The following is a 57,671-nucleotide window of genomic DNA, read 5'->3' as shown; positions in this document are numbered from 1 at the left end:
TTTTTTCCAGTGTCGGCTTTTACCGAACGACAATGTTTTATGCTATGTGGACTATCATTAACGGAATTAAAAAACGGGTGCTGGAGAGAAGAAAAAAAGCCCTTTACACAAGTGCGCAGGGCAAAAACCGCTGAATTGACATCACTCACTCAGGGTATCAGACTTCTCCTTTTTTTTGACAGAATGAGCAGGGAGTTCGCTCATTCTATAATAAACGGGTATGACATCTTGGTAATTAATGATGTAACCATGCCCACGAATATTGCGAATAAAGTCTTCGGGTAGCCCTAGAAGATTGAGTTTATTATTCAGGTTATGCAGAACTTGCCATAAACGCTGGGTGGAAGGACTGAGGTTATTGTCCTCCCAGATTTTCTCAAACAGTTCTTCTTTGGCGACCACTTTTTTGCGACCATGTTCCAGCAGATACAGAAAAAGCCGTAACATAGTTTCATTAAAATATATTGAGGCAAATGCCACGCTTTTATCGTTATGGCTCCCGGAAAGTCGGTATAGCCTGCGATTAGAAATATCAAAATGAATTTCGTCACCGATCATAAAACCATATAGACGATAGCCCATCTCTTATATACCTGATGTAGAGTAAACCTGACATGCGCCACAAGAAATAATCTTTTCATAAACCATACATTTTATAAGGTAGATTATATGGCTGCTATGAATGCATTCCAATACACAACCCTATGCACTATAAGAAACCCTGTGTTTAAGTTTCGTTAATAGAGTTTATATTTCCATAAGATACATTGGTGGTGTTAATGTCCTTGTTTGTCGTGATTCAATAGCTTTTTATGCTGAAAATGCGTACTTAATCAGATGCTCAACATTAAGTCGTGAATTTTCACTGATTTCAAGCATGAATCGCTGATTGTACGAGTCTATGGTTTTGAATCCTCCAGCCCCTGTATTCGATAATCATAACTTTAAGAATTACCTGACAAAAAGAGGAGTGAAGTTATATGATTTATACTGAATAAGGTCAGGAGGCGCAGCGCAAAAAAAGTGAATTTTGTTCGGTAGTGGTTTCATCAACATGCTGATAAATAATAATTAAATTCTGAATCAGGTTTTTTATGACAACTCCCGAAAGTGCCATGAAGAAAGTGTACCTTATTAACGAGACCTTACTGTTTGAACCTGATGTGCGACGGATTGGACCGCTGGTTGGCTATCCGCACAGGGCGGTCACCCTCCACGGGCCGGTCAGTGAGTGCCTGGTTTTGCTGCTAGAACACAACGGTCAGGTGGTAACTCAACGCGTTTTCTTTGCCTCCGTCTGGGAAAAGCAGGGTGCGGTCGTCACCACCAACGCGCTGTATCAAACCATCTCGCAAATCCGCAAGGTTTTGAAATCAGGTGGAATAGAAGAAAACATCATTAAGACGCTGCCAAAAGAGGGGTTTAAGGCGACGGCAAACCTGAAAAAAGGGGAGCTGAATATGTTTATCCAACCGCAGAAAACCTCTCCGGTTTCCGTTTCATCCGAGGAATCTGCCATTGCACAAGCCGCCGCTGTCGCCATCCCTGGCGCGCCGCGCAGAGCGTCATTTTTCAATTCATCTCGCGCCTATACTCTGGCCGGAATTCTTTTTATTCTCTCCTGCGCCGTACTGTATTCAGTGATGAAAGAGGGACAGTCTGAGGTTGAAAATTACCAGCCGATTGGCAAACTCAACGGGTGTGATGTTTATTCTTCCTGGCGTGATAAGGCTAAAAGCCGTGAGATGTTTACCGCACTGACAAAGCGCTACGATATTCATTGTAATGCAGGGGGCACAGCCTGGATGACGCTCAATTTTGCGCAGCAAGGAAGCTCGGTTATTGTCTGCGATAGGATGACGCAGGATAAAAATGCGCAGTGTGATTCTATTATTTACAGGCAGCAAAATCATGATGAATAAAATGACGCTTCGCTGGACACTCATCGCGCTTGCGATTGTGGCTCCGCTACTTATCGCCTGGTACATTCATTACCAGCGTAATCATTTCAGCTGCGAAGCGCACACCACGGTTATTGATGATAATTATGTTCTCGATATTATTGCTGATTATTCATTTAACGGCGGGGAAGGGACGTATGAGACGTCTGGCGATTATATCCAGCCTGGGCAGCCTGTCGTGGCAATCAGCAATAAAATTGCCTTTAATTACTGGCGAGAAGCCGACAGCATTATTATGGTCTCGACTGAAACCAATGAGCGACCTAAAAAAAATCAGGCCTACAGACTGAGCATTCCTGATTTTTATCATGTACGTGACCGTGGAATCCGGGTTCAGATAACACCCGCTAACGCTTCAAGTTATTTCATCAGCTACGGCAATGCCCCTATTCTTTATTGTACTAAAGGATAAACATCGGTCTCGCTACGTCCTTCTCTATTCAGGCCGTTTTATCTTGTTTCCCATATTTACGCTTGATCATATAAAGATAATGAGTATAGTTCTCATTCTCTTTAGTGTTTGTGGGCGTAGACGGACAATTCCCGCATAAACAGTGAGCGCAGATCTCACACGGAACACTGAGTGTTAACGGTGGATTCTGCACGGCCTCACAGCCTGTCAATACAACCTTAATCGCACAGCAGCATGCGACGCAGTTTCCCGCCTGATTCTCTTTTTGAACGGTAAAGGATGTTCCTGATGACAAAAAAATTGTCCGCGCTGGCACTGCTGGTGGCTGCCTCTCTTTCCGGCTGTGCTGCGCAGCACGCCGCAAAACCGACTCCCGCGCCTGAAGCCCAAACCACGGTGACCGCTCCGGCAGAAACGGGCGTACTGAAGCGTGAACTGGCCGATGGCCTGTACGAAATGGTGCTCAGCCCGAAAGGTGACGCGCTGTATGTCGCCAGTTCCGAAGGCTTCAAAGATGTGCAGGGCGGGGTTATCTACAAACTCGATCCGACAACGCTGAAAACCATTGGTCGTAGCCACACCGATCTGAAAAACTTTGCGCTGGCGATCTCACCAGACGGTAGCACCGTGTACGCGACCAACTCGCTGGACGGTGGCATCAGCGCCATCAATACCGCTGACGGCAAAGTGAAAAAGCGTCTGCTGTTTACCGAGCGCAACAAAGAGGGCTTCCCCTACGGCGCGCGTCAAGTGTTGCTCCATGACGGGACGCTTTATATCGGCGGCGTTGCCGATCCGGCGGTGGTTTGGGTAGTCGATGCCGAAACGCTGAAGCTGAAAAAAACCATCAAAAACGCCGGACAGTGGGTCACCGGGCTGCTGTGGTCTGAACAGACCCAGCGCATCTATGTTGCCAACGGCGGCGGCGAAATCCTGATCATCAATCCGCGCACTAATCGCATCGAAAAACGCTGGAAACCGCTCGGTGATAAACCGGCGCTGCTGCTGAACATGGCAGAAGACAAAGCCACTGGCCGCCTGTTCGTGACCGACAACTCCAAAGCCAAAACCACGCTGGTGCTGGATATCCACACCGGCAAGGTGCTCAAACAACTCGATGTAGGCGATTCGCTGGCGGTGAAATTCAACGCCAAACGCAATGAACTTTACATCTCCCAACGCGAAAGCGGAAAACTGCTGAGCCTGGATGCCACCACGTATGCCGTAAAGCAAACCTGGGAACTGCCGCCAAATCCGAACAGCCTGCTGCTGTCGGACGATGGCCAGACGTTGTACGTCACCGTTAAACAGGCTTTCAACAAAGACCATTCGACCAACGGGCCGGACAGCGTAGTCAGAATTTCACTGAAATAAACCCCTATAAATAATCAGGCCCGGAAACGGGCCATTTTTGCGCGACTATTGAACGAGTTAGTTATGACCAACACCCCTTTAAATAAAACGCTGCTGGCACTCGCTATCGGCGCGGTTACGCACTCCGCCTTCGCGGCGGAAACCTCCAAAGAAGACACCATTGTGGTGCAATCCGCTCCAGCCAGTGAGTTCAAACCGGGCGGCGATCAGCTGGTTCCGGCTTTTCTCGATGGGCAGGTCGCTAACGGCGGCCGCATGGGAATGCTCGGCCAGCAGAGCGCGATGGATGTGCCGTTCAACATCATCAGCTACACCGCAAAACTGGTTGAAGACCAGCAGGCCAAAACCATTGCCGACGTGGTCGCGAACGATGCGGGCGTGCAATCGGTGCAGGGCTACGGCAACAGCGCCGAAAGCTATCGCATTCGCGGTCTGAAATTCGACGGCGACGACATGACCTTTGGCGGTCTGTCCGGCGTTCTGCCGCGTCAGGTTGTTGATACCCAGATGGTCGATCGCATTGAGATCTTCAAAGGGGCCAACTCCCTGATGAACGGCGCGGCCAGTTCCGGCGTCGGCGGGATGATTAACCTGGAACCCAAACACGCGGGCGACACGCCGCAGGCCAAAATCGGTGTGGATTACACCTCCGATTCGCAAATCGGCACCACTTTGGATGCTGGCCGTCGCTTTGGCGAAGGCGATCAGTTTGGCGCACGCGTGAATCTGGTTCACCGTGAAGGCGAAGCGCCGGTTGCTAACGACCGCCGCCGCACCACGCTGCTCTCCACCGGTCTGGATTACAAAGGCGACAACTTCCGCACCTCTGTCGACATGGGTTATCAGAAGAAAACCTTCCACGGCAGCGAAACGGGTGTGAACATTTCGGCGGTCGATTTTGTGCCGACGCCACCGAAAAACGACCGTAACTACTCGCAGAAATGGGCCTACAGCAACATCGAAAACGAATTCGGTATGTGGCGCAGCGAGTATGACATCACCGATAACTGGACCGCTTACACCGGGCTGGGCGCACAGCACGCCCACGAAGAGGGCTTGTACAGCGGCGCGAAGCTGATGGATAAGAGCGGTAAAGCCACGGCGACGCGTCTGGACACCAACCGCATCAGCGACTCCATGAGCGGCATGGCGGGCATTCGCGGTAACTTCGATACCGGTTTTGTCTCGCACAAAGTCAACGTTGGCTACTCGGCGATGACCAAAAACGAAAAAATCGCCTGGAAGATGTCGGCGGCGGCGGATAACCCGGTCACCAACATCTACCACAACACCGGCGTCGATAAGCCTGACAGCACCAACTTCAATGGCTCTGGCGGCAATTACAGCGATCCCCTCACCAGCGGCCGCACCCGCACGCAGGGCTGGCTGCTGAGCGACACCCTCGGCGTGCTGGACGACAAACTGTTGTTCACCGCTGGCGCGCGCCATCAAAAAGTGGTGATTCGCGGATACAACAAAAAGACCGGTGCAGAAAGCGACGCCGATGCCTTTGACGGCAGTCGCTGGATGCCAACGTATGGCGTGGTCTACAAACCGTGGGAAGAACTCTCGCTCTACGCCAACCATACGGAAGCGTTGCAGCCGGGTAAAACCGCGCCGAATACCGCTACTAACTACGGTCAGAGCACCGGCATTGTTCACTCTAAGCAGAACGAAGTGGGTGTGAAAGCGGACTTTGGTCGCGTGGGCGGCTCGCTGGCGCTGTTCGAAATCAAAATGCCGTCGGCGATCCTCGATAGCGTCACTAAACACTATGGTCTGGACGCTGAACAGCGTAACCGTGGCGTTGAGTTGAACGTGTTTGGCGAGCCGATGCTGGGAATGCGTCTGAACGCCAGCGCAACCTGGCTGCAGGCGGAGATGACCAAAACCAATAACGGTCTCAATCAGGGTAATAAGGTCATCGGCGTGCCGAACTTCTACGCCGTATTGGGTGCGGAATATGACATCAAACCGATCGACGGCCTGACGGCGACGGCGCGCGTGAATCACTCCGGTTCTCAGTACGCGGATCTGGCGAACAGCAAAAAGCTCGACAGCTACACCACACTGGATCTGGGTATGCGCTATCGCTTCGCGGTAAACCATAACCAGAATCAGATGACCGTACGTGCTGGTATCGACAACGTCACAGACGAAAACTACTGGGCCAGCGTAGACGACTCTGGAACCTACGTGTTCCAGGGCGAGCCGCGCACCTTTAAGGTTTCCGTCGGCTACGAGTTCTAAGCGTTACCCTCGTTATCAGGGGCACGGATGCCCCATCCATTCTTAAGCGTGTGCTAACGCAAACTCTATTGCAGTGCGAACGGTCACAACCTGTGCTCGCGTACAGGCTTCAGGCGTGGCGTCCGGGCTGTCGGGATACACTTCGGTGGTGGTAGTAAATGGCGCGCCTGTCAGGGTGGCGCAAAGGTGGTAGGCATTGTTGTCATACTCCACCACACCGTGGCTGACGACCGGGTAGTCCAGCATGTTGCCGTTCTTATCCGCAGGGGCAATGTGAGTCACTTTCTCCACGGCAGCAATAATGGCCGCCTGGAAATCCAGCCGCGAATTCTGCGTATCGCTCACCAGATAGTAGCCATCGGGAATGGTTCCCGGCTCAAACGGCTCGCCGTCTCGCGCCGCTTTCGCCGGACGGAACTCGCTTTCATCGCTGTCGGTGGTTTCGTGCAGATCGACGTGCAGCAGGAATTTGCCTTTCAGCGGGGCGGTAAACGCCATCAGCGCGCGGGCTTCTTCACCTTCACCTTGTGCCCAGAACTGGCGGTTGGTATCCACGGCATCATAGTTCCAGCGGGTCACGTGCTCATACGCCCACGGGCTGACGCACGGCACCACCAGTAAATTGATTTTTCCCGCGTACTCATTCTGATATTCAGAGAGGAAGCTCAGCGCCCCCATCACGCCGCTGGTTTCATATCCGTGGACGCCGCCGGTGATCAGCGCGACGGGCAGGCTGTCGTCCCAGTGTTGCGATTTCAGCGCCATCAGCGGGAATTTTTGGTCGCCATAGTGCAATTCGCCGTATTGACTCACGTCATAGCGAGGTTTTAGTGCATTAATGGCGTTCAGCACGTCAGTTTCATAGCTTCGAAAACGCGTCTGGCTCTCGCGCCACTGCTGCTTTTCGGCTGCGGTCCAGGGCTTGCCTGGGGTTCCGATAGGGTAAAAAGGTTTCACAGTCATAGGTCACTCTGTCTGGTTTGGGTTTTCAACATCATACCCAGCCATGATTTCTAATTCATCCCGGTCTTTGCGATCCGGCCTGCAACTTGCTCCTGCAGACTCGAAGTGTTAAAAGGTGCCCCTTCACTAAAAATACACAGGGGTCAGACGTGAGAGACGCGTCATCCGCTTCAGACAATGCGGTTTCTGAAGCATCGTCGGAACAGACACCGACGCTGCAACGTGGTTTGCAAAATCGACATATTCAGTTAATTGCCCTCGGCGGCGCGATTGGTACCGGGCTGTTTCTCGGCATCGGGCCTGCGATTCAGATGGCCGGTCCAGCGGTTCTGCTGGGATACGGCATTGCGGGCGTGATCGCTTTTCTGATCATGCGCCAGCTCGGCGAGATGGTCGTCGAAGAGCCGGTATCCGGCTCTTTTGCACACTTTGCCTATAAATACTGGGGTCCGTTTGCGGGCTTTCTTTCTGGCTGGAACTACTGGGTGATGTTTGTGCTGGTCGGCATGGCTGAGCTTACCGCCGCTGGCATTTATATGCAGTACTGGCTGCCGGATGTCCCGACGTGGATCTGGGCCGCCGCCTTCTTCATTATCATCAACGCCGTGAATCTCGTGAACGTCCGTCTGTACGGCGAAACCGAGTTCTGGTTTGCGCTGATCAAAGTGGTGGCGATTATCGGCATGATCGGCTTTGGCCTGTGGCTGCTGTTCTCGGGTCATGGCGGCGAGCGCGCTAACATCGATAACTTGTGGAAACACGGCGGATTCCTGGCGACAGGCTGGAAGGGGCTGATTATGTCCCTGGCGGTGATCATGTTCTCCTTTGGCGGACTGGAGCTGATCGGCATCACGGCGGCTGAAGCGCGCGATCCGCACAAAAGCATTCCGAAAGCGGTCAACCAGGTGGTGTACCGTATTCTGCTGTTTTATATCGGTTCGCTGGTGGTCCTGCTGGCGCTCTATCCGTGGGTCGAAGTCAAATCCGATAGCAGCCCATTCGTGATGATTTTCCACGATATGAACAGCAATCTGGTGGCCTCGGCGCTGAACTTCGTCATTCTGGTGGCGTCACTGTCGGTTTATAACAGCGGCGTTTATTCCAACAGCCGTATGCTGTTTGGCCTTTCCGTGCAGGGCAACGCGCCGAAGTTCTTAACTCGCGTGAGCCGTCGCGGCGTGCCGGTCAATTCGCTGCTGCTGTCCGGGGGGATCACCTCGCTGGTGGTGCTGATCAACTACCTGCTGCCGAAAGAGGCCTTCGGTCTGCTGATGGCGCTGGTGGTGGCAACCCTGCTGCTGAACTGGATTATGATCTGCCTGGCGCACCTGCGCTTTCGCGCGGCGATGCGTCGCAAAGGGCGTGAAACACAATTTAAAGCGCTGCTCTATCCGGCGGGTAACTACCTGTGTATCGCCTTCCTTGGGATGATCCTGGTGCTGATGTGCACCCTCGACGATATGCGGCTGTCAGCGTTGCTGCTGCCGGTGTGGGTGGTGTTTTTATTCGTGGCGTTTAAGTTATCGCGACGTCATTAAGCATCGCAGGGTATGAGCATAACAAGGGGACCTGTGTAGAGCGGTCCCCTTGTTTTCTTAATAATAGGTCATCGTGATATCGGCTTTGGCGGTCACATCGCCGGAAAAATTTTGTCCGTCGGACAACACCTTCGCCGCAGTTTGCGTCATTGCAGCATAGAAGCGATGACTGGAGACGCCTTCATTAACGCTGCCCGTATGAACTTTCTCACCAATCTGGATGGCGCTTCCCGCAGTATCGAACAATTTGACGCCCAGTCCATCAATCACCTTATTGTTCTGTGCATTAAAGACATTGAGGTAGTCCTCAGAACTTCCGCCGACGTTAGCGTCGGTAAAGGTGATATCCAAATTGCTGAATGCCGCTCCACAGCTGAACGAGAGATCAAAGGGAACGTGATCCCCTTCTTTTGGGAACCCCCCGGTAGATTGCTTGGTATAGTCCGGCAGTTGAACCGTCTGCCTTTTATCGACAAGGCTACAGCTGGACTGTGAGATATAGACCCCAGTCCCTAAGTTAACGTAAACAGAAGTGGATCCAGTGTTCATATTCTCTAAATCAAAACGCAGCTGCGAGCCAATCATCACCGGCATCCCGTCATAGGCGACGGTACCGTTTTTGATTAAATCCGCAGCCATTGCCTGAACGGCATAATTTTTTGTCGGATCGTAAAGCCAGGCTGTTTTATTGTCGTTGTACTGTCCGCCAAACTGGAAGGCTACCGAATCTGCTTTGGTGCCAATAGGGTATGTCTCATTCATTGCTTTACCGCTCACCAGCTCAGCGGGCGGATAGCCGTTGGTCACCGTCGCGCCGCTGACGGAAAGCGGTTTGAGATAAAGTTTAAGATATAGCCCTGAATTTGAGGTGAAACCCCATCCTTTAACCGGGATCATAACCGCGTTATTGATAAGGTAAAGTGCCATCCAGAGTTCACCGTTGAACCCGTCCGGGAAATCATAATACTCCCCATTGGTCGTACAGGAGATTCGCATGCTTGGCAAAAATTCACCGAAATCCCAGTGCTTAACGACGGTGCCATCCGGTGTTCCGGGATCAACAGTAATCGGTTGATCGGCGGTCATCAGGCTAAAGGGTTTCACCCCGCCGGTATCAATTTGACAGGTCGGTGATGAAGCGAATGCATCAACGCTGATGAAAGCAAAGCTGCTGGCCACCAATAAAGATAACGTGTTAAAGGTCTTATTCATAAATCCCTCACTTCCCCTCAGGTTCGACAAAGGATTAATTGCTGAGCGACGCATGTTGAATGGCTGTTTCACCGCCAAAATCATTAATGGCAGAGTAGCTCAACTGAGCCGAGCCAGTTGCAGCCTTTGCCGGAATTTCATAGCGCATTTCCCCTTTTGCAGGGACCATCGGATGTTTGTCGATAACACTCTGGCCGTTGAGCATCAGCGTTGAGAAACTGACGTAATATGGCGTTGGGTTTTGTGCCACCAGCCAGCGTTTACCCCCATCGCTTTCCGTTCTCCAGTGAAGTTTAGTGACACTTTCTTTGGGATCTCCTTCCAGACCCGCAGGTCGAACAAACACCTTGATGCGGGAGCGAACGGCCAGGACGAGCTGGTTACTTTTCACTTTTGGTGCCGGTGGAATCTCCTGCATGACCAGCCAGTAGACGGTTTCCCGATCGGTTGGCAGCGAGCCAGGCATTACCAGTAATCTGAGGCGGGCTTCTTTATTTGGATCGATTTTAAATAACGGGGGAGTGAGGACTATTGGGATATTTTTATCGCTGCCCTTTAAATCCTCGAGCCATGACTGCACCAGGTAGGTGGTATCTTTGCTGTCATTTTTCATCTGCACGCTGCCTTCTTTATCGCTGATATAAATAATCGCGCGCGTTGCCTCTGGCCTGACGGCGGCCAGCGTACTTCCAGTGGCCAGGAGTGAAAGCATTCCCATCATGATGAGAAAGTGTGAGCGGAACGTGTGTTTCATAGTGCACCTGTATGACAAGTTTGTTGAGTTTGCTGATACCAGTCGGAAGATTTCCCCGTCGCGGGAGGCAAAATGAAATGACACTCTTCACCGCCTTTATCTCCCCAGTGGACTAACAGAGGCGTCTCGCCTTTGGCTAAAACGCCGGATAAATAGAGCTTACCGTCGCTGGCTACCATGCCGACTTCGACGTTGTCCTGATAAACATAAGCGCCAAACGGTGCGTTCTGCCCGTTTTCCAGCGTGAGTTTTACCATCGCCCGGCGTCCGACACGGGTGACAAAATGGGTGACTGTCACGGCGCCGTGTGTCGGCGTGACGTTCATCCCACTGTTAACCAGCTCCACATTCTGGTTGGCGGTGCGGGTATTCAGTGAAATGGTGTTCTCGCGGTATGGCGTCACGTAAGGCACGACAGCTTTACCCTGTTTATTGGTACGAACGCCCGGTTGTCCGTCTATGGCGACGTTGTCCGCGTCGGGGGCTTCAACAATATTCACTGTGTCCCCCAGATTCTGCGAGAAAATGACACCGTTGCTGTAACCGAGTACACCGCCGGACATGCCCAGCGAGTACTGGCTGGTGTCAGGGCTAAACGAGCTACTGGCACTATAGCTTGCAGCAGGTGTGCGATAGTTTGCTGACACGCCTGGGGAGTATTCGCCACCCTGATTGCGCTGTACTGACATGCTGTAATCCAGAGTGTTATCCAGCTCTGATCCAGAGAGCGTTGCCATTTGACTATTGTTGCCCTTGCTGGTGTTCGACATCAGCGACAGACTGGTGTTGTGATGAGCGCCAAAGTCGAGTGGCATCGACAAACTCAAGGATAGCTGTCTATCCGTGATCTCACCGGGGCTTTGGTTAACGCTGGCGCTGAGGCCCAACGACGCCATTTTTATTTGGGTATTGAAACCCAAAGTGATCGAGCGCTGGTTGCTTTGCGTTTCGCCTTCATACGGATAATATTCTTGATTATCAACGGTAAAATAGCTGCTCCCCAGTTCCCCAAGCCCCTGATTTAACGTGAGTTCAATCTCATTTTTACGATGAGACGTGTTGTTGTCAGCGTCGCCCCATCGCTGATCGGCATACTCGCTGAATGACTGGAAATCGGGGGTACGGAAACGATAGGCGGAAACCTGGAATGACGTATTGGTACTGTCAAACTGACGGGCATAGAGCACCCTGACGGCCTGGCCCGGAGACTGATTTGCGCTCGCGTCGTCTTCATCTTTACGCGCATAGTTCGCCTGTTTCTCGATAGCCCAGTCGAGGGACATACTGCCCCAGAACCCCAAATCATATGCGCTACTGACAGCCAGCGACTGATATCCTTCACCGGCTAATACAACGTTACTCAGGGTCAATTTATTTAACCCATATTCAATGCTCGCCTGAGCAAGTTCGGGTGAATGGCTAAGAGAGTTGCTGCTGCGATATTGCCCGGCACTGACGTTATATCGCCAACTGCCGGGGCGGATCATATCCGGCAGTGAAGTGTAGGGAACGCTGAATTCCTGCTTACTGCCATCGCTTTCCTCAACGCTGACATCGAGGTCTGCGCCCCGCTGGCCGCTGGTCAGGTCGGTGATGGCAAACGCGCCTGGCGGAACGGCTTTACTGTAAATAATGCTGCCGCGCTGACGAATAACCACTTTTGCATTGCTGTTTGCCACGCCACGGATAACTGGCGTGTAGCTAAACGCTTCACCGGGCAACATCTGGGTATTGGTACCCAGGGCGATACCTTTCATCGGTATCACGCCCATCACGCTTCCTGGCGAGTAGCTGTAGACATCTCCCATCGTCAGTGTCGACAGCAAGCTATTGATATCCGTTTCGCCGTAAGCACGATCGTGGTTATCTTCCCATTGCTGCCCATCAGATTTGTTAAAAGTATCGAAACTGTATAAGCGCCAGCGGCCGAGATTGACGGCGGAATTGAGGCTCAGGTAGCTGGAGTCTGAGGTTGAATTCTGGTTATCTCCGTGGCTGCTTGTGTGGTAGGTGTAACCGCTATAGTTAACGCGCACTGCGTTGACCCCTTTGTCCCACATGGCTGGGTTGACGGCAGTCAAGGGATTGCTCTCCAGAATAGCGGACTGCGGCAGTGTAAGGGTTCCGTTCTGGTTACCCTCATCATAGCTAAAGTGCAGCTCGGGCCATTTTGCGCTGATATCGAGGCAACTTTCTCCCGGCAGTTTATTCGCAGGTGTGAATGCCGCTTTATTTAATCCTGTGGGATTAATATTTAACTGATTCAGAATTGTAGAGGTGAAGCAGGGGGCTGATTTACCGTCATTGCCGGTTGAAATATATTCCAGGTTTATTTTTTTGGCTTCCGCGCCATTGACGGAGACGTTGATTTCCTTCATACCACTGCTGATCGCATCAGCCTGATAAAATGCTGATGGAAGGCGAGTGTCTACGCTCCCTTGCTTTAAAAACTCAGGGTCAAATATAGGTGTTTCGTCTGCGGCATGAGCAGAGAAAACCATTAATGATAAAATAATGAGAAGGGGGGAAGGGGCTACTAAGGTATATTTTTGCATACTCCCCCCCCCCCATTGATTAATGTGATATATGGACGCAGCCGTAAGGCCACCTTTTCCCACTTAAAGTGTGAAAAGGTGGAGTCAGACTGGTTAAAACGAAACGATATAAAGGTAATTACTGGTAGGAAACGTCAAAAATCGCTCGGGACTGAACGTCGCCTGACGTTACGGAAGCTACGGTGGAGTTCGCTTTATAAGCGGCCTTAAATTTTAGTGCATTGCTGCCGGTGGCCAGCGTTTGAGGTTTAGAGTAGGTACCGGTATTAATGTCTACCAGCGTCACGCCATCATTTTCCAGAATGGCCACACCGACTCCGTTGGTCGCTTTGGTGTTTTTGAGGATGGTGGTATCGGTTGTATCCGCGGTGCCGGAAAAGTGGACGGTAGCATTATGCATCGTGGTGACATCGCAACCGGTCAGATCGATGGTAAACGGTGTGATGCCTGCCATTTTAGAGGTCGCATCAAAGGCCCCGGTGGTGATGTCTGGCAACGTGACAATGGTACCGTTGGCATTGCCGCTACCATTTACACCGCTGACGGTACAGGCCGAATCAATGATTTTCCCATTAAACGTCACATCACCGTCGCTGGCATGGGCCGCCTCTGTCGCAAAAAGAGATGCGCAGAGAGACATAGCAAAGAAAGAGAGGGCTGAAGTTTTCATAAAATATTTTAGCTCTGAAGGTTAAGTGAACTTGAAAAACAGACTGTGAACAAATGATGAAAACATATATATTGTTCAGCAGAGGACCTGTAGCTTAAATAAAATATGTGCTGACACCAATATCGGAAATATAAATTATTAATTAAGTGGCGCTAATTTATTTTATAAAACAACAACTTGCTTTGTTTTGTAATAATGCCTTGCGAAAGTGATTAACAACTGTAGGTATTGTTGTGAACATGCATTCAACATTCATGTAAAGAAAAACATTAAAAATTGGATGTATATTCAGAGGCGGCATAAATAAAAAAACAGTCCTCATAATAAAGCCTTGAGTTAAATTGTCCAGATAAATTTCCGCTATGAATTGAAGTTATTCTTATTAATAATGATGGGGAAGTTATCGCGGAGTAATTTGCAAGATGCATTAGAACTGATAGTATTTTTCTTCTAAAACATAATAATTCCGATTGAATTAAGGGGGGGGAAGGCCCAACGACAGTCGTTATATTATTTATTACGACATTATCGCCAGACCCCGTGATGACAACTGCGGCCCGTTTTACATCAGAACAAATAACTCATACTCACCGACACGCTGCGCGGCTCGCCGTACACTGCCGAGTCGTCGAGATACGAATAATATTCTCGATCAAACAGATTGCTGACGTTGGCCTGCACCGCCAGTTGTTTGGTCAGCTGATACTTCGCAAACAGATCCACTAACGGGTAGCTACCCTGGTATAAACGCTGAGTTTCCCCGTCCGGCCCGGTCACGTCCTTATACACCCGATTCTGCCAGTTCACGCCGCCGCCGACGGTCAGGTCCGGCAGTACCGGCACGCGATAGCGGCTAAAGAGTTTCAGCTGAGTCTGCGGCGCATAGCTGTTGAAGCGACCATCCGAATCGGTGGCAACGTAGCGCGTGGCGCTAAAGGTCAGCTGTAAATCGTCGGTCACCGCGCCATTCACCTCAAACTCCGCGCCTTTGCTCACCGCACCGGTGGTCGCACGGTAGGCCTGCTCGCTGGAACCGTTCACAAACTCTCCGCTGATGGCCTCTGCCGCGTTTTCCTGCTCGATACGGAACACCGCAACGTTAGTCGTCAGGCGACCGTCCATCCAGTCGGCTTTCAGCCCGGTTTCGTAGTTTTTCCCGGTCACTGGCGAGAGCCACGCGCCGTCTTTGCTGCGCTTGGTCTGTGGCGCGAAAATCGAGGTGTAGCTGGCGTACGCCGACAGGCTGTCGGTAATGTCATACACCAGGCCGCCGTACGGCGTGGTGTTGTATTTACGCATATCGCCGCTGCTGCCGTTGGTGCTGTACTGGGTATAACGCGCGCCCAAAATCAGCGACAGCGGATCGGCCAGCGACAGGCGGGTCGCGGTGTAGGCTGATTTCTGACGCACGATGTCATCGGCGTTCTGATACCAGTCGCCCCACGCTGGCTCTGCGACGCTGCCGTCCCAGCTATTGTTAAATATGCCAACGCTGTCCATCGGGCCATCTTTACTGAAGGTGGCGTTATGCTGGCGGCTGTAGCTGGCACCGGCCATCAGTTGGTGCTGACGCCCGAGCAGTTCGAACGGGCCGCTGGCGTAAGAATCAAAAGAGTCGAGGGTACGCTTGCCGCGATCTTTGCTCCCCCAGCCGCTTGCACCGTCGCCGGTGGTGGCGTCCGGGTTGCCCATCACATAGAGCAGGGTGTCATTGAAGTTTTGCTCGCCGTGGGTACCGTTGAAGCGTACCGACCAGCCGTTATCCCAGTTGTGCGACAGGTTGGCGAACACTTTGCGCGATTCGATGGAATACCCGGTCCAGTCCGCCGAGGTGTTAACGTTGCGATCGTAATGGGTACGCGAACCGTTGCTGTACAGGCTCGGCAAGCCGCCCCAGGTTGGATTGGCGGTGTTGGTTTGCTGATAATCCCAGCCGAGCGAAAGGGTGGTGTTGTCCGTCAGATCCGCATCCATCACGCCATAAAGGAATTTTTTGCGCTTACCGTAGCGATCCAGCCAGCTGTCCTGATCCTGATATCCGGCGATCACGCGCCCGCGCAGGCTGCCGTCAGAGTTGAGCGGGGCAGACAGGTCGGCGACGTAGCGCTGTTTATTCCAGCTGCCGTAGCTGGCGCTGACGTTGCCGGTGACGGTCTTGCTGTCGGCACGTTTACGCACCATATTCACCGACGCCCCCGGATCGCCCGCGCCGGTCATCAGGCCTGCCGCGCCGCGCACCACTTCGATACGATCGTAAATCGCCGTGTCTTCCGTGGCATCACCGAAGTTCCACGCGTCACCCATTGATGTCGGGATGTCGTCGTAAGAGAAGTTGGTGATTTCAAACCCGCGCGAGAAGTAGTTCGAACGCTCGCTGTCAATTTGCTGGGACGACACGCCGGTGGCGTTGGTCAACACCTCGTCGATATTTTGCAGATCCTGATCTTTCATTCGCTGCTGCGTCACCACGCTTACCGACTGCGGAATATCGCGCGGAGCCAGCAGCATTTTGGTCCCCGCACGCGTCGTTTTGACCGCGTAATCCTGTTGTTCAGATGCGGCGGTACTGGCATCCCCGTAAACCACCATCTCCTGTTCGCTTTTGTTCTCTGCCGCCAGCGCCGGGTGAACAACGGTCTGGATCGCCAGCGCAATAAGTGAAACCGTGAACGGTTTCGTTAATTCCCTGCCATTAAAAGAGGTCATTTTTCCTGTCCGGAAGTGTTGTTGTGTAGTTATTTAAATGAGAATCGGAATCATAAGTATTTAATGAATTAAGAGCAGGCTAATTTATCGGGTAAATGTAACGAGATGTGTGATCGTGGAGAAAGCGTGGCGAAGGACATGAAAATTTAGATCGTGACCGCTCTCGCAGTTCTGTTTTGATCAGCAGGATCTTTGTTTTGTAATCGATTACTTTTTGTTTGATGTGTTTTGTAATCGATTACTTTTTTACAGGTGAGGCTTATCATGGTGTCAACAACTGAAAGTGGTGGAAAGGCGATAGCGCAGCACCGGCTGCTGGTTCCGCGGCTGTCGCTGATGATGTTTTTACAGTTTTTTATCTGGGGTAGCTGGTCGGTCACGCTTGGGCTGGTGATGACCCAGCACAACATGTCGCTGCTCATTGGTGATGCGTTTTCCGCAGGTCCGATTGCGTCCATTCTGTCGCCGTTTGTGCTCGGGATGCTGGTAGACCGCTTCTTTCCTTCGCAAAAGGTGATGGCGGTAATGCACCTGGCCGGCGCGGCGATATTGTGGTTCGTGCCTGGCGCACTGATCGCTGAAAACGGCGCTCTGCTGATTGGCCTGCTGTTTGGCTACACGCTCTGCTACATGCCGACGCTGGCGCTAACCAACAACATCGCGTTTCACAGCCTGGCGAACGTCGATAAAACCTTCCCGGTGGTGCGCGTCTTTGGCACCATCGGCTGGATTGTGGCCGGGATTTTCATTGGCGTAACGGGTGTTTCAGCCAGCGTAACGATTTTCCAGGTCGCAGCCGTCAGTTCTGTTCTGCTGGCCGCCTATAGCCTGACGCTGCCGCACACGCCAGCCCCAGCTAAAGGGTTGCCGGTTGCCGTGCGCGATCTGTTCTGCGCGGATGCCTTTGCGCTGCTCAAAACCCGCCACTTCTTTATCTTCTCCTTGTGCGCGATGCTGATCTCCGTGCCGCTCGGCACGTATTACGCCTACACCGCGTCATATCTGGCTGATGCAGGGATTCAGGATGTCAGCACCGCCATGTCGTTCGGGCAGATGTCTGAGATCGTCTTTATGCTGGTGATCCCGCTGCTGTTCCGCCGCCTCGGCGTCAAATACATGCTGCTGATTGGCATGTTGGCGTGGTTTGTGCGCTATGCGTTTTTTGCGCTCGGTGTGAGTGAAGAGGGGCGTTTCTTGCTGTATCTCGGCATTCTGCTCCACGGTGTGTGCTACGACTTCTTCTTTGTTGTCGGCTTTATCTATACCGACCGCGTGGCGGGTGAAAAGGTGAAAGGCCAGGCGCAGAGCATGATCGTAATGTTCACCTACGGCATCGGCATGCTGCTCGGCTCGCAAATTTCCGGCGCGTTGTACAAACGCCTGGTAGCGGGGCAGGACGTACCGCAGGCGTGGGTTACATTCTGGTGGATCCCGGCGGTGGCTGCGGCTGTTATCGCGTTGATTTTCCTGTTCTCGTTTAAATATGACGATGACAAGGCGTAATTTTTTGGAGGTGGTATGAGGACGATTAAGGGACCGGGTATTTTTCTGTCACAGTTTATCGGGGCACACGCACCGTTTAACTCGCTCGACGGGCTGGCGGGCTGGGCGGCAGGCAAGGGCTACAAAGCCCTGCAAATTCCGTGCAACCATCCGCAGATATTTGATCTGGAAAAAGCGGCGAGCAGCCAGACGTATTGCGATGACATCACGGGGAAACTGGCCGAACACGGGCTGGTCATCAGCGAACTGTCGACGCATCTGGAAGGCCAACTGGTGGCGGTGAATCCGGTGTACGGCGAGGCGTTTGACCACTTTGCGCCGCCTGAGGTGCGCGGAAACGATGCGGCGCGACAGGCGTGGGCAACGGCGCAGGTCAAAAAGGCTGCGGCGGCGTCGGCAAAGCTGGGACTCACCGCTCACGCGACGTTTTCCGGCTCGCTGGCATGGCCGTTTTTCTACCCGTGGCCGCCGCACAACGAGCAGCGTTTTCGCGACGCGTTTGCTGAACTCGCCAGGCGCTGGCGTCCTATTCTGGACTGCTATGATGAGCACGGCGTCGATCTCTGCTTTGAGCTACATCCGGGCGAAGACCTGCACGATGGCGTCACTTTCGAGCGTTTTCTTGCGCTGGTCGACAACCACCCGCGCTGCAACATTCTCTACGATCCAAGCCACATGGCGTTGCAGCACATGGATTACCTGGCGTTCATCGATCTCTATCACACCCGAATCAAGGCGTTTCACGTCAAAGACGCTGAGTTCCGCGCCAACGGGCGCAGCGGCGTCTACGGCGGATATCAGGCGTGGATCAATCGCGCCGGACGTTTTCGTTCTCTTGGCGACGGGCAGATCGATTTCAAAGGGATCTTCAGCAAACTCACGCAATACGACTACGACGGCTGGGCGGTACTGGAATGGGAATGCTGCATGAAGGATGGGGACGTAGGCGCGAGCGAGGGCAGCGAGTTCATCCGCCGCCACATCATTCCAGTTTCGGGCCGCGCGTTTGACGATTTTGCCGCAGGGGGCGCGAATGATTAACGTCGGGATCGTTGGCAGCGGATTTATTGGCCCGGCGCATATCGAGGCCCTGCGCCGCCTCGGTTTTGTGCAGGTGGTCGCCCTGTGCGATGGCACGCTTGAGCAGGCGCAGGAAAAGGCGCGGGCGCTGAATGTGCCTCACGCTTACGCCAGCGTGGACGAACTGCTCGCCCATCCGGGTTTGCAGGTGGTTCACAACTGCACGCCGAATAATCTGCACGCACAGATCAACATGCAAATCCTGGCGGCGGGCAAACATGTGTTCTCGGAAAAACCGCTGTGCATGACCCCGCAAGAGGCGCGGGGGCTGGTGGCGCTGGCTGAACAGGCGGGCGTGGTTCACGGCGTGAGCTTTGTTTATCGCCAGTTTGCGATGGTGCGCCAGGCGGCAAGCATGATGCGTGCCGGAAGCGTCGGCCGGCTGTTCGCCTCGCACGGCAGTTATTTGCAGGACTGGATGCTGCGCGAAACCGACTACAACTGGCGCGTCGAGGCCGCGTTGGGCGGGGCTTCGCGGGCGGTGGCGGATATCGGTTCGCACTGGTGCGACACAGTACAGTTTGTCACCGGGCGACGGATCGTCGAGGTGATGGCCGATCTGTCGATCGTCTGGCCGACGCGTAAAGCCAACGTGGCGGGCAACCAAACGTTTACCCAGGATGTGTCCGCCGTGTATGAGGACAAACCCGTCACCACCGAGGATTTTGGCTCGATTCTGTTCCGCTTTGACGACGGCAGCAAAGGCAGTTTCAGCGTCTCGCAGGTTAGCGCTGGGCGCAAAAACCGGCTGAGTTTTGAAATCAACGGCAGCGAGCAATCCGTCGCCTGGGATCAGGAAATTCCGCAGCAGCTGTGGATCGGTCATCGCGATCGGGCCAATCAGCTTCTGACGGACGATCCGGGCCTGATGAATACGGACGTCGCCGACAGCGCCCACTTCCCCGGCGGGCACATCGAAGGCTGGCCCGATGCCTTTAAGAACATGATGGCGCAGTTTTATCGCGCCGTGCAGGCAGGTGCGATGCCGGAACAGCCGACATTTGCCACCTTTCACGACGGCGCAAACGTGATGTATATCATTGATGCCATTGTCAAAAGCCATCAACAGCAGCGCTGGGTTCGCGTTGAACGATGAGGTGTTGCCCGGTTCGCCGGGCAGCAAATTTGTGTTAGCCTGAGTGATACGCCCACTGCAGGATCTATCGTCGTTATGTCTATTCAGAAAATCGCTCAGCTCGCCGGTGTCTCGGTGGCGACCGTCTCGCGCGTGCTTAATAACAGCGACTCGGTGAAAGCGAAAAACCGCGAGCGCGTCTTGCAGGCGATCAAAGAGAGTAACTACCAGCCTAATCTGCTGGCGCGCCAGCTCCGCACCGCGCGCAGCTACATGATCCTCGTGATGGTCTCCAACATCGCCAACCCGTTCTGCGGCGAAGTGGTGAAAGGCATTGAGGAAGAGGCCGAGAAAAACGGCTATCGCATTTTACTCTGTAATTCCGGTTCGGATCTGGAACGTTCACGCTCCGGCCTGAGCCTGCTGTCGGGGAAAATCGTCGATGGGATCATCACTATGGACGCGTTCTCGAAACTGCCAGAACTCTCGGCCTTGATCGGAAGCGCCCCGTGGGTGCAGTGCGCAGAATACGCTGATTCTGGCACCGTTTCCTGCGTCGGAATTAACGATGTAGACGCCTCGCAGCACGTGGTCAGCCAGCTGGCGGACGGCGGACGTCAGCGCATCGCGCTGATCAACCACGATCTCAGCTACAAATACGCCCGCCTGCGCGAACGCGGGTATAAAAGCGTGCTGCACCTGCGCTGCCTCGATTATCAGGTGGTGGAATACGCGAGCGATCTCAGCTCCAGCGCGGGGATGGAAGCGATGAAAAATCTGCTGGCGGATAACCCACCTGACGCGGTGTTCGCGGTGTCAGACACCCTGGCGGCAGGCGCGCTGCGTGCCATTGAACAGGCCGGGCTACGGGTGCCGCAGGATATCGCGGTGATCGGTTTCGACGGCACAGAGCTTTCAGAGATGGTCTCGCCGCCGCTCAGCACCATCGAGCAGCCGTCGCGAGATATCGGGCGCAAAGCGGTGAATTTATTGCTGAATAAAATCGATAACCCGGATGCGCCAACAGAAAGGGTAATGATGGACTGGCGCTACGTGGCCCGCGCCAGTACCTGAGGATTATTTCGCGAACGCGTCCGCCAGGGAGCGAATATCGTTCCCGGTGGGCGATTGATGAATACGCAGACCAAACTCTTCGACCACGGCATAAATATGGTCGAAAATATCCGCCTGAATGGTTTCATATTCCGCCCAAATGACCGTATTGGTGAACGCATATATCTCAATGGGCAGACCGTTCGCGTCGGGAGCCAGCTGGCGCACCATCAGGGTCATATCTTTACGAATTCGCGGGTGGTTGCGCAGGTATTCATTCAGATACGCGCGAAACGTTCCAATATTGGTCATTTTGCGCAGATTTAATACCGATTCCCCTTCACCATTTTCCTGATTCCACAGATGAATTTCCTCATGACGCGCCGCCATATAAGGTTTGAGCAGTTTGGCCTGAATTAAGCGCTGCTGCTCATGGTCGTCGAGAAAATGAATGCTGGTGGTATCAATGCTCAGGCTGCGCTTAATTCGCCGCCCGCCTGACGCCGACATCCCGCTCCAGTTTTTAAACGAATCCGACACCAGCGCCCAGGTGGGAATGGTGCTGATGGTATTGTCCCAGTTACGCACTTTCACAGTGGTCAGGCCAATGTCCGTCACTGCGCCATCCGCGCCGTACTTCGGCATCTCCAGCCAGTCGCCAAGCTTCAGCATATCGTTCGCCGAAAGCTGAATCCCGGCGACCAGCCCAAGAATGGGATCTTTAAACACCAACATTAACACGGCGGCCATCGCGCCAAGGCCGCTGATCAGAATCGCCGGTGACTGCCCAATCAGCAGGGAGATCATCAGAATGCCGACCAGGATCGCACTCACTAACTTCACGCCCTGGAATATTCCCTTAAGCGGAAGCTGAGAGGCGGTTGCCAGCTTTTGCGACAAATTGAAGATCACGTCTAATAACGAGAAGAACGAGAGCAGGGCATACACCATCACCCACAGTCGGGCGCAGGTGGTTAATATCTCAGCCGCTTCGCTGCCTTTTTGTAGCCACAGCGCCGCCTGCACATTGACGATAATCCCCTGCAGGGTAAAGGCCAGACGGTGAAATAACTTATTCTGGGTAATGATTTGCAGCCACAAATGGGAACTGGCCTGCGCCCGTTTCTCAAACAGGCGCAGCACCACTTTGTGCAATATTAGATGGACAATAACGGCAGTAAGTAAAATGATGCCAAAGATTAACACCAGCGAAGTGGTGTGATTAATTTCGATTCCTAGCTCTTCAACCTGAGCAATTAATTCCTGCATAACGTCTCCTGAATATCCTCCTTTTATCATGCAGGCTGTGCTTTTATTATGCAACCCGCGACGCTATGCAGGCAGCGGACCAGTCTCCAGTCGATGGCGCAGCCACAGAGCAATGCCGCCGAGCGTCAGCATCATCACCACTTCGATGCTCAGAAAACCGATCATCGCCTGCGGGTAATGCCCGCCGTTGTGACGCGCAAAAGTCAGGAACAGCGTGCCCAAAATGGCCGGACCAAGGCCGAGCGTAGCCTGCTGCAAGGTGCTCAGAATGGCGCTCCCGGCTCCCGCGTCGCAGCTGCTGATATCACGCATCCCAATCCGGTAAAAGCTGTTGACGATCAACGCCTGGCCGTAGCCGATCAGAATAGTCGCCGGGGCGAGCGTCAGCGCGGTATTGGCCTGCCCGAAGCGCCAGAAGGTGGCAATCAACAGCAGTAGACCGGCGATCTGCACCGTCAGGCCGGTCATCAGAATGCGCCCCATGCTGTAGCGGGCAATCAGTTTTGGCGCATACCAGGCGGAGACAAAATAAGAGACGCCGAGGGCGATAAAACTGTTCCCCGACTGCCACGGCGCCATCCCCAGCCCGGCCTGCATGGTCAGCGCCATGCAGAACATAAAGCCCGACCAGGCGCTGAAGAATAGCAGAGCGATCACCATGCCAAAGCGGATGCTGGTGAGCTTCAACAAGCGCGGCGGCAGCAAGGGATGCTCTCCGTGCTGCTGCTTACGTATCGCGCTGGCGCGCATCCACAGCATCAGCGGAATCACGGCGACCAGCGCCAGTTGCAATGTGATGGGCCAGTGGAGTTCTGGGCCGAGCGCCATCGGAAACAGCAGGCAGCAAAGAATCACGGCCAGCAGCGCGGTGCCCTGCCAGTCAATGCGCGACGGTGTTTCACGGCGGGTTTCCGGCACGAAATGACGGCTCAGGGCCAGCACCAGCAGGCAGATTGGCACGTTGATAAAGAAGGCGTTTCGCCAGCCCAACCCGGCGATATCCGCCGACACCAGCCAGCCGCCGCCCATCTGACCGACAATAAAGGCAATCCCACCGATCCCGCCAAACAGACTGATGGCTTTGGCGTGCGCCGTCCCTTTCAGGGTGACGTGCAGCGTGGCGAGGATCTGCGGCACGATCAGCGCCGCCCCTGCGCCCTGTAACACGCGTGCACCCAGCAATTGTTCCACGCTCCCGGCCATTCCGCACAGCAGCGACGCCAGACCAAACGCGGCTACGCCCCACATAAACAGACGGCGGCGACCGAGGTTATCGCCGAGCTTACTCCCCAGAGCGAGGCACACAGCAAAGGCAACGCCGTACAGGGCAACAATCAGCTCCAGTTCGGTGGCGGAAGCGTGTAAAGAGTGGGTGATCGAATCCAGCGCCACGTTGGTGATTGAGGTATCAATCAGCGGCAGCATCTGGCCCGTGAGCAGCAATATCAGGCCTGCGCGACCCGGTGAAACAACAGACGTATTCATGGTGACTCCATTGCGTCATTCAGCAGATGGACGTAGCATCACTGATATCAAAAACGGGTACCAGTTCTTGCTTATACTGGTACTGGCACTACCATGCAGGGGGCCGTATGACGCTGATGACCGAACCCACTTCCTCATTACAGGACGACAACCGCAAGCAGCTTGGGGCCTTTTTACGTGCGCGTCGCGAAAGCCTCGACCCGCAGCGCCTCGGCCTGCCGCGCAGCGGTCGTCGTCGCACGCCGGGTTTGCGCCGCGAAGAGGTGGCGATGCTGGCAGATGTCGGCGTGACCTGGTACACCTGGCTTGAGCAGGGCAGGGACGTGAACCCTTCAAGTGCGGTGATGGTGGCGGTAGCGAAAGCCCTGCAGTGCACCGCAACGGAAACCCGGCACCTGTTTGTGCTGGCGGGGCTGCCGCCGGGCGAAGCGCCGCAGCAGGTGGCGTGCGAGGGGATCAGCGAAGGGACGCGGCGTCTGCTCGACACCCTGATGCCGAAACCGGCCAGCATTCAGAAACCTAACTTCGATATCGTGGCGTGGAACGACAGTTTCGGTCATTTGATGGGCGTGGATTTTAATGCGATTCCGCCCGAAGATCGTAACTGCATTTACCTCTTTCTCACCCATCCGGCGTGGCGCAGCAGGCTCGGCAAACGCGATGACGTTCTGCCGATTTTTGTCTCCTATTTCCGTGCGGCAATGGCTGAGCATCGCGGCGATCCGCAGTGGGAAGCACAGCTGGCGCGTTTTTTTGCCGTCTCCGAAGAGTTCGAAGCCCTGTGGCATCAGCGCTACGACGTGCGCGGCGTCGAGAATCAGCTCAAACTCTTTAACCACCCGGATCTGGGGGATTTTCAGCTTCAGCAGATGTACTGGTACTCGGCCCCGCGCAACGGCTCGCGGCTGCTGGTCTATCTCCCGGTGGACGACGCGGGTGAACACGCACTCAGCTGGCTGGCGCAACAGGCTGTTATACTCAACTAAATTTCACTCATTCAGGGACAGAACATGAACGTGACTCGCAAACAGGAACGCCTGCTGCGTCGGGCGCTCGTCGAATGGGAACAAGAAGGCGCGCTCAGTGCCGACGATCATCAGCGGCTGGCGGGCAGCTTAAAACGTGTGGCAATGGACTGGCAGCGGCTCAGCCGTTACGCCTTCTGGACCGCGCTGGTGTGTGTGATCATCGCGTTCGGCAGTCTGTTCGCCGACAGCGAATTGATGGAACGTATCATTGCCTTTTTCTCCTTTTCATCTGTGGCCCGCATCGGGTTGCCCGCGATGCTGGCGGTGGTCTTCTATCTGTGGGGATTCAGCCGCCAGCGGCGGGAAACCCAGTGGCATTACAGCACCGAAGCGATCCTGTTTTTGGGCGTCCTGTTCACCGCCATTGCCCTGTGGCAACTGGGCGAACGACTGGATAACGGCAGCGGACACATCGCGCCGCTGTTCCTCGCGGGCTGCGCGGTTTACGGGCTGGTAGGATTCTTCGGTCGTTCGGGATTGGTGTGGCTGTTTTTCCTGCTCTCGCTCGGCAACTGGTTTGGTGCTGAAACGGGATATATGTCGGGCTGGGGCGCTTACTGGTTGGGGATGAACTACCCGGTGCGGTTTATATTCTTCGGCGGTGCGCTGCTGGCCCTTTGCTGGCTGCTGCGTGCGATGTTAACCAAGCGTCACCTTTACACCACCAGTAAAGCGATGGGGTTGACGTATCTGTTCGTCGCGTTGTGGATCATGTCGATTTTTGGCAATTACGATATCGACAACTGGTATGGCGTTACCCGCGCCGCGCTGCTGCCGTGGGCGTTGCTTTTCGCGGTCGCCGCCATTGTCTGCATCTACATTAGCCTGAAAACTGACGACGGCATGTTGCGCGGTTTTGGCCTGACGTTCCTCGCCATCAACCTCTACACCCGCTATTTCGAATACTTCTGGGACGGCATGAATAAGGTGATTTTCTTCCTGATCCTGGCGGCGTCACTGGCGGTGATAGGGCGGTATGCGGAGAGGATTTGGCACGCCTCAAAACCCTAAGACTATTTTTTACGAGGCATCTTCAGAGAATCATCCCTGAATCGGCTCTGATGAGAAAAAGCAGGTAGGGTAGTGCATGAACGGCAAATTGCCCTTTAATGCAAATTGTCTTATATGCTAATATTCTCAGGGATGAAATTCAGTGTTCAGACTACTTGTTCATGCGGATGTCCGGGAGGAGATCCTGGCATTGCCCGCCGTTGTGCAGGCAAAAATGATTCGCCAGCTTGATAAATTGCGTGCTAATCCCACGGTGTTACGGGAACCAGACAGTAAGCCGTTGCCTTTCGGTCTGTTTGAGATCCGCACTACGGGCGCAATCCATAGCCGTGGTATCTATGTATATCAACGCGAGCGAACCATTTTTCTCCTGCGCGTATTCATCAAAAAAACGCAGAAAACGCCCTCTGCTGAACTACGTCTGGCGCTAAAACGACAACAGGAGATGCTGGATGAGCAAGACAATTATTGACTGGGATGTGCTGAAAACCGAATTGTTAAGTCAGCCGGAAGTGCAGGCTGCATTCGATGCGCAGGAACGAAAAGAACGTTTACGCCTGATGCTGGCGCAATGGCGAAATCAGGCGGGTCTGACGCGTGCGCAGGTTGCACAGCGGATGGGAGTGAGCGCGCCGACGGTGTCCAGAATGGAGGCCAATATTACGCGCGCGAGTCTCGATACTCTTACGCGGTACGCGCTGGTCTGCGGGATTAAGCATCCACAAATTTTACTTTACTGAAATTTGGCACGCCGGAACCCAGCGTGCCAGCGTCGATTAGCACTCAGTAATAATCGTGCTCAACGGCAGACGGGATTTAGGCAGGGACGCGTTGAAATCTTCCACGCTGTGATGGCCGACTGGCACTACCACCAGGCTGGTGTAGCCTTGTGCTTTCAGACCGAACTCTTCGTCGAGAATGGCGGCGTCAAAGCCTTCAATTGGTACCGCATCCAGACCCAGCGCACCCACGCCGAGCAGGAAATTACCGACGTTCAGGTAAACCTGTTTCGCCATCCACTGATCGTCATCTTTCAGATCGACACGATGCATATCAGCAAAGTAGCAGCGGCCTTTGTGGTTCGCGGCTTTTGCTTCTGGTGTGGCAAAACGGCCGTCGGCTTCTTCCTGATCCACCACGCGTTCCAGCCACGCATCGTCCATCGCCGTTTTGGCGCAGAACACCACCACGTGTGATGCATCCAGCATTTTACGTTCGTTAAACACGAAAGTACCGGAGGCAGATTTTGCCACGCGCGCTTTGCCCTCTTCGGTGCTGGCAACGATGAAATGCCACGGCTGAGAGTTGGTGCTGGACGGGCTGAATTGCAGCAGGGTTTTGATTTTTTCTGCCTGTTCAGCGGTCAGCTTTTTAGCGGGATCGAATGCCTTGGTCGAGTGACGCTTCAGGGCAACTTCAATAATATCCATTACGACTCCTGGTCAAAAAAATCGCCGTTCACAGGCGAGAAAGGAAAGCAGATTACAAGGGCCAGCAACAAAAGATAAGTGCGATAAATGCGCTTAAACCGTTCGGCTGAGACGAACAATCAGGCCGGGCGAATGCGCTTTTGATCTTTTTTCGGCAGCTTATCGACGACCAGATTCCACGAGTCGAGAACCAGATCGGCCACCAGTTCTGGCGTGATATCGTCGGCGGCGTAGAGGGAGATCCAGTGCTTCTTATTCAGATGATAACCGGGTTCAATACCGCGATAGATTTGCTGGTTGAGCAGTGATTTTTCCGGCTCGGATTTCAGGCTGACGTGCGCTCGCCCGTGGGCGACCGCCATGATCATGAACATTTTACCGTTGACCTTAAATACGTCGTACTCCGGGCCAAACGGCCAGCAGTGCTCGGTGAAAGGCAACTCCAGCGCGACGCTTTTTGCGTGCTCCTGCAATGATTTACTGTCCATTAACGTCCTCGATGGCGAGCGCGCGCCACATGGATTCGAAGCCGAGAGATTTAAAATCTGCGGCGCGAGAAGGATCGCGGGTGGCGAATTCCATCGTCGTTTCGGCCAGCGATAAGAAAATCGCATCACCAAAGGTGCGGAACTCATCGGACATAAATATCTGACGCACCGAACGACGGCACAGCTCGTGCAGTTCCGGGAACATCTCATGCACCGCCTGTTCGGTCTCGGCGTTGATCTTCTCGCTCACGCCGAGCTGGCGGATGGCGCCGTGGGCGACAGGATTGCGAATGCCCCAGTCCACGTAGCTGTTCCAGATATTGCGGGTATGTTCTTTCGGGGTACTAATGGCGCGGTCCAGGTTCGCCAGCATCGTCTGGCAAAGATCCTGTTTCAGGTGCAGATAGAGGGCGTTCAGCAGATCGTCTTTCGTAGCAAAATAGCGAAACAGCGTGCCTTCAGCGACGCCCGCATTTCGGGCGATCAACGCCGTCGAGGCGGCAATCCCTGACTGCGCAAATGCAGCGGTTGCTGCCTCCAGTAACGCCTGTCTTTTATCTTCACTCTTCGGACGTGCCACTAAAATTCCCCTCCTGTCAATGTGTAAAACCCTGATTGAAACATGCTCTTTGCTACGCTGCAACGCGGAATGTCAAAGATCGAAAACGTCTTGACGACTTTATCAGCATATCTATAATGAGTGCTTACTCACTCATAATCAAGTTTAACCCGCGCAAACCATCGGAAGGGGGCGCGTATTCGGGTCAGGATATGAAGAAGCCTCTTTTTGTTAGCGTGGTGTTTGTCATGATTATTGCAGCAGCTGCGAGTTTACCCTTTGTTTTAAATGCCGGATTTGGCCAGCCGCCGCAGGGCGAGCAGCTCAGTGAGGTTGAAGCGTCCCCGCAATACCGCGAAGGTCAGTTCCATAATACGCTGCCGACGCCGGGTTATAACGGCGACAAAAATATGCTGGTGGCGATGTGGGAATTTTTGGTCAGCAAAACAGAAAATGCGCGTCCCGCGCAGCCGCTGCCGCTGGTAAAAACCGATCTGGCGGCGATTCCGCTGGAGCAGGACACGCTGGTCTGGCTCGGACATTCGTCCTGGTATTTGCAGCTGGCGGGAAAACGCATTCTGATCGATCCGGTCTTCAGCAACTACGCTGCGCCGTTTTCGTTCCTCAATAAGGCCTTTGCCGGGGACTATCCGTGGCGTGCGGACACGATGCCGGAGATAGACCTGCTGATCATTTCGCACGATCACTACGATCACCTCGATTACGCCACCATCAAGGCGCTGATGCCGAAAGTGAAACGCGTGGTGACGCCGCTCGGCGTGGGATCGCATCTGCGCTATTGGGGAATGGACCCGAACATTATCGACGAACGCGACTGGAATCAGTCGGTGCGCATCAGCGATGAACTGACCGTTCACGTGCTGCCCGCACGTCATTTCTCGGGACGTGGGATAAAACGCAATCAGACCCTGTGGGGCAGTTTTATGTTCGTCACGCCTGAACAGAAAGTCTATTACAGCGGCGATTCCGGCTATGGCCCGCACTTCAAGGCGATTGGTGAGCAGTTTGGCGAAATCGACCTGGCGATTATGGAAAACGGCCAGTACGACCAGGACTGGAAATACATTCATATGCTGCCGGAAGAGACGGCGCAGGCCGCCGCCGATATTAACGCCAAAGCAGTCGTACCGGGCCATTACGGGCGCTTTGTGCTGGCGAAACACAGCTGGAACGACCCGATTATTCAGCTGACGCGTGCCAGCCAGGACAAGAATTATCGCCTGCTGACACCCGAACTGGGCGAGCCGGTGCGGGTGAATGATGCAACGCAGCAATTTCGTGAGTGGTGGAAATAATGTTTAACCAACAGGTATCAGAGGGGGAGAACAGCATGACTATTTCCGCTCAGGTCATCGACACCATCGTCGAATGGATCGACGACAATCTTCATCAGCCGCTGCGCATAGAAGAGATCGCCCGTCACGCGGGGTATTCCAAATGGCATTTACAGCGGTTGTTTATGCAGTACAAGGGCGAAAGTCTGGGGCGCTATATTCGCGAGCGCAAACTGCTGCTGGCGGCGAAGGATCTGCGTGAGTCGGACGAGCGGGTGTATGACATTTGTCTGCGCTACGGATTTGATTCCCAGCAGACCTTTACGCGGATTTTTACCCGCACGTTTAATCAGCCGCCGGGCGCGTACCGTAAAGAGAATCACAGTCGCACGCATTGATTTTTGCGGCCAACGCCCGGTGGCGCTGCGCTTACCGGGCCTACAACTGCGCGAACGTAGCCGCCACCCGGCACAAAGACGGCACAGAACGAGTAGGCCGGGTAAGGCGCAGCCGCCACCCGGCACAAAGACCGCACAGAACGAGTAGGCCGGGTAAGGCGTAGCCGCCACCCGGCACAAAGACGGCACAGAACGAGCAGGCCGGGTAAGGCGTAGCCGCCACCCGGCACAAAGACGGCACAGAACGAGTGGGCCGGGTAAGGCGCAGCCGCCACCCGGCACAAAGACCGCACAGAACGAGTAGGCAGGGTAAGGCGTAGCCGCCACCCGGCACAAAGACCGCACAGAACGAGTAGGCCGGGCACGGCGCAGCCGCCACCCGGCATTATCACCTTACCAGCGATAATTCACCGTCGCCGTCACCGTACGACCAATCCCGTAGAAGCATGCCGTATCGCTGGCGCAGGACGCCACATACTTGGTATCCGCCACGTTATTGACGTTGAACTGCACGCTCGCCCCTTTCAGGCTGCTGCTCAGTTCGCCCAGCTCATAGCTCATCATCGCGTCATACAAATCCACTGACGCCACCTTGAAGGTGTTTTTCGCATCGCCGTAGCTGGTGCCGATGTAGCGCATCCCCACGCCGGCCGTCAGGCTTTTCAGCGCGCCGCTCGGTACGGTGTAGCTGGCGAAAGCCGATGCCATGTGCGCAGGAATACGCGCCGGAGTTTTGCCTTCCGTACCTGCCACCGTGGTGCTCTGGGTTTCTGCGTCCGTATAGGTATAAGAACCGATCAGGTTAATGCTCTCCATCAGCGTCGAATGGATCTCCGCTTCCACCCCTTTGGATCGCACTTCGCCCGCGTTTTCGAACCAGCCCTGGGCGCTGTTGTAGGTCGCTACGTTGCTCTGAGTCAGATCGTACAGCGCCAGGGTCATCAGCGTTGAATCGACCGGCTGATACTTCAGGCCGATTTCGGTCTGTTTCCCGGTGGTCGGCTTAAACGGTGCCACGCCTGGCGCGCGGTTGGTTTGCAGGCTTGGCTCAAAGGAAGTGCTGTAGCTGATGTACGGCGACAGACCAAAATCAAACGCGTACAGCAGGCCGGTACGCCAGGTGAACTTATTGTCGTTCTGCTGGGTCGGCGCGCCGCCAGTGAAATCAGTAGTACGCACTTCGGCCCAGTCGTAGCGCCCGGAAACCAGCCACTCCCAGTTATTCCAGCTCAGCTGATCCTGTAAATAGACGCCCATCTGGTCGAAGTTTTGCTGCTCGTCCGTCGCTTTACTGAAGGTACTCTCATCGACGTTGATACCGTATACCGGTTTCGTCCAGTCGAGGTCGTACTGCGTCCCCATCCCGCGCTCCAGCAGCTGTTTGTCTTTGCTGGTTTTGTAATCCAGGCCGCCGAGCAGCGTGTGGTTCACCTCGCCGGTCGCGAACAGGGATTCCAGTTGGTTATCAAGACCAAACTCGTTGGTAGTGCGCTCTTCGTGCTGGGCGCGACGGGTCAGTACCGTGCTGTCTGCTGCGCTGTTGGCGTACACCAGATAACGATATTTCTGTTTGATGGAGGCATAACGGGCGTTCTGGCGGAAGGTGAGATTATCGTCAAACTGATGTTCCAGCTCGTAGCCAATCATGGTTTGTTCGCGCCAGGACTGGTTGTAATCCGGATCGCTGACGTTAAAGTCGCGCGGAATGTAACGCCCGTTGGCGCTGGTCACCGTGCCGTAGGCGGGCAGGAAGTTACGATAGCCCGCGTCAGGATCTTTCTGGTAGCTGGTCAGCAGGGTGAATCGTGTTTGATCGTTCGGGTACCAGGTGATCGCCGGGGCAATCGCCATCCGCGTCTCTTTGTAATCTTCGACCTGATTATGCTGCGTTCGCGCAATCCCGTTCACGCGATACAGCACGCGCCCGTCGTCGCTCAGCGGCCCGCCAAAATCAAACGCGCCTTCAGCCAAATCATGATTCCCGGTGCGGAACTGCACGTTGTGAATCGGCTCGCTGGTCGGGCGTTTACTGGTCATACTGATTAACCCGCCTGGGTTTACCTGACCAAACAGCACCGAGGCAGGGCCGCGCACCAGTTCGACGCGCTCCAGCAGCCACGGATCGACGGTGCCGGTTTGCGAGGAGGCGGTTGCGCCGTAGCTCAGTCCGTCGAGGAATTTCGGCACGTAGCTAAAACCGCGCACGAACACTTCATCGTTGCGGTTGGACGAGCCGCGATATTCGGTAAATACGCCAGCGGAATAGCGCAGCGCCTGTGACACGGACGTGACATCGAGCTGCTCCATCTGATCGCGCGTGATCACCGAAACTGACTGTGGCGTTTTCACAATATCCGCACTGGTTTTTGTCGCAGAGAGGGTTTTTGTCGCCACGATCCCCTTCACCTGCGCGGTCGGTTCCTGGCTGGTACTCGCAGTAACAACAACGGTTTCTTCTTTATTTTCTGCCTGAACCGCCACGCTAACGGTGGCCAGACTCAGGAGCCAGAGCTGCATTATCTTATTCTTTTTAAACATTTTTATTAAAATCCCTTAATTGCTATCGCCATAAAAACACCCTAATAACGGCGTAGATGATATTGCAAATTATTACTATTTGCATTAGCGTTGGTAACAAATTTCGCAGGGGAACGAGTCGGCATGAAAAGGGCGTGGAGTGGGTTGCTGTTAGGGATAAGTACGCTGCCAGCACTGGCGGCAACGTGCGAGCATCCTTCCATCCAGGGTGAGCAAAACGGGAAATTCGATGCCAGCGGTGAGGTCTGTTTTGTCCTGCCTGCGCTCGGTGAAAACTATGTCTCCGCGACGCTGAACGGCGTGACGGATGCAAAACTTCTCGACGGACAAAACCGCCGCATTCGTACGCTGATTGAAAATGGCCCTGCTGATGGCGAGCACTCACTGCTGTTTGCCCTGCCGGTGCAGCAGAGCACCTCTCTGGTATTACATGGGGAAGAGGGCAAGCCGTGGCGCTTTACGTGGCGGATGAAAGAGACCTCGCCGCTCGCACGCACGCAAATGCTCGAGCCCGAAAGCCCGACGCTGCAAAAACTGGCTCAGACGGTTGCTGCCGGTGGGAGTACTGATGCGTTCTGGCAGACGCAAATTCGGCAGGGAACGCCGATGGTGGAGCCGGTCGATGCCCGCCATAAGCGTGTGACCTTCTTGTGGCGTGGCGCGCGCGATAACGTCTTTATTCTCGGCTCGCCCGCGGGCGATCACGATCCGCTGTTCCGCCTCGGGAAAACTGACGTCTGGTTTCGCAGCTACGTGGTACCAGCAGACACCCTCATGCAGTACAAACTGGCACCGGACGTGCCGCGTGTGGAAGGGAACGCGCGCGATCAGCGCCGCGCCATTCTGGTGAGCGCGCAGGCCGATCCGCTCAATCCGCAAACCTACGGCGATCAACAGGCCGACCGCTGGAACCGCTATTCGCTGCTCGATCTCAGCCCCGCGCGCTACTGTTCGGCTCAGGCCGTCGCGCAGCCGCTGACCCACGGTTCGCTCACACGCCAGCTGTTTGCCAGCCAAATCCTCGGTAACTCGCGTGAAGTGATGATTTACAAACCGCGCGGCGCACAGCCCGCGCGCTGGACGTTGATCCTGTTCGACGGGCAGATTTATCAGGACGAATACCACTTTGCCAACGTGCTCGACGGGCTGATCGCCCGGCACCATCTTCCGCCTGTCAACGTGGTGTTTATCGATAGCCTCGATCACGCCCGTCGCGGCAAAGAGCTGCCGCCAAATGCGGATTACGCCGATTTTATGGGAAAGGAACTGTTGCCGTGGCTGCGTGGGCAGGGAATTGCGCTGCAGCGGCAAAAAACGGTGCTGGCGGGTTCAAGCTACGGCGGGATTGCGTCGTCGTGGGTGGCGCTGCGCTATCCGCACCTGTTCGGCAACGTGCTGAGTTTATCGGGTTCGTACTGGTGGGCACCGAAAGAGGAAGCGCCTGGTTGGCTCACGCGGCAGTATCAGCAGTCGCCAGCGTATCCGATTCGTTTCTGGCTACAGGCCGGGCGATTCGAAACTTCAGGGCCGGGGGGCGGGATCTATCGCAATACCGAAATGTTCGGACAGGTTTTACGTGATAAAGGCTACCGCGTGAGTTTCCATCCGTGGTCCAGCGGCCACGATTACGCGGCCTGGTGCGAAGCGCTGATCCACGGGATGCGCGATTTTACCGGCTTACGCGGACAGTGAAAACCAGCGGCGCCAGATGAAACGCAGGACGAAAAATTCAATGGCGCCGAGCAGGATAAACCACAGACAGAACACCAGGGTGTAGAGCTGATTCAAATCCATGAGGTGAAACAGTGCGACCAGTCTCTGCGCCAGCGCCAGTCCAAACGACGGTGCAGGAAGCAGCAGGCAGGAGAGAAGTGCCATCAGCAAAATGCCTCCTGCCGTCAACAGGGATTCTAACGGGTGTCTCATATTAATGTTAATTGTCAGTTAAAAAAGTTATTGTCCGGGATTCTGCAACGTAAAGCAATATCATCACGAAATACACTTCCCGGATAACAAAACAATAAATATTCCGGGAATATTCCTGATTTAATTAAACCTGCAATGAATGAATTCAATTATTCTCTGGTTATGTAAATAACTGTCATCATCAGGCAAGTAATTTTACAAACGTATAAGTGCTGTATCCAATTAACGTCGCAATAACAATGGCAACAACTATGTACAAAGCCAGGCGGCGCCCGCGATAAATACCAAACATGCTCTCTCCTCGTTTAGATTGCGTTTAGAAATATTTTGTAAAAATCATCTTATCGAAATAGTGAAAGTTAGTTTTGAATAACCCGGCGCTAATTATATTGCGGCAGATCAATTTACACCGCAAGAATTAACGCCATTAAATTTGAATTTATTAAAGCCAGAAAGGAATTCAGGCTTCCGTCCACCGGATATTGAAGGAATTGCATCAATGACTAAAATGACTCACTCCCAGAATCGGCCATACCAGCAGACCGTCGAGCAGGTACTGGCACAAAAGAAGAGCCACTCCAACGGACTGGACCGTGCCGAAGCGCAGGCCCGTTTGCAGCAGTATGGCCCGAATGTCCTGCCTGAGAAAAAAGGCAAACCGGCCTGGTTGCGTTTTCTCGCCCATTTTAATGACGTCCTGATTTATGTTTTGCTGGCCGCTGCGGTATTAACTGCGGTGATGGGCCACTGGGTTGATACGCTGGTCATTCTGGGCGTCGCGGTCATCAACGCCTTAATTGGACACGTTCAGGAAAGTAATGCGGAAAAATCGTTGCAAAGCATTCGCAATATGCTTTCCAGCGATGCGCGTGTTATTCGCGGCGGCGCGCATGAAACTATTCCGACGACTGAAATCGTCCCTGGGGATATTATTGTCCTGCGCGCAGGGGATCGTATTCCAGCGGATATGCGTCTGATTGAAGCGCATAATTTACGCGTCGAAGAAGCGATTCTGACCGGCGAATCCACGGTTGTGGATAAACACACCAATCCATTATCCGGTGACTTATCGTTGGGCGACCGGACTAACTTAGTCTTCTCCGGCACGACCGTGAGCGCCGGTGGCGGCGTGGGCGTGGTCATCGCCACCGGTCAGGATACGGAACTGGGCCACATCAACCAGATGATGGCCGGGATTGAAAAGCACCGCACGCCGCTGCTGGTGCAGATGGACAAGCTCGGCAAAGCGATCTTCGCCATTATTCTGGTGATGATGGCCGCGCTGTTTATCTTCAGCCTGGTATTCCGCGACATCCCGATGGGCGAGCTGCTGCTCTCTCTGATTAGCCTGGCGGTGGCCTCGGTACCGGAAGGTCTGCCAGCGATTATCTCGATTATTCTGTCTCTCGGCGTTCAGGCGATGGCGCGCAAAAAGGCGATTATCCGCAAGCTGCCAACCGTTGAAACCCTGGGGGCGATGACCGTGGTCTGCTCGGATAAAACCGGCACCCTGACCATGAACGAAATGACGGTCAAAGCCATTATCACCGCCGACAGCTGCTACCGCGTGGAAGGCAACAGCTACGAGCCAGTGGGCCACATCTATCTGGAAGGCAGCGACGAGCCGGTTCATATTCAGCCAGGCACCGTGCTAGAGCACTACCTGCGCACCATCGACCTGTGCAACGACAGCCAGATTATTCAGGACGAGCGCGGCCTGTGGGGCATCACCGGTGGGCCGACGGAAGGGGCGCTGAAAGTGCTGGCCGCCAAAGCGAATCTCGCGCCGGTCATGACTACCCTGATTAACAAGATTCCGTTCGACTCGCAGTACAAGTACATGAGCACCCACTATCAGATTGGCAGTGAGGAGCAAATCCTGGTTACCGGTGCGCCGGACGTGATTTTCGCCCTGTGTGACCAGCAGGAGACTCGCCACGGTAAAGAAGCGTTTAATCGCGGGTACTGGGAAACCGAGATGGAGCGCTATGCGCGTCAGGGCCTGCGCATGGTTGCTGCCGCCTTCAAACCCGCGGCTGCGGATCAGCAGAGCCTGAGCCACGATGACCTGAACAGCGGGCTGATTTTCCTCGGCATCGCCGGGATGATGGACCCACCGCGCCCGGAGGCTATCGACGCCATCCACGCCTGCCAGCAGGCCGGGATCCGCGTGAAAATGATCACCGGCGACCACCCGCAGACCGCGATGAGCATCGGTCAGATGCTGGGGATCACCAACAGTGCGCAGGCCGTCACCGGCTACGAGCTGGAGAAGATGGACGACGCCGAGCTGGCGAATGCAGCGGTGGAGTTCGACATCTTTGCGCGTACCAGCCCGGAGCATAAGCTGCGCCTGGTGAAAGCGCTGCAGGAGAAGGGCGAAATCGTCGGTATGACCGGCGACGGCGTGAACGACGCTCCCGCGCTGCGTCAGGCGGATGTCGGGATCGCGATGGGCATCAAAGGCACGGAAGTGACCAAAGAAGCCGCCGATATGGTTCTGACGGACGACAACTTCGCCACTATCGCCAGTTCGGTGAAAGAGGGGCGTCGCGTCTACGACAACCTGAAGAAAACGATTCTGTTCATCATGCCAACCAACCTGGCGCAGGGTTTGCTGATTGTGATTGCGCTGCTGGCGGGGAACATTATCCCACTGACGCCGGTGCTGATTCTGTGGATGAACATGGCGACGTCCGCCACGCTCTCCTTCGGCCTGGCCTTTGAAGCCGCCGAGCGCAACATCATGAAACGTCCGCCGCGTCAGACCGGACAGCACGTGATGGATGCCTTCGCCGTCTGGCGCGTGGCTTTCGTCGGCACCATGATCGCGATTGCGGCCTTTGCGCTGGAAGCATGGCTCGCGCCGCGCGGCCACAGCGCCGAGTTCATCCGTACCGTGCTGCTGCAGATGCTGGTGTGTGCGCAGTGGGTCTACATGATTAACTGCCGCAATAGCAACGGCTTCTCTCTGAACCGTGGTTTGCTGGCGAACAAGGGCATCTGGCTGGTGACGGGCGTGCTGTTCCTGCTCCAGGTGGCGATTATCTACCTGCCGTTTATGCAGATGCTGTTCGGCACCGAAGCCCTGCCGCTGCGCTACTGGGGGATTACCCTGGCGATGGCCGGTGTGATGTTCTTCGTCGTCGAGATTGAGAAGCGACTGACCCGCGGGTTCCGCAAGGCTGCATAACTTTTGCCCTCACCCTAACCCTCTCCCACAGGGAGAGGGAACTCCAACCTCCTTCTCACTTGGGGAAGGGACTCTAACCTCCCTCTCCCTTGGGGAGAGGGCCGGGGTGAGGGGCACAAACACCGAGGATCCACCATGAAATCCACCTTCCTGCGCACCGCTCTGGCGGCTGCACTCCTTTCCTGCACCCTGCAAACCGCCATTGCCGCCGCCATTCCGGTGCGCGTCGCCGTGATTGAAGAGACAACCCACGCCGCCGAGCGCCAAATTCCTGGCCGCATCGAGGCGATCCACACGGTTGAACTGCGGGCGCGCACGGAAGGGGCCATCGCCAAAATCCATTTCCGCGACGGGCAATATGTGAAGCAAGGCGATCTGCTGTTCGAGCTCGACGACGCTGAACCGCGCGCGGCGGTGCGTCTGGCGCAGGCCGAAGTGAAAAGCGCAGAAGCCACCCTGCGTCAGGCGCAGCAGCAGTTGACTCGTTTTCAAAGTCTGAAAACTGGCAACGCCATCAGTCGCAATGACGTCGATACCGCGCAGATGCAGCGCGATGTGGCCCGCGCGGCGCTCGAGCAGGCCAATGCGCGCCTTGAAGCACGTAACGTTACCCTTGGCTTTACCCGTATCACTTCGCCTATCAATGGGCGCATGGGCCACAGCCAGTTTCACGCTGGCAGCGTGGTGAATCCGTCCAGCGGCACATTGGTGGAAGTGGTTCAGCTCGATCCGATTCGTATTGCCTTTGCGCTGGAAGAGGGGGCGTTTGCCGCTAAAGCGGGGCAACACGCCGATCTCACTGCACTGAAAAAAGCCTGGCTGGCACAGATACCTAACGGAGATCAGCGCGAAAACGGCACGCTGACCTCGGTTGATAACCGCATCGATCCACGCACCGCCAGCGTGATGTTACGCGCCGAATTTGCCAATCCGCAGCACCGCTTGCTGCCGGGCGGGAATGTGAACGTCTGGCTGCGCCCGCAAAGTGAGCAGGATGCGCTGGCGATCCCGGCTGCGGCCGTTCAGCAAAACGGCGACGGCTTCTTCACCTGGGTCGTGAACGCCGACGGAAAAGCCGAAAAGCGTGCGCTCACGCTCGGCGGGCAAATGGGCCAGCAGTTCACCGTGCAAAGCGGCGTCGAGGCGCACGAGCGTGTGGTCACCGACGGCGCGCCGCGTTTACAGCCCGGTGCGGCTGTCCAGATCCTCAATTAAGGAGCCATCATGCTGACGTTGTTTATCAAACGCCCGCGCTTTGCGATGGTGATCGCCCTGGTGATCACGATGCTCGGGGCCATCGCCCTGAAGCTGATCCCGGTGGAGCAGTATCCGCAAATCACGCCGCCCGTGGTGAATGTAAGCGCCAGCTGGCCGGGTGCCAGTGCGGGTGACGTGGCGGAAGCCATCGCCACGCCGCTGGAAACCCAGCTTAACGGCGTGGACCACATGCTCTACATGGAATCGACCAGTTCCGATGAGGGCACGTACAGCCTGAACATCACGTTTGCCGCAGGCACTGACGCGGATCTGGCGGCCATCGACGTGCAAAATCGCGTGGCGCAGGCCGTCGCCCAGCTGCCCGCCGAGGCGCAGCAAAACGGCGTTCAGGTGCGTAAACGCGCGACTAATCTGATGATGGGGGTAAGTCTTTACTCACCACAGGGCACCCATTCCCCGCTGTTTGTCAGCAACTATGCCAGCACGCAGGTCCGAGAAGCACTTGCGCGTCTGCCGGGTGTCGGGCAGGTCCAGCTGTTTGGCGCGCGCGACTACAGCATGCGCATCTGGCTGCGCCCGGATCGCATGAATGCCCTGAATGTAACCACCGACGATGTCGCTCAGGCCTTGCGCGAGCAAAACGTGCAGGGCGCGGCAGGCCAGGTAGGCACGCCGCCGGTGTTTAACGGGCAACAGCAAACGCTCACGATTAACGGACTGGGGCGTCTCAACGAGGCCGAAGCCTTTGGTGACATTATTCTTCGCGCCGGTGAGATGGGGCAACTGGTGCGCCTGAAAGACGTGGCGACGATCGAGTTAGGCTCGCGCAGCTACAGTTCCGGCGCACAGCTGAACGGTCACGACTCGGCGTATTTAGGGATCTACCCGACGCCGTCCGCCAACGCCCTGCGCGTAGCCGATGCCGTGCGCGGCGAGCTTGAGCGTCTGGCCACGCGTTTCCCTGAAGACCTGACCTGGGAAGTGAAGTTCGACACCACCGAGTTTGTCGCGGCGACCATCAAAGAGATCGGCACCTCGCTGGCCCTGACGCTGCTCGCCGTGGTAGTGGTTGTTTCTCTTTTCCTGCAAAGCTGGCGCGCGACGCTGATTGTGGCGCTGGCGATCCCGGTGTCGTTGATCGGCACCTTTGCGGTGCTCTACACACTGGGTTATTCCGCCAATACCCTGAGTCTGTTCGCTATCATTCTGGCGCTGACGATGGTGGTGGACGACGCGATTGTGGTGGTCGAAAGCGTCGAAACCCTGATGGCAGAAGGGCAGAGCCGCACTGAGGCCACAGCCAACGCCCTGCGTCAGATTGCCGGGCCGGTGATTGCCACCACGCTGGTGCTGCTGGCGGTGTTCGTGCCAGTGGCGCTGCTGCCGGGAATTGTCGGCGAACTGTATCGCCAGTTTGCGGTGACACTCTCCACCGCCGTGACGCTTTCCAGCATTGTTGCCCTGACGCTCACGCCCGCGCTGTGTGCTCTTTTGCTGCGCCCACGCGTCGGTCATCCCGCGGCCATCTTCCGCGGATTTAACCGTGGGCTGGACGCCACGCGCAACGGCTACACAAAACTGGTCGATATCTTTAACCGTCGTCCGCTGCTGGCGCTGGCGGCGACGGTCGGTGCGGCGGTTATTGTGGCGCTGAGTTTTACCGCCATGCCAAAAGGCTTTCTGCCGCAGGAAGATCAGGGGTACTTTTTCGCCAGCGTGCAGTTGCCGGAAGCAGCTTCGCTGGAGCGTACCGAAGCGGTGATGACCACTGCGCGGGAGCTGATTGCCGCCAATCCGGCGGTGGAAGATGTGATTCAGGTGTCCGGTTTTAATATTCTCAATGGCACCAGCGCCTCGAACGGCGGGTTTATCTCGGTGATGTTGAAAGACTGGAGTGAGCGCCCGCCACTGGACGAGGTGATGGGCGCGCTGCAACGCCAGCTATTGGCCCTGCCGGAAGCGACCATCATGACCTTCGCGCCGCCAACGCTGCCGGGCCTGGGTAACGCCTCTGGTTTTGATCTGCGCATCCAGGCGCAGGCGGGGCAAAGCCCGGCGGAGCTGGAGCGCGTCACCCGCGAGGTGCTGGCGAAAGCCAACCAGCATCCGCAGCTTAACCGCGTGTTTACCACCTGGAGCAGCAACGTGCCACAGCTGACGCTTGAAGTCGATCGCGAGCGTGCAGCACGGCTGGACGTGCCCGTCAGTCGTATCTTCAGCAGCCTGCAAACCGCCTTTGGCGGCACGCGCGCCGGGGATTTCAGCATCAACAACCGCGTGTATCACGTGGTATTGCAAAATGAGATGCAGTGGCGCGAGCGCGCGGAGCAGATTTCAGAGCTGTATGTGCGCAGCAACAACGGTGAACGCGTGCGCCTGAGTAATCTGGTCACCGTCACCCCGACCGTCGGCGCGCCGTTTTTACAGCAGTACAACCAGTTTCCGTCCGTGTCGGTCAGCGGGTCGGCGGCAGTGGGCGTGAGCAGCAGCACGGCGATGGCCGCAATGGGCCAGTTGCTGAGCGAAAATCTGCCCGCCGGATATGACTACGCGTGGAGCGGCATGTCGTATCAGGAGCAGCAGACGGGCAATCAGGCGGTCTGGATTGTGCTGGCGGCGGTGGTGATGGCGTGGCTGTTCCTCGTTGCGCAGTACGAAAGCTGGACGCTGCCCGCTAGCGTGATGCTCTCGGTGCTGTTTGCCATCGGCGGCGCGCTGGTATGGCTATGGTTAGCAGGCTTCGCGAACGATGTGTACGTGCAGATCGGGCTGGTGTTGCTCATCGCCTTGGCGGCCAAAAACGCCATTCTGATCGTCGAGTTTGCCCGCGCGCGGCGTATTGACGGGATGGAGATTGTCGACGCTGCCCGTGAGGGCGCGTCGAAGCGCTTTCGTGCAGTCATGATGACCGCCGTGTCGTTTATTATTGGTGTCCTGCCGATGATGCTGGCCTCCGGCGCGGGGGCGCAGAGCCGTCGCATCATCGGGACCACGGTGTTCAGCGGGATGCTGGTGGCCACCGTGGTCGGCATTGTGTTCATCCCGGCGCTATTCGTGCTGTTCCAGCGCCTGCGCGAGTGGGGCCATAAACTTACGGGTGAGTAGTCCACAGCTCGCAGTGTTTTTGCACCAGCGAGGTCAGCGAACCGCCGTTGGCGATAAAATCCCGCATTCGCTGCGCCTCGCTCTTGCCCTGTTTCAACATCAGGGCAATTTCCGCAATCGCGCTCTCCGCCCCCAGCTTTTCGGCGGACGGCGCGACGCGCTCCAGCAGCCACGCAATATCCTCGGCAATGGTTTTTTGCTCGCCGGTATTCACATCGGTGAGCAACCCATCCAGCCCATAGCGACAGGCCTGAAAACGATTAAACCGATACAGCAAAAAATCCTGTTCCTGATGCTTATACGGGCGCTCGGTCAGCAGCCAGTGCGAGGTGGCCTGAATCAATCCGGCGATGTTAATCGCATGGGCCAGCGTCAGCGGCGTGTCCATGACGCGCACCTCGACGGTACCAAAGTGCGGGCTGGGGCGAATATCCCAGTGCAAATCTTTGATGCTGTCGATCATCGTGGTGTAGCTCAGACGACGAAATAATCCTTCAAACTCCTGCCAGTTATTCACCCACGGCATTTTGCCGTTATCCGGAAATCCCGAGAAAATATTGAGCCGCGACGAGGCAAATTTCGTGTCGCTCCCTTGCATGTAGGGCGACGAGGCGGAGAGGGCGATAAAGTGCGGGACAAAACGCGACAGGCCGTGCAGAAGATAAATCGCCTCATCGCCGCTGCGGCAGCCGACGTGCACGTGTTGGCCGAACACCGTGGCCTGCAAAATCAGATAGCCAAACATCTCCAGCGTGCGGTTGTAGCGTTCATCGTCACACACTTCCTGACGTTGCCACTTTTGAAACGGATGTGTCCCGCCGCCACAAATCTGAATATGTTGATCTGCCGCCGCGCGCAGGATCGCCTGCTGCATGGCTGAAAACTGCGCCGCCGCCTGGTGGATGTCCTGACACACGCCGGTGGCAATTTCGAGCATGCTTTCGGTGATATCGTGCTTAACCTCACCGGCTTTGATGTCGTTTTTGACGGCAGCAATCAGCGCCGAAGAGTCCTGGCTGAGGTCGTACCCCGGCGGATTCACCACCTGCAGTTCGAGTTCAATACCCAGCGTGAAAGGATCGGATACATGAAAGTCAGGTAGGGGCATGGCGCGCTCCGGTTGCGGGGATGTGTTGAGTATAGACATCCCCACCAACCTTACTGGGTTCAAGGATGCTCATCGGCCTCTTTGAAATGATCCCCACCGTGCCGCTTAACCACTAGTTGTTTTACCTTTTCAACTAAGGCTGTTTTGTCCACATGTTTCCCTGGGCAGGTTTTATGCTTCGTCAGAGGGTCTTCTTTATGCAATATCAAATTTTCAGGATTGAGACCTAAGACTGCATATAGAGTAGCAAGTGCTGCAACAGTATTCTTTTGTACAGATAACCCTCGACCAGAATCAAACAACTCTGTTGAGTATTCACCTAACATTTCTACCCCTAACGCCATTTTGTTATAGGAAGGTGAGTGTACTCCGGAAAGGGTTAATGGGCAGAATACCCAAATTTGTTTGTCGTCGATAAAGAGATGAGGGCCTGCGGACCATCCTTGATCATCACGATAATAATGTACAAGATTTTCAATGTGTTTTGCTGTGAAGCCATTGGGGCGCTGCATTAATGTCGGTGTCGATGTATTATGCAATACTATTGCTGAAGGCCTCCATTGCGTCCAGTGTAGTGAATGACAATATTTATCAAATGCTTCTTGAGAAAAACTCAAACCGACAATACCTTTCCAGTTAGCCATGTGAATACTCCAGTTGAGTTATGAATGAGGTGTTATGTATTTTTTCTCTGCTTCATTGGTGAGTCTGTCGAGCACATCAGGAATAAGTCTTTCGGCAAAGCCACAAAAAATAGATATAATTAAGATGCGAGCAATGTCAGAAGCATCTGTAAGTTGTGTATAAAGATAAACATCAGCAATAGTGGCTGTGGTACTAATCACTACATCTTTAAAGTGAGGGAGCAAATTGATCCCAAGAAGAGTTGTATTTTGACCATCAGGTAGAATTCTTAGAACAAGCATTATAATGAAAGGGGATAGTGTACCCAGAAGCAAAGAGAGATATATTCCCTTTTGACCCTGCTCTAATTTCAATAGCTTATCCTCTCTATCGATGCCGTCAACAGGGCTTTCTGCAACAGTCCTGAAGCGACGAACAACGCTGATCGTGGCTCCTAAGTATCCTGAACATGCCATTCCAATAAGAAGTGAATATTGAATGCCAGTCCTGTCATGTATCAGCGTTTGACATATCACACTTGATGCAACGGTAATGACAACGAGAATAAGCAACATAATAATAAATAATTGTTTGTTGTCGCTAATGAATTTTTCTCGAGTACAAATGAACAAATAGTACTCGTGAAGCCAGTTGCAAACTATTAACATATTTGTTCGTTGGTTGCTTATATTATTTTCTGGTGGACTAGACTTCTCTAGTTTTTCTAGTCGATGTGGAGCCTCAATCGGTAAGGTCGACAGAAAACGGTCTCGAGTATTTTGATAGAGTTGACTAACAAGTATGTCTGGGCATATTGTTATTAATTCCCGCTCGACGCTGGAAAGAGTTGAAATATCAAATGTACTAATATCCAGTTGTGCTCTCAGACGTTTCATAAGTTCTGATTTTGTACTATCTGATTGTGGTATTGTGGGCACAACTGTTTCATAGAGTTGCGTAATTCTGAAGTGTAAGTAAGTCAGTAAAACCGTTGATGGTGTTGTGCAGAGTGACATGAGTTACTCCTGGTGCTGGTATATAAATATACATTCTTATATTGGATTTGATTAAGTAACTACGATGAATGCTTGATATTATAAATAGACATAGCGAGCAAGTATTAGAGTTTAATGTGTTCTGAATTTCAAAAAAATAGAGATGTAGTGTCGAATGAATAAGTTAAGCAGCAAGCATATTTGCACACAGCTAATGAGCTGCGCCGTAAGCGCTAATACTTCCTGGTGCTTAAAATCCCGTCAATCTATCGATACCAGCGACTCTAACCTCGCATCCCACAAATTTATCGTCCAGACTTAAGCCAAAGACATGGTCTGCGCGGGGATTGTGTTTTACACTGCGCGCTGCAAAATTTGTGTTGATAAACGATTAATCAGGCGGTAATGGCGATGAACGGAACGATCACGACGTGGTTTAAAGATAAAGGCTTTGGATTTATCAAAGATGAAAACGGTGATAACCGCTATTTTCATGTGATCAAAGTCGCCAACCCTGAGCTGATCAAGAAAGACGCAGCGGTCACTTTCGAGCCGACGACCAATAACAAAGGTCTCTCTGCTTACGCGGTAAAAGTCGTCCCGGAAAGCAAATATATCTACATCGCGGGCGAGCGCCTTAAGCTCACGTCGATCAAGTCTTTCCTGGTCTACAGCGAGGAAGTGCCGGCAGATGCCGGAATCGATAAAGAAAATGCTGTGCTGTCGGTGGGTGCTCTGCTGAATAGCATCAGACCAAAATCCGCCGTGAAGCCAGGTGAAATGCGTTCGCTGAAGAAACTGGCGATCACCACCTTCCAGGGGGCGACGCTCATCTTCACAGAAGACGAAATCGACATTGAAGAAACGGTAAAACTCCTCAAGTGATTTTGTGCCGAAATTCTGCGCCATTTTCAGCAGAATTTCGGCAACGCGGACTGACTCTCAATGTGTCGTGATATAAGGCTCCTTCACAAAATCCGCCAGCAGCCAGACCATATCATGCAGCAATCCCGTTAACTCTTTCTCCACTTTGGCTGGCAGCTTTCCACCTTCAACCGCCTGCGTTAGGGCTTGCGCGTAATCCACCATCGTTGCGGTTTCCTGCCACAGATCCGGCACATTTGAGCTGATTTTCTCACCGGCAATCAGTTGCTCAATAAGATGTGGCGGAAGATCTTTATCGCACAGATCGCGAAGCTGGTTGAGTGAATGTAGCAAGCGCTCGCATAGCGCTTTACGCGTGTTGATGTCCAGGGTTTCGACCAGAACGCAGACGACCGTGGTGCAGGAATCCGCCGCCTCGAATAAATCGACTGTTTCTGGCAAGGGCGCATTGAGCAATTGTTGGATGAAGCTTTCCTCTGATTGTGCGTAAGACAGGGCTGGGATAGTAGCCATTTGGCATCCTCGTTATGCAAAAAATTAATTAACCACCCTGAGAGTTCCTCCGTTCAGAGGGGGGTAGCGCTGGCGGAGGTAGGAATACCGTGCACAAAGAAAACGGCCAGCCTTCGGCTGCTCCGCCAGCGCTACCGTATGTTTACGGGATATGCGCTGTCGCGAAAAAAATTATCGCTTCATGCCAACGGGTTCCTACGCCCGGTTGCGGATGTCTCGCAACGGGTGAACTTTACGACCCTCAAATGGCAAATAAAAGCTTAAACCTTGAATTTCACAAGGTTACTTTTCGATTTGCGAGGCGCTTTCCAGAAACGGGCTGCCGGGTGGTGGCTTCGCCTTACCCGGCCTACAAAGATGTCACAAATAGGTTTGCACAAACCTACCCCATTCGGTGCTCGCCGTTCAGCATCGCTTTCCGGTCAAACAACCGCTGAATTTCACCGTGCGCCATAAATGCCGCACGATCGGACATATGGGCAATCACGTCCGCGTCGTGGCTCACCAGCAGATAGGTCATGCCATGCTGCTGTTTCAGACGGTTGAGTAGATTGAGAATCTCCGCCTGCACCGACATATCCAGCGCCGAGGTCGGCTCGTCGAGCAGCAGCAGCTGCGGGCGCAACAGCAGGGCGCGGGCAATCGCCACGCGCTGACGCTGACCGCCGGAAAGCTGATGCGGATAACGCTGGCCCGCGTCCGCTGACAGTCCCACCTCCTGCAACGCATCAGCCACTTTCTCCGTGATCTGTGTTTCGCCGTGGATTTTGAGCGGCTCGGTCAGCGTGCGTGAAATGGTGTGGTTTGGATGCAGCGACGCCCACGGGTCCTGAAACACCATCTGCACGTTACGACGTAGCGCACCGGTGAATCGTTCCCCAGACGAAAGGTTTTCACCCAGCAGTGACACGTTGCCGCGCCACTGACGCTGTAACCCGGCGAGCACGCGCAGAATGGTCGATTTGCCGCAGCCTGATTCACCAATCAGGCTAAAGGTTTCACCTTTTTCGATGGCAAAACTGGCAGCTGACACTGCCGTTTTTTCGCCAAATGCGACCTGGAGCTGATGTACTTCAACGAGTGACATTGCGCATCTCCTTGCGATCGAGCGTGGGTAGCATTTGCCCGAAGGTGCTGGCATTTGGGCGGCAGGTCCACAGCGTACGGGTATAGGGATGCGTCGCCTGCGGTAGCTGTTGGGCAGACATTTCATCGACTTTTTCGCCCTGATACATCACCAGCACGCGGTCGCAATGTTCCGCTACCAGCGGCAAATCGTGGCTAATCAGTAACATCGCCATCTGGCGCTCTTCGCACTGCTGCACCAGCAGTTCGAGGATCTGATTGCGCAGGCGGGCGTCGAGGGCAGAGGTCGGTTCATCGGCAATCAGTACCTGCGGATTGTTGATGAGCGCAATGGCAATCATCACCCGCTGGCCCATGCCGCCGGATAATTCACCGGGATAGCGCGCCAGCACGTTCTGCTCCAGGCCAACGGCGTGGACGATTTCATGGATTCGCTCAACGCGTTCCTTGCGCGACAACGATTGATGAAGCGTAAGGGACTCTTCCAGCTGTGCGGTGACGCTTTTCACCGGATTGAGCGCATAGCGCGGGTCCTGAAGCACCATCGCAATTCCGTTGCCGCGAAGGCCCTGCCAGCGACGGTTGTTCATCGTCAGCAGATCGTTGCCCAGCACATTAAGCTGGCGAGCGCTCACCACGCCGGGCTGGCGCACCAGGCCCATTAGCGCTCTGGCAGACATCGATTTACCAGAGCCGGATTCCCCCACTAAGGCGAGTCGTTCATTCCCGAGCGTAAAACTTAAATTGTTCACCACGCGCGCGGCGGGGTAGTCGATATTCAGCGCATCGACGATAACGCGGGATTCAGTCATGCTGTGGCTCCAGAATGTCGCGCAGGCCGTCGCCCAGCAGGTTAAAGGCCAGGCTGGCGAACAGAATCGCACCGCCGGGAATCGCGGCAATCCACCATTGATCGAAAATTACCTGCATTCCGTCGGCGATCATCGCCCCCCATTCGGCCATCGGCGGACGCGCCCCAAGCCCAAGGAACCCTAGCCCAGCAGCAGCCAGAATAATGCCCGCCAGATCCAGCGCCAGCCGCACAATCGCTGACGGCAGACAGAGCGGCAGAATATGTCCAAGCAACAGCCTCCCGCCACGAATGCCCATCATTTCGGCGGCGGCGAGATAATCGCTATGACGCAGGCGCTGAATTTCACTGCGTGCCTGACGCGCATAGGCCGGCCAGGTGGTCAGCGCCAGCGCCAGCGCGCCATTCACCAGTCCGGGGCCAAGCATGGCGACAAACGCGAAGGCGAGGATCAGGCGCGGCATCGACATCACCACGTCGGTAAAACGCATTAATACGCGCTCCAGCCAGCCGCCGTAATATCCGGATAAAATTCCGATCAGCAGCCCGGCTGGCAGGGTAATAACCGTGACTAACGCCACCAGTCCCAGCGCCGGGCGGCTGCCGTAAATCAGGCGTGAAAGCAGGTCACGCCCAAAACTGTCGGTGCCCAGCCAGTGTTGGGCGTTGGGGGCCTGTAAGCGGGCGGCGGCGTTTTGCCAGTTGGGATCGAGCGGTGCGAGCCACGGGGCAAACAGGGCGATCAGCAGCAGCAGGGTGATGGCGATAAGCCCGCAGAACGCAGCGGGAGAGCGGCGCAGTCGGCGCACAAACAGATAGAAAGGCATCAGCGCACCCTGGGGTCGGTGGCCCGCACAAGCAGGTCAGTCAGATTATTAATCAGCACAAAACAGACGCCAATCACCAGCGTGCCGCCCATGATGGCGGTGGTGTCGCCCGCGAACAGCGCGGTGGTGAGATAGCGGCCAATGCCCGGCCAGGAGAAGACGGTTTCGGTCAGCACCGCGCCTTCGAGCATGCTGGTGTACGCCAGGGCGATCACCGTCAGCAGCGTGCTGCGAATATTAGGCAGCACGTGGCGCAGCAGAATCGTCATCTCTCCCGCGCCTTTGGCACGCGCGAGCAGGATGTACTCTTTGTTCATTTCGCTAAGACACGCCGAGCGCGTCAGGCGCGTGATGCTCGCCAGCGAGTAGTAGGCCAGCAGCAAAACCGGCAGCACCAGATGGCTGACGGCATTTTTGAACGCCGCGCTGTCGCCGGATAACCAGGTATCGATCAGCGCAAAACCGGTACGCGGTTCGACGGTGTATTGCCAGATATCATCCAGTCGCCCCGGCCCGGCGCTCCATTGCAGCTTCGCGTAGAACAGCGCCAGCATCAGTAAACCGAGCCAGAAAATGGGCACTGAGTTGCCGAGCAGAGTGAGGGTGCGGATGGCGAGATCCAGCGGCGAACCGGCGAAGCGCGCGCAGAGTACGCCTGCGATCACCCCGAGTATGGAACCGATAATCAGCGCCAGCGTGGCGAGTTCCAGCGTGGCGGGAAAGGCGTGCAGCAGATCTTGTAAAACGGGCTGCCCGGTGGCGCTGGCGGTGCCGAGATCGCCGTGCAACAAGTTCAGCAGGTAGTGCCAGAACTGTACTGCGACAGATTGATCCAGCCCGAGCTGATGGCGAACCTGATCGTAAGTCGACTGGCTGGCGTGATCGCCGACGATCTGTAAGACGCGATCAACGGGTGAAAAAGCAGAGAGCGCAAACGTGACGAGCAACAGCCCGAACAGGGTGAGCAGCAGGGTGAAAAGACCCTGAAGAACACGCATCACGTGGGTGGATAGAGGTGGCATGGGGAGAACGTTATTCCTGAGCTGGCCTTCAATGCCGGGTGGCGGCTACACCTTACCCGGCCTACAAAACCGTGAACGTGGACAAAACATCAAACCGTAGGCCGGGTAAGCGCAGCGCCACCCGGCAGTCAGGGCGAATTATTTCGTCACTTTATCGTACCAGACCATATCGGCATTCAGCCCCTGCTGATACCCCTTCACATTATCGCGCACCACGATTTGGGTTTTACCCTGATCGACGAATACGTACGGCGAGTTATGCTGCAATTCCTGCTGCATTTTGGTGTACAGATCCAGGCGCTTTGCCGGGTCCGGTTCAGCCACCGCGGCCAGCGTTGCTTTGTTCAGCTCCGGGATTTTCCAGCCGTTAAGACCGGCCACCGTACTCGATTTACCGTCGTTCCACGCAAAGGCGCTGGCGTTGGAGTGTGCGTCAAAGTAGTCCGGGATCCACAGGCGAATCGCCGCCTGATGCTGTTTGGCACGTACGCGAGCGTACACCTGGCTACCCGCGGCTGGCAGCAGATCGACCTTCACGCCGCCCTGGGCGAAGCTGGCCTGCATCGACTGAGCGATGGTGATAAACGGCGGTTTGTTCTCAACATCCAGCGTGAAGTGCGCGTCTTTAATGCCCGCTTTGGCGAGGATTTCCTTCGCTTTGGCCGGATCGAATTTGAACGGATTATCTTCCAGCGCGCCCGGCAGGCCGACTGGCAAGAAGCTCTGATGGACGAAATACTGGCCTTTCAGCAGGTCTTTGGTGATGCCGTCGTAATCGACCAGCCAGCGCGATGCTTCCCAGAACGCTGGGTTATTCAGCAGCGGGTTAGCGCTGTTTCCGGCGTTAAACACCAGGTAGTTTTGCTCGGCAGACGGAATGCTCAGCACCTTCACACCGGCTTTACCTTCCAGGGCGCTGATTTGGTCCGCGCCCAGGTCACGGGCCACGTCGGCGTCACCCTGTTGGATAAGCAGGCGGCGAGAGGCCGGGTCCGGGACGTTTTTGATAATGATGCTTTTAAGCTTCGGCGCGCCGCCAGGGGCGCTGTCATTGGCTTCCAGCACAATGGCTTGATGCGGCTGATAGACGCGCATTTTGTACGCGCCGCTGCCCGCCGAGTGCATCTTCAGCCATGCGTTGCCGAAATCGTTGTCTTTCACATTCGCTGAAACCAGCTTTTCATCGACGATGGAAGCAATCGGCGTAGAGAGAATATTCAGCGCCACCGCCGGGCTGACGTCAGCCGTCCAGCGCAATTCCAGCGTGTGGTCATCCACTTTTTTCAGCTGGCTGGCGATATTGCCCGGCTCCCAGCCCAGCACGTTGAGAATAAAGGCCGGGGATTTGTTCAGGGTGATGGCGCGGGTATAAGAGAAAATCACGTCTTCAGGGCGCAGCGGATTGCCGGAGGCAAATTTGGCGTCAGGTTTGAGTTTGATGGTCAGGGTTTTTGCTGCTGCGTTAGCTTCCCAGCTTTCGGCCAGAATCGGGGAGATTTTTGCCGGATTATCGCGGTCCGGCTGCACCAGGCGCTGATACAAACTTGGCACGGTCTGGATGCTGGAAAGCTCGTTGGCTTCAGCGGGATCGAGGCTCACGATATCATCAAGACCCTGAGCGACAACCAGCGTATTCGGCGGAGTAGCGGCATTGGCGGCGGCAGAGAGCACGGCCAATACCAGTAACGGCAGCAGTTTTTTAGTCATAGCGATCCCTGAATGTGAAAATTATTGTGATTGTTTTTGGCATCGCTACGTTAGGCCGGACGAGAAAATCTTCAAAGTCTAAATTCTGCTTTGCTTATGCCATCAAGATATAAAGCATACGGATTGGCTATTAAGCGCCAGCCAGAATGGGGGGCTTTTCGCCCGCTTTTTCGCCTGATATAACAAATGCATGACATAGCTGGGAGTCAAAGACGTGCCGGAATTAAATCAACATGGTCAAACCGTCAACGATGCGGTGCCTGACTGGAAAGGGGCGCGGGTGCTTACTCGCACGCCGTTGAATGGGCGATTTTGTCGGCTGGAGCAGCTGGACGCAGCGCGACACGCCGCCGATCTGTTTGAGGCCTATGCGCTGGGCGATGACAGCGACTGGACGTGGCTCGCCAGTACGCAGCCGGAAAGCGTCGAGGCCACCGCGCACTGGCTGTTGGGAAAGGTGATGGACGACGGACTGGTGCCGTATGCGGTTATCGATCTGCGCACCGAACGCGCCGTTGGTCTGGTCAGCTATATGGCGATTGAACGGCTGATGGGATCGGTGGAGATTGGTCACGTCACCTGGTCACGGCAGATGAAAAACACTGCAATGGGAACGGAAACCGTCTGGCTGCTGCTGAAAAATGCATTCGAGCACGGCTATCGTCGGCTGGAGTGGAAATGTGATTCGATGAACGTGGCCTCGCGCAATGCAGCGGAGCGCCTCGGTTTTGTCTGGGAAGGACGCTTGCGCCAGAAGCTGGTGCGCAAAGGACGTAACCGCGACAGCGATATGCTCTCCATCATTGATACCGAATGGCAGGAGCGTGACGCTGAGCTGTGCAGCTGGCTGGCGGCGAATAATTTTGACAGTGAAGGGCGACAGATTCGGCGCCTGGAGTCCTTCAGATAACCCGCGCTAAATCTTGTCGCTGAACAGCACCGGCCCGGTAGGTTGCCCGGTCGGTGAACCGCCCTGCGGTTCGAGACTGATCGCAATAACGGCATCGGCGGCAAGAGTCATATGACTAAGCTTCACCTGAGTCGGCGCCTGGCTGTTCAACAGGCCGAGTGAAACCGGCGTGCCTCCGGCGGGGATCAGCCACAGTTGCAGGCTGCTGTTGGGTGTTAACGCTGCCGGGCGTAGCGGCGTTAAACTCAACTGCTGGCGTTGGCTATCCGCACTGACGACCCATTGTCCGTGCTGCTGTGTATCGTTAAGCACCACCAGTGGCGTCAGTTCAGGTTCACGGGTTGTATACCAGGTGACGAGCGCCACGGCGGCTAAACCGGCAGCGGCCATCCAGCCGAGATAAGGGCGATTACGCCGCACAGTGGGTTGCGCAGGAAGGTTGATCGCAATTTTCTTCCACACGGATTCAGGCGGCTGAACCGGCTTCAGATGGCTGTCGAGGGTGCTAAACATCGTTTCCCAACGCGCGACGCGTTCGGCCAGATCGCGTTCATGCATCAGCCTCTTCTGAAATCGTAACCGCGCATTGCCCCGCAGCGTACCGAGTGCGTATTCCGCCGCCAGCGCATCATCGCGTTTTTCATTGTGGTCGTTCATAGGCCTACACATTCCCGGAGATGTTCCATCGCGCGGCGGACCCAGCTTTTGACCGATCCAATCGGCTGTTGCAGCCAGTCTGCGATATCGCTGTGGGACATTCCCTGATAATACGCGAGCGTGATGCTCTGACGCTGGTCGTTGCTAAGGTGTCCAAGGCAATGGCGCAGACGTTCCGCCTGGGCGTCGTCATGCCAGTTATTCCTGTCGTCGTCCGCGTGGATCTCAAGCTGGTCGGTATACTCTTCCTCGCGGTTAGCCGCGCGAGCTTGCCCACTGCGCAGCCAGTCGATACAGCGGTTGCGGACAATATGGGTCAGCCAGGTCATGGGGGCGCTGAGCGTGGGGTCGTAGGATCCTGCTTTGCTCCAGACGGTGATGAAGCAATCATGCAGCACTTCTTCCGACCAGGCGCGCTGACGCAACATACGCAGGGCGACGGCAAAGAGATGCGGTGACGTTAGCCGGTACAGCTGTTCAAATGCGCGGCGATCGCCTTTCGCGACCGCCTGCATTAATCTAACGTGCTGTTCTGTCAGCGCATTATCCATATTTTTCCCGGATGTCCTGTTTTCCCATCCGAAGTATAGACAATTACTTAGGCATCAGAACGGTGTCGATAACGTCAATCACGCCATTTTTCTGATGGACGTCATAAGTGCTAATGTTCGCCACGTTACCTTTCCCGTCTTTAAGCTGAATGTTATGCGGCCCATTGCTCATGATCCACAGCGGTTGACCGTTGACCGTTTTCAGCTCTGCGTGACCGCCGCCTTGCTTAATCTTTGCTTCGAGGGATTTCATATCATAGTTACCGGCCACCACGTGGTAGGTGAGGATGCTGGCGAGCATCGCTTTATTCTCCGGTTTTACCAGGTTGTCGACCGTCCCCGCAGGCAATTTAGCGAACGCCGCATTGGTTGGGGCGAAGACAGTGAACGGGCCTTTACTTTGCAACGTATCGACCAGACCCGCCGCTTTAACGGCAGCAACCAGCGTGGTGTGATCTTTCGAGTTCATCGCATTTTCGACGATGTTTTTTTGCGGGAACATTGCGGCTCCACCCACCATGACTGAACCGGATTCCATCGCAGCAAATGCGCCTGCGGTGAAGAGTAATGCGCTGGATACGAATGCGATATTGATTAGCTTTTTCATCATACATCCTCGTAGTAGGGAGCGAAGGAGTTGCTCACATATCGACATACGAGAGAGAGGGCGAAACTGGATGCAGAATAATGAAAATATTTTTTTGGCGCACACAAAACCTCTTCCCCGCATAAGGGAAGAGGCTGAGTATTACGCCGATTCTGGCTTTTTCCCGCGCGTCAGCCAGGCCAGAAATCCGAGGAAACAGCCGATGATCAGCAGCATCCCCATCATCACCAGGGTGATGAGTTCCTCAATGTTGAATATCTCTCCGGAAATATTCAGGGCGCGCTGATCGTAGAGAAATAAGATGGCTTTGATTGCGCTGTAAAAGAACCAGGCGCAGAACGTGAAAAACAGCCACAGGAATATCTTGCCAATAAGGGTGCGTTTACTCTCTTTTTTTGCGTGTATCATAGGTGTTTGCGTTTCTTTTTATGGGGGGAGACATCCCTGTCTGCTGTCATCACTCCCTTAAAATTAGCGGACCGACACGCCTTCCAGCGTGCCTGACGAGGTCATATCAAACTCGGCGGTGTAACCGTTTTTGCGCCAGCGGGTGCGCTCGCCGTTGGTGGAGTGCCATCCTGCATCTTCCATATAATCAACGGCTTCGCCCTGGTATTTGCCTGCGATGTTTGAATCGATCTCACGCGCTATGTCACCCGTAGACTCATCGTCCCGAGGGTGATGCCGGGTATGCCCGACGTGGCACGTTCCGTTAGCTTCATCAACCTGTGTACAGCCCGACTGTTCCAGCTGTGCGCGATAGGCTTCGCTGATAGCAAACACAGGCTGAGAAAAAATACCGCCGACGACGGCCAGCACGACCCAATAATTCATTTTCATTATTCAGTGTCCTGTTAACGGTACCAGCAGCGTGAACCATTATCGGCCTGGCTGGCATCGGCTAATGTTTCACAGTCAGGTAATGAAACCCCATCGCGGGTAATCATGTGATCTTTATTGTGGTGATGATGTGCATCGCTCGGCGGAGCAATAATGCAGCCGGATAACATCAGCGTTGCACCGGCAATAGCCAGCGCCATAATCATTTTATTCATTTCAGTCGTCCTGTTGAGGGTTATGCATTTCATTAGCAGCGTCATTATTCCGTTTTAAATAATGAATTCCTTATTTGAGCGGCATTTTTAACGGGGTTATATGTCCGTGAAAGCATCATATGGAGTTATTTAACTAAAATAAAGAGGTCGGACCTGGTGTTATGTGTTGTTTTATTTATTTGAATTTAAACGATAAAAATATAAATCTTCATCGTTGTTATGCAGTTGTTGTTTTCTGTGAGGGGTTTTTACATTGTCTACATTAATAATCGTAGATGTTTATTGTCTCACGCAAAGTAATCGATTACAGATAATTAACGAAAATAAACGGAATAAATGTTTTATTTGCGGGAAAATAAAATAAAGCGCTTTTTTAAGATTAATCCTGAGACAGTGTTAATTGTATGACGATTTATTCGCAGAGCAGGGTAATAACGCCTGAGTTGTTCTCACACCAGTGAAGGATAAAAGGGTGATGATGCGAAAAACCGGCCAGAGGACGGGCGAGCGACAGGGTGAGCGTGCTGCGGGAAATATTGGTCACGCAGGCGCTGTCAAAACCCATATAGGTATTTACGCGTGGGAAGAGGGCTTTGAACAGGCTCTCTTTGGCGCTGAAGGCCAGCGTCAGGGCCAGCGCAAAAGGGTATACCGTGCGCATCAGCACGGTTTTTTCCTGCGGATTAATAATGCCGTCCTGAATCTCAACCGCTTCCTGTGCGGCGATAAGCTGCTCGCCGTCGATGCCCACCAGCGCGTTATTGCGCTTCACTGCCAGCGCAAACGCCTGGCTTCCGCTGTGAGAAATACTGCCCGCAAAACCTGCTGGCCACAGCGGTTCGCCGTTGGGGCCAATACCCGGCACAGCGTTAATCGAAAAATTCTGTAGGGCATGAGCAGCGGCGATGCGTCCGGCCAGATGGTCGGCTTTACGTTTGGCGGAGGCGTGGCTCAGGGCGGCGTGATGGGGCAGCCAGAGCAGATCGGCGTTATCAAATGTGGTGGGATCAAAATCAATGCGCTGAACGCAGACGCCGCCGAGTGTCAGCAGGCTGTGAGTGGTTTGCATCGGTCCCCCTGATTGAAAAAAGCCCCCTTCGAGGGAAGAGGGCTTACAGTCTATCAGAAGTGGGTGTTCACGCTCATGTACCAGGTGCGTCCCGGTTCGTTGTAGGTGTAAGCACCTGCACCGTACATGTACGCGCCGGTGGTGGCGTTCCCGGTGGTCTGGGCATTACCCGCGCGCCACTGGCGTTTGTCGAAGACGTTGTCCACGCCGCCGGTCAGGCTGACGTACTTGGTCACGTCCCAGGTCGCGCTCAGGCCGACGATGCTGTACGGGCTGACTTCGTCTTTCTCAGACCCGGTCACCGGCTGACCTTTGTAGTTGTATTTCTTCGGCTGCTGCTTGCCGTACCAGGTGAAGGTCGACTGCACAGACACATCCTGCTGTACCTGCCAGCTCAGGGTTGAGTTCAGCGTGTACTCCGGGATGATCGACAGACGGTCGCCGGTCTCTTTGTTCTTACTTTGCAGCATGTAGGTGATGTTGTTGGTCCAGTTCACCGCGTCCGTCACCGGCACGTTCAGTGTCCCTTCCAGCCCTTCTACGACGGCTTTCGGCACGTTTTCCCACTGATAAATATCGGTGCGCACTTTGCCGGAAGAGGTCTGGCCGATTGGCGCATAGCCCGCTTCGATTTTGTCGCGGTAGTCGTTACGGAACCAGGTCGCGCCCGCCAGCCAGCCGTCGCGTTTCCACTCAAGGCCGATCTCTTTGTTGATGCTGGTTTCGGCTTTCAGGTCGTCGTTACCCATCATGTAACAGCCGACGCCGTCACCGCTGGCGTAACAACCCTGGCCTTTGCTGTAGAGCAGATAGTTCGGGTTGGTCTGGTACAGGCTCGGCGCTTTGTACGCCCGGGCGATACCCATTTTCAGGGTGAAGTCATCACCCAGACCTTGCGACAGGTTCAGGGACGGGCTCCAGTTGTTGCCAACAATGGTGTGATGATCGAAACGCAGCGCCGGGGTCAGCATGGTGCTGTCGGTCAGCTCCATGTTGTTTTCAGCAAACAGGGAGAAGATCTCCGCCTGAGAGTACGGGCTACGATCGTCGCTCATGCCTGGGATCGCGCCGCCCTGTTGGGTCTGTGAATTCGAGGCGTAATCCTTCATGCGCTGCTGGTTCCATTCGGTGCCCAGCGTCAGGTTCTGATTGACGAGGAAATCGAACGGCAGGCTAACTTCACTGTGCAGCGTAA

The 57,671-nt window shown here is 54.8% G+C and carries 52 protein-coding genes (1 of these 52 only partly in view); 21 read left to right on the top strand and 31 right to left on the bottom strand.

The features are described from left to right. Positions 1-141: 141 nt before the first annotated feature. Complete coding sequence (locus JBO43_RS11585) at positions 142-582, bottom strand: winged helix-turn-helix domain-containing protein (RefSeq protein ID WP_095281099.1); 441 nt, start codon at positions 580-582, stop codon at positions 142-144. 512 nt (positions 583-1,094) lie between these two features. On the opposite strand from JBO43_RS11585, the gene JBO43_RS11580 reads away from it, so the two are divergent. The 4 genes from JBO43_RS11580 (at position 1,095) to JBO43_RS11565 (ending at position 5,997) form a co-directional block, all read left to right on the top strand. Next, positions 1,095-1,922 (top strand): winged helix-turn-helix domain-containing protein, encoded by an 828-nt coding sequence (locus JBO43_RS11580; protein WP_202674359.1) that lies wholly within the window; start codon positions 1,095-1,097, stop codon positions 1,920-1,922. After that, positions 1,912-2,373: a YqeJ family protein gene (locus tag JBO43_RS11575; protein WP_095281101.1), complete on the top strand. Its 462-nt coding sequence runs from the start codon at positions 1,912-1,914 to the stop codon at positions 2,371-2,373. Before JBO43_RS11580 ends, JBO43_RS11575 begins: the two co-directional genes overlap by 11 nt. 288 nt (positions 2,374-2,661) lie before the next feature. Next, entirely contained in the window at positions 2,662-3,747 is a 1,086-nt protein-coding gene (locus JBO43_RS11570; protein WP_202674358.1) for a YncE family protein, read from the top strand. Positions 3,748-3,810: 63 nt separating this feature from the next. Further along, positions 3,811-5,997 (top strand): TonB-dependent receptor, encoded by a 2,187-nt coding sequence (locus tag JBO43_RS11565; RefSeq protein WP_202674357.1) that lies wholly within the window; start codon positions 3,811-3,813, stop codon positions 5,995-5,997. A gap of 42 nt (positions 5,998-6,039) precedes the next feature. Here JBO43_RS11565 and JBO43_RS11560 read toward each other — a convergent pair whose 3' ends face one another. After that, a complete protein-coding gene (locus tag JBO43_RS11560) occupies positions 6,040-6,960 on the bottom strand; it encodes a M14 family metallopeptidase (RefSeq protein WP_095281104.1) in 921 nt (306 codons plus the stop codon). A 149-nt stretch (positions 6,961-7,109) separates the two neighbouring features. On the opposite strand from JBO43_RS11560, the gene pheP reads away from it, so the two are divergent. Further along, a complete protein-coding gene (pheP, locus tag JBO43_RS11555; RefSeq protein ID WP_202674356.1) occupies positions 7,110-8,498 on the top strand; it encodes a phenylalanine transporter in 1,389 nt (462 codons plus the stop codon). A gap of 57 nt (positions 8,499-8,555) precedes the next feature. Here the strand turns inward: pheP and JBO43_RS11550 are convergent, their stop codons facing one another. From JBO43_RS11550 to fhuE, 5 genes are all read right to left on the bottom strand, one after another. Beyond that, positions 8,556-9,710 (bottom strand): fimbrial protein, encoded by a 1,155-nt coding sequence (locus JBO43_RS11550; protein ID WP_202674355.1) that lies wholly within the window; start codon positions 9,708-9,710, stop codon positions 8,556-8,558. A 34-nt stretch (positions 9,711-9,744) separates the two neighbouring features. Beyond that, positions 9,745-10,464, bottom strand: a complete 720-nt coding sequence (locus JBO43_RS11545) for a fimbrial biogenesis chaperone (RefSeq protein ID WP_202674354.1) — start codon at positions 10,462-10,464, stop codon at positions 9,745-9,747. Then, positions 10,461-12,965: a fimbria/pilus outer membrane usher protein gene (locus JBO43_RS11540; RefSeq protein WP_237730030.1), complete on the bottom strand. Its 2,505-nt coding sequence runs from the start codon at positions 12,963-12,965 to the stop codon at positions 10,461-10,463. Before JBO43_RS11540 ends, JBO43_RS11545 begins: the two co-directional genes overlap by 4 nt. 172 nt (positions 12,966-13,137) lie before the next feature. Continuing rightward, a complete protein-coding gene (locus tag JBO43_RS11535; protein ID WP_202674352.1) occupies positions 13,138-13,689 on the bottom strand; it encodes a fimbrial protein in 552 nt (183 codons plus the stop codon). A gap of 567 nt (positions 13,690-14,256) precedes the next feature. Continuing rightward, complete coding sequence (gene fhuE, locus JBO43_RS11530) at positions 14,257-16,395, bottom strand: ferric-rhodotorulic acid/ferric-coprogen receptor FhuE (protein ID WP_202674351.1); 2,139 nt, start codon at positions 16,393-16,395, stop codon at positions 14,257-14,259. A 264-nt stretch (positions 16,396-16,659) separates the two neighbouring features. Between fhuE and JBO43_RS11525 the strand changes: the two genes are divergently transcribed. From JBO43_RS11525 to JBO43_RS11510, 4 genes are all read left to right on the top strand, one after another. Continuing rightward, complete coding sequence (locus tag JBO43_RS11525; RefSeq protein ID WP_202674350.1) at positions 16,660-17,898, top strand: MFS transporter; 1,239 nt, start codon at positions 16,660-16,662, stop codon at positions 17,896-17,898. A 15-nt stretch (positions 17,899-17,913) separates the two neighbouring features. After that, complete coding sequence (locus JBO43_RS11520) at positions 17,914-18,939, top strand: sugar phosphate isomerase/epimerase family protein (RefSeq protein ID WP_103946740.1); 1,026 nt, start codon at positions 17,914-17,916, stop codon at positions 18,937-18,939. Further along, a complete protein-coding gene (locus JBO43_RS11515; protein ID WP_202674349.1) occupies positions 18,932-20,074 on the top strand; it encodes a Gfo/Idh/MocA family protein in 1,143 nt (380 codons plus the stop codon). Before JBO43_RS11520 ends, JBO43_RS11515 begins: the two co-directional genes overlap by 8 nt. A 75-nt stretch (positions 20,075-20,149) precedes the next feature. Next, the gene (locus tag JBO43_RS11510) at positions 20,150-21,127 is read left to right on the top strand and encodes a LacI family DNA-binding transcriptional regulator (RefSeq protein ID WP_202674348.1); all 978 of its coding nucleotides are present in this window, start codon (positions 20,150-20,152) and stop codon (positions 21,125-21,127) included. A 3-nt stretch (positions 21,128-21,130) separates the two neighbouring features. Here JBO43_RS11510 and JBO43_RS11505 read toward each other — a convergent pair whose 3' ends face one another. Beyond that, positions 21,131-22,375 (bottom strand): mechanosensitive ion channel family protein, encoded by a 1,245-nt coding sequence (locus tag JBO43_RS11505; RefSeq protein ID WP_103946737.1) that lies wholly within the window; start codon positions 22,373-22,375, stop codon positions 21,131-21,133. A gap of 63 nt (positions 22,376-22,438) precedes the next feature. Further along, positions 22,439-23,860, bottom strand: a complete 1,422-nt coding sequence (locus JBO43_RS11500) for an MFS transporter (protein ID WP_103946736.1) — start codon at positions 23,858-23,860, stop codon at positions 22,439-22,441. A gap of 107 nt (positions 23,861-23,967) precedes the next feature. On the opposite strand from JBO43_RS11500, the gene JBO43_RS11495 reads away from it, so the two are divergent. The 4 genes from JBO43_RS11495 (at position 23,968) to JBO43_RS11480 (ending at position 26,639) form a co-directional block, all read left to right on the top strand. After that, the gene (locus JBO43_RS11495; RefSeq protein WP_095281125.1) at positions 23,968-24,846 is read left to right on the top strand and encodes a helix-turn-helix transcriptional regulator; all 879 of its coding nucleotides are present in this window, start codon (positions 23,968-23,970) and stop codon (positions 24,844-24,846) included. Positions 24,847-24,870: 24 nt separating this feature from the next. Then, positions 24,871-25,899: a DUF2157 domain-containing protein gene (locus tag JBO43_RS11490; protein ID WP_202674347.1), complete on the top strand. Its 1,029-nt coding sequence runs from the start codon at positions 24,871-24,873 to the stop codon at positions 25,897-25,899. A 142-nt stretch (positions 25,900-26,041) separates the two neighbouring features. Continuing rightward, entirely contained in the window at positions 26,042-26,371 is a 330-nt protein-coding gene (locus JBO43_RS11485) for a type II toxin-antitoxin system RelE/ParE family toxin (protein WP_202674346.1), read from the top strand. Further along, positions 26,352-26,639: a type II toxin-antitoxin system RelB family anti-toxin gene (locus JBO43_RS11480; protein ID WP_202674345.1), complete on the top strand. Its 288-nt coding sequence runs from the start codon at positions 26,352-26,354 to the stop codon at positions 26,637-26,639. The genes JBO43_RS11485 and JBO43_RS11480 overlap by 20 nt, the downstream gene beginning before the upstream one ends. A 36-nt stretch (positions 26,640-26,675) precedes the next feature. Here the strand turns inward: JBO43_RS11480 and nfsB are convergent, their stop codons facing one another. The 3 genes from nfsB to JBO43_RS11465 form a co-directional block, all read right to left on the bottom strand. Beyond that, the gene (nfsB, locus tag JBO43_RS11475; RefSeq protein ID WP_202674344.1) at positions 26,676-27,329 is read right to left on the bottom strand and encodes an oxygen-insensitive NAD(P)H nitroreductase; all 654 of its coding nucleotides are present in this window, start codon (positions 27,327-27,329) and stop codon (positions 26,676-26,678) included. A gap of 119 nt (positions 27,330-27,448) precedes the next feature. Further along, positions 27,449-27,817 (bottom strand): MmcQ/YjbR family DNA-binding protein, encoded by a 369-nt coding sequence (locus JBO43_RS11470; RefSeq protein WP_103946733.1) that lies wholly within the window; start codon positions 27,815-27,817, stop codon positions 27,449-27,451. Further along, positions 27,807-28,397: a TetR/AcrR family transcriptional regulator gene (locus JBO43_RS11465; RefSeq protein WP_095281130.1), complete on the bottom strand. Its 591-nt coding sequence runs from the start codon at positions 28,395-28,397 to the stop codon at positions 27,807-27,809. The genes JBO43_RS11470 and JBO43_RS11465 overlap by 11 nt, the downstream gene beginning before the upstream one ends. A 191-nt stretch (positions 28,398-28,588) precedes the next feature. On the opposite strand from JBO43_RS11465, the gene JBO43_RS11460 reads away from it, so the two are divergent. Together JBO43_RS11460 and JBO43_RS11455 are read left to right on the top strand one after the other, a co-directional pair. Then, positions 28,589-29,692 carry an MBL fold metallo-hydrolase gene (locus JBO43_RS11460; protein WP_202674343.1) on the top strand — a complete coding sequence of 368 codons (1,104 nt, stop codon included), beginning with the start codon at positions 28,589-28,591 and terminating at the stop codon, positions 29,690-29,692. 35 nt (positions 29,693-29,727) lie between these two features. After that, a complete protein-coding gene (locus JBO43_RS11455; RefSeq protein WP_095284206.1) occupies positions 29,728-30,069 on the top strand; it encodes a RamA family antibiotic efflux transcriptional regulator in 342 nt (113 codons plus the stop codon). 393 nt (positions 30,070-30,462) lie between these two features. On the opposite strand, the gene JBO43_RS11450 is transcribed toward JBO43_RS11455, so the two are convergent. Further along, a complete protein-coding gene (locus JBO43_RS11450; RefSeq protein WP_202674342.1) occupies positions 30,463-32,607 on the bottom strand; it encodes a TonB-dependent siderophore receptor in 2,145 nt (714 codons plus the stop codon). Between the two features lie 123 nt (positions 32,608-32,730). Between JBO43_RS11450 and JBO43_RS11445 the strand changes: the two genes are divergently transcribed. After that, the gene (locus tag JBO43_RS11445; RefSeq protein WP_202674341.1) at positions 32,731-34,299 is read left to right on the top strand and encodes an alpha/beta hydrolase-fold protein; all 1,569 of its coding nucleotides are present in this window, start codon (positions 32,731-32,733) and stop codon (positions 34,297-34,299) included. On the opposite strand, the gene JBO43_RS11440 is transcribed toward JBO43_RS11445, so the two are convergent. Next, positions 34,285-34,533 (bottom strand): DUF1158 domain-containing protein, encoded by a 249-nt coding sequence (locus JBO43_RS11440; protein WP_095281134.1) that lies wholly within the window; start codon positions 34,531-34,533, stop codon positions 34,285-34,287. The two genes, JBO43_RS11445 and JBO43_RS11440, sit on opposite strands and share 15 nt — an antisense overlap. Before the next feature lie 499 nt (positions 34,534-35,032). On the opposite strand from JBO43_RS11440, the gene JBO43_RS11435 reads away from it, so the two are divergent. From JBO43_RS11435 to JBO43_RS11425, 3 genes are all read left to right on the top strand, one after another. Continuing rightward, on the top strand, positions 35,033-37,726 hold the full coding sequence (locus tag JBO43_RS11435; protein ID WP_202674340.1) for a cation-transporting P-type ATPase: 2,694 nt from the start codon (positions 35,033-35,035) through the stop codon (positions 37,724-37,726). A gap of 135 nt (positions 37,727-37,861) precedes the next feature. Continuing rightward, complete coding sequence (locus JBO43_RS11430) at positions 37,862-38,941, top strand: efflux RND transporter periplasmic adaptor subunit (RefSeq protein ID WP_202674339.1); 1,080 nt, start codon at positions 37,862-37,864, stop codon at positions 38,939-38,941. Between the two features lie 9 nt (positions 38,942-38,950). Continuing rightward, a complete protein-coding gene (locus JBO43_RS11425; protein WP_202674338.1) occupies positions 38,951-42,049 on the top strand; it encodes an efflux RND transporter permease subunit in 3,099 nt (1,032 codons plus the stop codon). Here the strand turns inward: JBO43_RS11425 and JBO43_RS11420 are convergent. From JBO43_RS11420 to JBO43_RS11410, 3 genes are read right to left on the bottom strand one after another with little or no spacing between them, the layout of a single operon-like run. Continuing rightward, entirely contained in the window at positions 42,036-43,157 is a 1,122-nt protein-coding gene (locus JBO43_RS11420; RefSeq protein ID WP_095281138.1) for a YbdK family carboxylate-amine ligase, read from the bottom strand. The two genes, JBO43_RS11425 and JBO43_RS11420, sit on opposite strands and share 14 nt — an antisense overlap. Positions 43,158-43,216: 59 nt before the next feature. After that, positions 43,217-43,801 (bottom strand): peptidoglycan recognition protein family protein, encoded by a 585-nt coding sequence (locus tag JBO43_RS11415; RefSeq protein WP_202674337.1) that lies wholly within the window; start codon positions 43,799-43,801, stop codon positions 43,217-43,219. 18 nt (positions 43,802-43,819) lie between these two features. Beyond that, positions 43,820-44,797, bottom strand: coding sequence for a hypothetical protein (locus JBO43_RS11410; protein WP_202674336.1), 978 nt, complete (start codon positions 44,795-44,797; stop codon positions 43,820-43,822). A gap of 384 nt (positions 44,798-45,181) precedes the next feature. Between JBO43_RS11410 and JBO43_RS11405 the strand changes: the two genes are divergently transcribed. Beyond that, entirely contained in the window at positions 45,182-45,661 is a 480-nt protein-coding gene (locus JBO43_RS11405; protein WP_095281141.1) for a cold-shock protein, read from the top strand. 57 nt (positions 45,662-45,718) lie between these two features. Here the strand turns inward: JBO43_RS11405 and JBO43_RS11400 are convergent, their stop codons facing one another. The 6 genes from JBO43_RS11400 to JBO43_RS11375 form a co-directional block, all read right to left on the bottom strand. Next, positions 45,719-46,174 carry a hypothetical protein gene (locus JBO43_RS11400; protein WP_202674335.1) on the bottom strand — a complete coding sequence of 152 codons (456 nt, stop codon included), beginning with the start codon at positions 46,172-46,174 and terminating at the stop codon, positions 45,719-45,721. Positions 46,175-46,556: 382 nt separating this feature from the next. Continuing rightward, positions 46,557-47,261 (bottom strand): ABC transporter ATP-binding protein, encoded by a 705-nt coding sequence (locus JBO43_RS11395; RefSeq protein ID WP_202674334.1) that lies wholly within the window; start codon positions 47,259-47,261, stop codon positions 46,557-46,559. Then, on the bottom strand, positions 47,248-48,072 hold the full coding sequence (locus tag JBO43_RS11390; protein WP_103949485.1) for an ABC transporter ATP-binding protein: 825 nt from the start codon (positions 48,070-48,072) through the stop codon (positions 47,248-47,250). The genes JBO43_RS11395 and JBO43_RS11390 overlap by 14 nt, the downstream gene beginning before the upstream one ends. After that, positions 48,065-48,898, bottom strand: coding sequence for an ABC transporter permease (locus JBO43_RS11385; RefSeq protein ID WP_095281145.1), 834 nt, complete (start codon positions 48,896-48,898; stop codon positions 48,065-48,067). The genes JBO43_RS11390 and JBO43_RS11385 overlap by 8 nt, the downstream gene beginning before the upstream one ends. Next, positions 48,898-49,920, bottom strand: coding sequence for an ABC transporter permease (locus JBO43_RS11380; RefSeq protein WP_202674333.1), 1,023 nt, complete (start codon positions 49,918-49,920; stop codon positions 48,898-48,900). Before JBO43_RS11380 ends, JBO43_RS11385 begins: the two co-directional genes overlap by 1 nt. A gap of 138 nt (positions 49,921-50,058) precedes the next feature. Then, entirely contained in the window at positions 50,059-51,627 is a 1,569-nt protein-coding gene (locus JBO43_RS11375) for an ABC transporter substrate-binding protein (protein WP_095281147.1), read from the bottom strand. A 214-nt stretch (positions 51,628-51,841) separates the two neighbouring features. Here JBO43_RS11375 and JBO43_RS11370 point away from each other — a divergent pair, with 214 nt between their 5' ends. Then, positions 51,842-52,537: a GNAT family N-acetyltransferase gene (locus JBO43_RS11370; RefSeq protein WP_202674332.1), complete on the top strand. Its 696-nt coding sequence runs from the start codon at positions 51,842-51,844 to the stop codon at positions 52,535-52,537. 6 nt (positions 52,538-52,543) lie between these two features. Here the strand turns inward: JBO43_RS11370 and JBO43_RS11365 are convergent, their stop codons facing one another. The 8 genes from JBO43_RS11365 to JBO43_RS11330 form a co-directional block, all read right to left on the bottom strand. Further along, positions 52,544-53,194 carry an anti-sigma factor gene (locus JBO43_RS11365; protein ID WP_202674331.1) on the bottom strand — a complete coding sequence of 217 codons (651 nt, stop codon included), beginning with the start codon at positions 53,192-53,194 and terminating at the stop codon, positions 52,544-52,546. Next, positions 53,191-53,745: a sigma-70 family RNA polymerase sigma factor gene (locus JBO43_RS11360; RefSeq protein ID WP_095281150.1), complete on the bottom strand. Its 555-nt coding sequence runs from the start codon at positions 53,743-53,745 to the stop codon at positions 53,191-53,193. The genes JBO43_RS11365 and JBO43_RS11360 overlap by 4 nt, the downstream gene beginning before the upstream one ends. Positions 53,746-53,788: 43 nt before the next feature. Then, positions 53,789-54,352, bottom strand: coding sequence for a fasciclin domain-containing protein (locus JBO43_RS11355; protein ID WP_202674330.1), 564 nt, complete (start codon positions 54,350-54,352; stop codon positions 53,789-53,791). Between the two features lie 141 nt (positions 54,353-54,493). Further along, positions 54,494-54,760: a hypothetical protein gene (locus tag JBO43_RS11350; RefSeq protein WP_202674329.1), complete on the bottom strand. Its 267-nt coding sequence runs from the start codon at positions 54,758-54,760 to the stop codon at positions 54,494-54,496. A 63-nt stretch (positions 54,761-54,823) separates the two neighbouring features. Next, complete coding sequence (locus JBO43_RS11345; RefSeq protein ID WP_103946718.1) at positions 54,824-55,192, bottom strand: hypothetical protein; 369 nt, start codon at positions 55,190-55,192, stop codon at positions 54,824-54,826. 14 nt (positions 55,193-55,206) lie between these two features. Continuing rightward, entirely contained in the window at positions 55,207-55,407 is a 201-nt protein-coding gene (locus JBO43_RS11340; RefSeq protein WP_095281154.1) for a hypothetical protein, read from the bottom strand. Positions 55,408-55,819: 412 nt separating this feature from the next. Next, complete coding sequence (gene entD / locus JBO43_RS11335; protein WP_202674328.1) at positions 55,820-56,476, bottom strand: enterobactin synthase subunit EntD; 657 nt, start codon at positions 56,474-56,476, stop codon at positions 55,820-55,822. Positions 56,477-56,529: 53 nt separating this feature from the next. Beyond that, positions 56,530-57,671: the 3' portion of a TonB-dependent siderophore receptor gene (locus JBO43_RS11330; RefSeq protein WP_095281156.1), read on the bottom strand. 1,111 nt of this gene lie beyond the right edge of the window; the window shows 1,142 of its 2,253 coding nt (coding positions 1,112-2,253); its start codon lies off the right edge, out of view; it ends in the stop codon at positions 56,530-56,532.

Origin of the sequence: Lelliottia jeotgali (assembly GCF_016771845.1) — a bacterium.
GTDB classification, from domain to species: domain Bacteria; phylum Pseudomonadota; class Gammaproteobacteria; order Enterobacterales; family Enterobacteriaceae; genus Enterobacter; species Enterobacter jeotgali.
Note: the sequence above shows the minus strand (reverse complement) of the source record. Positions and strands in the feature narration are given on the sequence as shown.

What these genes read in the sequence shown, in the direction of transcription:
- nfsB (WP_202674344.1), bottom strand. Translation starts at nt 27,329, where the DNA reads ATGGATATTATTGAAGTTGCCCTGAAGCGTCACTCGACCAAGGCATTC.
- JBO43_RS11365 (WP_202674331.1), bottom strand. Translation starts at nt 53,194, where the DNA reads ATGAACGACCACAATGAAAAACGCGATGATGCGCTGGCGGCGGAATAC.
- JBO43_RS11540 (WP_237730030.1), bottom strand. Translation starts at nt 12,965, where the DNA reads ATGGTTTTCTCTGCTCATGCCGCAGACGAAACACCTATATTTGACCCT.
- JBO43_RS11460 (WP_202674343.1), top strand. Translation starts at nt 28,589, where the DNA reads ATGAAGAAGCCTCTTTTTGTTAGCGTGGTGTTTGTCATGATTATTGCA.
- JBO43_RS11455 (WP_095284206.1), top strand. Translation starts at nt 29,728, where the DNA reads ATGACTATTTCCGCTCAGGTCATCGACACCATCGTCGAATGGATCGAC.
- JBO43_RS11385 (WP_095281145.1), bottom strand. Translation starts at nt 48,898, where the DNA reads ATGCCTTTCTATCTGTTTGTGCGCCGACTGCGCCGCTCTCCCGCTGCG.
- JBO43_RS11550 (WP_202674355.1), bottom strand. Translation starts at nt 9,710, where the DNA reads ATGAATAAGACCTTTAACACGTTATCTTTATTGGTGGCCAGCAGCTTT.
- JBO43_RS11400 (WP_202674335.1), bottom strand. Translation starts at nt 46,174, where the DNA reads ATGGCTACTATCCCAGCCCTGTCTTACGCACAATCAGAGGAAAGCTTC.
- JBO43_RS11480 (WP_202674345.1), top strand. Translation starts at nt 26,352, where the DNA reads ATGAGCAAGACAATTATTGACTGGGATGTGCTGAAAACCGAATTGTTA.
- JBO43_RS11345 (WP_103946718.1), bottom strand. Translation starts at nt 55,192, where the DNA reads ATGAAAATGAATTATTGGGTCGTGCTGGCCGTCGTCGGCGGTATTTTT.
- JBO43_RS11560 (WP_095281104.1), bottom strand. Translation starts at nt 6,960, where the DNA reads ATGACTGTGAAACCTTTTTACCCTATCGGAACCCCAGGCAAGCCCTGG.
- JBO43_RS11580 (WP_202674359.1), top strand. Translation starts at nt 1,095, where the DNA reads ATGACAACTCCCGAAAGTGCCATGAAGAAAGTGTACCTTATTAACGAG.
- JBO43_RS11425 (WP_202674338.1), top strand. Translation starts at nt 38,951, where the DNA reads ATGCTGACGTTGTTTATCAAACGCCCGCGCTTTGCGATGGTGATCGCC.
- JBO43_RS11355 (WP_202674330.1), bottom strand. Translation starts at nt 54,352, where the DNA reads ATGAAAAAGCTAATCAATATCGCATTCGTATCCAGCGCATTACTCTTC.
- JBO43_RS11565 (WP_202674357.1), top strand. Translation starts at nt 3,811, where the DNA reads ATGACCAACACCCCTTTAAATAAAACGCTGCTGGCACTCGCTATCGGC.
- JBO43_RS11570 (WP_202674358.1), top strand. Translation starts at nt 2,662, where the DNA reads ATGACAAAAAAATTGTCCGCGCTGGCACTGCTGGTGGCTGCCTCTCTT.
- fhuE (WP_202674351.1), bottom strand. Translation starts at nt 16,395, where the DNA reads ATGACCTCTTTTAATGGCAGGGAATTAACGAAACCGTTCACGGTTTCA.
- JBO43_RS11350 (WP_202674329.1), bottom strand. Translation starts at nt 54,760, where the DNA reads ATGATACACGCAAAAAAAGAGAGTAAACGCACCCTTATTGGCAAGATA.
- JBO43_RS11575 (WP_095281101.1), top strand. Translation starts at nt 1,912, where the DNA reads ATGATGAATAAAATGACGCTTCGCTGGACACTCATCGCGCTTGCGATT.
- JBO43_RS11420 (WP_095281138.1), bottom strand. Translation starts at nt 43,157, where the DNA reads ATGCCCCTACCTGACTTTCATGTATCCGATCCTTTCACGCTGGGTATT.
- JBO43_RS11545 (WP_202674354.1), bottom strand. Translation starts at nt 10,464, where the DNA reads ATGAAACACACGTTCCGCTCACACTTTCTCATCATGATGGGAATGCTT.
- JBO43_RS11445 (WP_202674341.1), top strand. Translation starts at nt 32,731, where the DNA reads ATGAAAAGGGCGTGGAGTGGGTTGCTGTTAGGGATAAGTACGCTGCCA.
- JBO43_RS11535 (WP_202674352.1), bottom strand. Translation starts at nt 13,689, where the DNA reads ATGAAAACTTCAGCCCTCTCTTTCTTTGCTATGTCTCTCTGCGCATCT.
- JBO43_RS11490 (WP_202674347.1), top strand. Translation starts at nt 24,871, where the DNA reads ATGAACGTGACTCGCAAACAGGAACGCCTGCTGCGTCGGGCGCTCGTC.
- JBO43_RS11505 (WP_103946737.1), bottom strand. Translation starts at nt 22,375, where the DNA reads ATGCAGGAATTAATTGCTCAGGTTGAAGAGCTAGGAATCGAAATTAAT.
- JBO43_RS11405 (WP_095281141.1), top strand. Translation starts at nt 45,182, where the DNA reads ATGGCGATGAACGGAACGATCACGACGTGGTTTAAAGATAAAGGCTTT.
- JBO43_RS11415 (WP_202674337.1), bottom strand. Translation starts at nt 43,801, where the DNA reads ATGGCTAACTGGAAAGGTATTGTCGGTTTGAGTTTTTCTCAAGAAGCA.
- JBO43_RS11430 (WP_202674339.1), top strand. Translation starts at nt 37,862, where the DNA reads ATGAAATCCACCTTCCTGCGCACCGCTCTGGCGGCTGCACTCCTTTCC.
- JBO43_RS11510 (WP_202674348.1), top strand. Translation starts at nt 20,150, where the DNA reads ATGTCTATTCAGAAAATCGCTCAGCTCGCCGGTGTCTCGGTGGCGACC.
- JBO43_RS11520 (WP_103946740.1), top strand. Translation starts at nt 17,914, where the DNA reads ATGAGGACGATTAAGGGACCGGGTATTTTTCTGTCACAGTTTATCGGG.
- JBO43_RS11515 (WP_202674349.1), top strand. Translation starts at nt 18,932, where the DNA reads ATGATTAACGTCGGGATCGTTGGCAGCGGATTTATTGGCCCGGCGCAT.
- JBO43_RS11435 (WP_202674340.1), top strand. Translation starts at nt 35,033, where the DNA reads ATGACTAAAATGACTCACTCCCAGAATCGGCCATACCAGCAGACCGTC.
- JBO43_RS11360 (WP_095281150.1), bottom strand. Translation starts at nt 53,745, where the DNA reads ATGGATAATGCGCTGACAGAACAGCACGTTAGATTAATGCAGGCGGTC.
- JBO43_RS11395 (WP_202674334.1), bottom strand. Translation starts at nt 47,261, where the DNA reads ATGTCACTCGTTGAAGTACATCAGCTCCAGGTCGCATTTGGCGAAAAA.
- JBO43_RS11375 (WP_095281147.1), bottom strand. Translation starts at nt 51,627, where the DNA reads ATGACTAAAAAACTGCTGCCGTTACTGGTATTGGCCGTGCTCTCTGCC.
- JBO43_RS11470 (WP_103946733.1), bottom strand. Translation starts at nt 27,817, where the DNA reads ATGGACAGTAAATCATTGCAGGAGCACGCAAAAAGCGTCGCGCTGGAG.
- JBO43_RS11495 (WP_095281125.1), top strand. Translation starts at nt 23,968, where the DNA reads ATGACGCTGATGACCGAACCCACTTCCTCATTACAGGACGACAACCGC.
- JBO43_RS11500 (WP_103946736.1), bottom strand. Translation starts at nt 23,860, where the DNA reads ATGAATACGTCTGTTGTTTCACCGGGTCGCGCAGGCCTGATATTGCTG.
- JBO43_RS11340 (WP_095281154.1), bottom strand. Translation starts at nt 55,407, where the DNA reads ATGAATAAAATGATTATGGCGCTGGCTATTGCCGGTGCAACGCTGATG.
- JBO43_RS11525 (WP_202674350.1), top strand. Translation starts at nt 16,660, where the DNA reads ATGGTGTCAACAACTGAAAGTGGTGGAAAGGCGATAGCGCAGCACCGG.
- JBO43_RS11450 (WP_202674342.1), bottom strand. Translation starts at nt 32,607, where the DNA reads ATGTTTAAAAAGAATAAGATAATGCAGCTCTGGCTCCTGAGTCTGGCC.
- JBO43_RS11440 (WP_095281134.1), bottom strand. Translation starts at nt 34,533, where the DNA reads ATGAGACACCCGTTAGAATCCCTGTTGACGGCAGGAGGCATTTTGCTG.
- JBO43_RS11380 (WP_202674333.1), bottom strand. Translation starts at nt 49,920, where the DNA reads ATGCCACCTCTATCCACCCACGTGATGCGTGTTCTTCAGGGTCTTTTC.
- JBO43_RS11390 (WP_103949485.1), bottom strand. Translation starts at nt 48,072, where the DNA reads ATGACTGAATCCCGCGTTATCGTCGATGCGCTGAATATCGACTACCCC.
- entD (WP_202674328.1), bottom strand. Translation starts at nt 56,476, where the DNA reads ATGCAAACCACTCACAGCCTGCTGACACTCGGCGGCGTCTGCGTTCAG.
- JBO43_RS11585 (WP_095281099.1), bottom strand. Translation starts at nt 582, where the DNA reads ATGGGCTATCGTCTATATGGTTTTATGATCGGTGACGAAATTCATTTT.
- JBO43_RS11410 (WP_202674336.1), bottom strand. Translation starts at nt 44,797, where the DNA reads ATGTCACTCTGCACAACACCATCAACGGTTTTACTGACTTACTTACAC.